The organism is Ignavibacteria bacterium, from assembly GCA_017302895.1.
In the GTDB taxonomy this organism is placed as follows: domain Bacteria; phylum Bacteroidota; class Ignavibacteria; order Ignavibacteriales; family Ignavibacteriaceae; genus UTCHB3.
In genome coordinates this window covers 1764052-1821722 of the sequence record JAFLBV010000001.1, presented here as the reverse complement: position 1 = coordinate 1821722, position 57671 = coordinate 1764052, and the positions used below count along the sequence as shown (strand labels likewise).

General features: G+C 40.0%; 46 protein-coding genes and 1 tRNA gene (2 of these 47 only partly in view). 19 read left to right on the top strand and 28 right to left on the bottom strand.

All coding sequences use genetic code 11. The features are described from left to right. The 7 genes from J0L60_07400 to J0L60_07370 all read left to right on the top strand — a co-directional run. Positions 1-1078, top strand: the 3' portion of a protein-coding gene (locus tag J0L60_07400; protein ID MBN8545944.1) for a hypothetical protein. 1529 nt of this gene lie to the left of the window's left edge; only the last 1078 of its 2607 coding nucleotides appear in the window; its start codon lies beyond the left edge, outside the window; its stop codon occupies positions 1076-1078. 272 nt (positions 1079-1350) lie between these two features. Further along, positions 1351-3870 carry a DEAD/DEAH box helicase family protein gene (locus tag J0L60_07395; protein ID MBN8545943.1) on the top strand — a complete coding sequence of 840 codons (2520 nt, stop codon included), beginning with the start codon at positions 1351-1353 and terminating at the stop codon, positions 3868-3870. Positions 3871-3880: 10 nt separating this feature from the next. Further along, positions 3881-6400, top strand: a complete 2520-nt coding sequence (locus J0L60_07390) for an N-6 DNA methylase (GenBank protein MBN8545942.1) — start codon at positions 3881-3883, stop codon at positions 6398-6400. Positions 6401-6402: 2 nt separating this feature from the next. Then, positions 6403-7368, top strand: coding sequence for a hypothetical protein (locus J0L60_07385; protein MBN8545941.1), 966 nt, complete (start codon positions 6403-6405; stop codon positions 7366-7368). A gap of 251 nt (positions 7369-7619) precedes the next feature. After that, on the top strand, positions 7620-9050 hold the full coding sequence (locus J0L60_07380; protein ID MBN8545940.1) for a hypothetical protein: 1431 nt from the start codon (positions 7620-7622) through the stop codon (positions 9048-9050). 698 nt (positions 9051-9748) lie between these two features. Then, positions 9749-11062 carry a hypothetical protein gene (locus tag J0L60_07375; GenBank protein MBN8545939.1) on the top strand — a complete coding sequence of 438 codons (1314 nt, stop codon included), beginning with the start codon at positions 9749-9751 and terminating at the stop codon, positions 11060-11062. A gap of 168 nt (positions 11063-11230) precedes the next feature. Next, positions 11231-11638, top strand: a complete 408-nt coding sequence (locus J0L60_07370) for a methyltransferase domain-containing protein (protein ID MBN8545938.1) — start codon at positions 11231-11233, stop codon at positions 11636-11638. A gap of 47 nt (positions 11639-11685) precedes the next feature. Here J0L60_07370 and J0L60_07365 read toward each other — a convergent pair. The 5 genes from J0L60_07365 to J0L60_07345 form a co-directional block, all read right to left on the bottom strand. Next, positions 11686-11760: transfer RNA gene (locus J0L60_07365), tRNA-Arg, on the bottom strand. 109 nt (positions 11761-11869) lie between these two features. Beyond that, positions 11870-12712, bottom strand: coding sequence for an energy transducer TonB (locus tag J0L60_07360; protein MBN8545937.1), 843 nt, complete (start codon positions 12710-12712; stop codon positions 11870-11872). A 9-nt stretch (positions 12713-12721) separates the two neighbouring features. Continuing rightward, positions 12722-13303, bottom strand: coding sequence for a biopolymer transporter ExbD (locus J0L60_07355; protein ID MBN8545936.1), 582 nt, complete (start codon positions 13301-13303; stop codon positions 12722-12724). A 16-nt stretch (positions 13304-13319) separates the two neighbouring features. Beyond that, positions 13320-13949 carry a biopolymer transporter ExbD gene (locus J0L60_07350; GenBank protein ID MBN8545935.1) on the bottom strand — a complete coding sequence of 210 codons (630 nt, stop codon included), beginning with the start codon at positions 13947-13949 and terminating at the stop codon, positions 13320-13322. A gap of 16 nt (positions 13950-13965) precedes the next feature. Beyond that, positions 13966-14688: a MotA/TolQ/ExbB proton channel family protein gene (locus J0L60_07345; GenBank protein MBN8545934.1), complete on the bottom strand. Its 723-nt coding sequence runs from the start codon at positions 14686-14688 to the stop codon at positions 13966-13968. Positions 14689-15104: 416 nt separating this feature from the next. Between J0L60_07345 and J0L60_07340 the strand changes: the two genes are divergently transcribed. The 3 genes from J0L60_07340 (at position 15105) to J0L60_07330 (ending at position 18783) form a co-directional block, all read left to right on the top strand. Then, positions 15105-17132, top strand: a complete 2028-nt coding sequence (locus tag J0L60_07340; protein MBN8545933.1) for a hypothetical protein — start codon at positions 15105-15107, stop codon at positions 17130-17132. Positions 17133-17236: 104 nt separating this feature from the next. Next, positions 17237-17488 (top strand): hypothetical protein, encoded by a 252-nt coding sequence (locus J0L60_07335; GenBank protein ID MBN8545932.1) that lies wholly within the window; start codon positions 17237-17239, stop codon positions 17486-17488. A gap of 89 nt (positions 17489-17577) precedes the next feature. Further along, a complete protein-coding gene (locus J0L60_07330; GenBank protein MBN8545931.1) occupies positions 17578-18783 on the top strand; it encodes a hypothetical protein in 1206 nt (401 codons plus the stop codon). On the opposite strand, the gene J0L60_07325 is transcribed toward J0L60_07330, so the two are convergent. Both J0L60_07325 and J0L60_07320 read right to left on the bottom strand, forming a co-directional pair. Next, complete coding sequence (locus J0L60_07325) at positions 18780-19463, bottom strand: response regulator transcription factor (protein MBN8545930.1); 684 nt, start codon at positions 19461-19463, stop codon at positions 18780-18782. The two genes, J0L60_07330 and J0L60_07325, sit on opposite strands and share 4 nt — an antisense overlap. After that, positions 19441-21042 carry a HAMP domain-containing histidine kinase gene (locus J0L60_07320; protein MBN8545929.1) on the bottom strand — a complete coding sequence of 534 codons (1602 nt, stop codon included), beginning with the start codon at positions 21040-21042 and terminating at the stop codon, positions 19441-19443. Before J0L60_07320 ends, J0L60_07325 begins: the two co-directional genes overlap by 23 nt. A 235-nt stretch (positions 21043-21277) precedes the next feature. On the opposite strand from J0L60_07320, the gene J0L60_07315 reads away from it, so the two are divergent. Further along, positions 21278-23284: a PAS domain S-box protein gene (locus J0L60_07315; protein ID MBN8545928.1), complete on the top strand. Its 2007-nt coding sequence runs from the start codon at positions 21278-21280 to the stop codon at positions 23282-23284. 72 nt (positions 23285-23356) lie between these two features. On the opposite strand, the gene J0L60_07310 is transcribed toward J0L60_07315, so the two are convergent. The 11 genes from J0L60_07310 to J0L60_07260 all read right to left on the bottom strand — a co-directional run bounded on the left by J0L60_07310 (position 23357) and on the right by J0L60_07260 (position 35581). Continuing rightward, a complete protein-coding gene (locus J0L60_07310; GenBank protein ID MBN8545927.1) occupies positions 23357-24106 on the bottom strand; it encodes a hypothetical protein in 750 nt (249 codons plus the stop codon). Between the two features lie 308 nt (positions 24107-24414). After that, the gene (locus J0L60_07305) at positions 24415-24834 is read right to left on the bottom strand and encodes a hypothetical protein (GenBank protein MBN8545926.1); all 420 of its coding nucleotides are present in this window, start codon (positions 24832-24834) and stop codon (positions 24415-24417) included. Positions 24835-24883: 49 nt separating this feature from the next. Continuing rightward, complete coding sequence (locus J0L60_07300) at positions 24884-28246, bottom strand: AAA family ATPase (protein MBN8545925.1); 3363 nt, start codon at positions 28244-28246, stop codon at positions 24884-24886. A gap of 104 nt (positions 28247-28350) precedes the next feature. After that, positions 28351-29856, bottom strand: a complete 1506-nt coding sequence (locus J0L60_07295) for an NTP transferase domain-containing protein (protein ID MBN8545924.1) — start codon at positions 29854-29856, stop codon at positions 28351-28353. A 24-nt stretch (positions 29857-29880) separates the two neighbouring features. Then, a complete protein-coding gene (locus J0L60_07290) occupies positions 29881-30225 on the bottom strand; it encodes an ArsC family transcriptional regulator (protein MBN8545923.1) in 345 nt (114 codons plus the stop codon). 44 nt (positions 30226-30269) lie between these two features. Continuing rightward, positions 30270-31565, bottom strand: a complete 1296-nt coding sequence (locus J0L60_07285; protein MBN8545922.1) for a replication-associated recombination protein A — start codon at positions 31563-31565, stop codon at positions 30270-30272. Beyond that, a complete protein-coding gene (locus J0L60_07280) occupies positions 31562-31855 on the bottom strand; it encodes a septum formation initiator family protein (protein MBN8545921.1) in 294 nt (97 codons plus the stop codon). The genes J0L60_07285 and J0L60_07280 overlap by 4 nt, the downstream gene beginning before the upstream one ends. Continuing rightward, complete coding sequence (locus tag J0L60_07275; protein ID MBN8545920.1) at positions 31855-32859, bottom strand: D-alanine--D-alanine ligase; 1005 nt, start codon at positions 32857-32859, stop codon at positions 31855-31857. Before J0L60_07275 ends, J0L60_07280 begins: the two co-directional genes overlap by 1 nt. A 100-nt stretch (positions 32860-32959) precedes the next feature. Beyond that, a complete protein-coding gene (locus J0L60_07270) occupies positions 32960-33616 on the bottom strand; it encodes a class II aldolase/adducin family protein (GenBank protein MBN8545919.1) in 657 nt (218 codons plus the stop codon). After that, a complete protein-coding gene (locus tag J0L60_07265) occupies positions 33604-34602 on the bottom strand; it encodes a Gfo/Idh/MocA family oxidoreductase (protein MBN8545918.1) in 999 nt (332 codons plus the stop codon). The genes J0L60_07270 and J0L60_07265 overlap by 13 nt, the downstream gene beginning before the upstream one ends. 28 nt (positions 34603-34630) lie before the next feature. Next, complete coding sequence (locus J0L60_07260; protein ID MBN8545917.1) at positions 34631-35581, bottom strand: methylenetetrahydrofolate reductase; 951 nt, start codon at positions 35579-35581, stop codon at positions 34631-34633. 205 nt (positions 35582-35786) lie between these two features. Between J0L60_07260 and mnmA the strand changes: the two genes are divergently transcribed. Together mnmA and J0L60_07250 are read left to right on the top strand one after the other, a co-directional pair. Continuing rightward, the gene (gene mnmA, locus J0L60_07255; GenBank protein ID MBN8545916.1) at positions 35787-36848 is read left to right on the top strand and encodes a tRNA 2-thiouridine(34) synthase MnmA; all 1062 of its coding nucleotides are present in this window, start codon (positions 35787-35789) and stop codon (positions 36846-36848) included. 175 nt (positions 36849-37023) lie between these two features. Continuing rightward, on the top strand, positions 37024-38271 hold the full coding sequence (locus J0L60_07250; GenBank protein ID MBN8545915.1) for a putative DNA binding domain-containing protein: 1248 nt from the start codon (positions 37024-37026) through the stop codon (positions 38269-38271). Between the two features lie 42 nt (positions 38272-38313). On the opposite strand, the gene J0L60_07245 is transcribed toward J0L60_07250, so the two are convergent. Continuing rightward, positions 38314-39279, bottom strand: a complete 966-nt coding sequence (locus J0L60_07245) for a hypothetical protein (protein ID MBN8545914.1) — start codon at positions 39277-39279, stop codon at positions 38314-38316. A 328-nt stretch (positions 39280-39607) separates the two neighbouring features. Between J0L60_07245 and J0L60_07240 the strand changes: the two genes are divergently transcribed. The 5 genes from J0L60_07240 (at position 39608) to J0L60_07220 (ending at position 47120) form a co-directional block, all read left to right on the top strand. Continuing rightward, on the top strand, positions 39608-40081 hold the full coding sequence (locus J0L60_07240) for a hypothetical protein (GenBank protein MBN8545913.1): 474 nt from the start codon (positions 39608-39610) through the stop codon (positions 40079-40081). Between the two features lie 14 nt (positions 40082-40095). Further along, positions 40096-41769, top strand: coding sequence for a caspase family protein (locus J0L60_07235; GenBank protein ID MBN8545912.1), 1674 nt, complete (start codon positions 40096-40098; stop codon positions 41767-41769). Between the two features lie 9 nt (positions 41770-41778). After that, complete coding sequence (locus tag J0L60_07230; protein MBN8545911.1) at positions 41779-44556, top strand: T9SS type A sorting domain-containing protein; 2778 nt, start codon at positions 41779-41781, stop codon at positions 44554-44556. A 146-nt stretch (positions 44557-44702) separates the two neighbouring features. Further along, positions 44703-45434, top strand: coding sequence for an ABC transporter ATP-binding protein (locus tag J0L60_07225; protein MBN8545910.1), 732 nt, complete (start codon positions 44703-44705; stop codon positions 45432-45434). After that, on the top strand, positions 45435-47120 hold the full coding sequence (locus J0L60_07220) for a hypothetical protein (protein MBN8545909.1): 1686 nt from the start codon (positions 45435-45437) through the stop codon (positions 47118-47120). It begins immediately after the preceding gene. Between the two features lie 101 nt (positions 47121-47221). On the opposite strand, the gene J0L60_07215 is transcribed toward J0L60_07220, so the two are convergent. The 9 genes from J0L60_07215 to J0L60_07175 form a co-directional block, all read right to left on the bottom strand. Then, positions 47222-47872 (bottom strand): hypothetical protein, encoded by a 651-nt coding sequence (locus J0L60_07215; GenBank protein ID MBN8545908.1) that lies wholly within the window; start codon positions 47870-47872, stop codon positions 47222-47224. Positions 47873-47906: 34 nt separating this feature from the next. Then, a complete protein-coding gene (locus J0L60_07210) occupies positions 47907-48635 on the bottom strand; it encodes a hypothetical protein (protein ID MBN8545907.1) in 729 nt (242 codons plus the stop codon). A 206-nt stretch (positions 48636-48841) separates the two neighbouring features. Beyond that, complete coding sequence (locus J0L60_07205; protein MBN8545906.1) at positions 48842-50131, bottom strand: DASH family cryptochrome; 1290 nt, start codon at positions 50129-50131, stop codon at positions 48842-48844. A 229-nt stretch (positions 50132-50360) separates the two neighbouring features. Then, positions 50361-51845 carry an ammonia-forming cytochrome c nitrite reductase gene (nrfA, locus tag J0L60_07200; protein ID MBN8545905.1) on the bottom strand — a complete coding sequence of 495 codons (1485 nt, stop codon included), beginning with the start codon at positions 51843-51845 and terminating at the stop codon, positions 50361-50363. Further along, complete coding sequence (nrfH, locus tag J0L60_07195; GenBank protein MBN8545904.1) at positions 51846-52454, bottom strand: cytochrome c nitrite reductase small subunit; 609 nt, start codon at positions 52452-52454, stop codon at positions 51846-51848. Positions 52455-52726: 272 nt separating this feature from the next. After that, entirely contained in the window at positions 52727-53566 is an 840-nt protein-coding gene (locus J0L60_07190) for a hypothetical protein (protein ID MBN8545903.1), read from the bottom strand. A gap of 83 nt (positions 53567-53649) precedes the next feature. After that, entirely contained in the window at positions 53650-53853 is a 204-nt protein-coding gene (locus tag J0L60_07185) for a hypothetical protein (GenBank protein MBN8545902.1), read from the bottom strand. 457 nt (positions 53854-54310) lie between these two features. Continuing rightward, on the bottom strand, positions 54311-57076 hold the full coding sequence (locus J0L60_07180) for an N-6 DNA methylase (protein MBN8545901.1): 2766 nt from the start codon (positions 57074-57076) through the stop codon (positions 54311-54313). Positions 57077-57205: 129 nt separating this feature from the next. Beyond that, entirely contained in the window at positions 57206-57427 is a 222-nt protein-coding gene (locus J0L60_07175; protein MBN8545900.1) for a helix-turn-helix transcriptional regulator, read from the bottom strand. 229 nt (positions 57428-57656) lie between these two features. Here J0L60_07175 and J0L60_07170 point away from each other — a divergent pair, with 229 nt between their 5' ends. After that, positions 57657-57671, top strand: the 5' portion of a protein-coding gene (locus J0L60_07170; protein MBN8545899.1) for an HNH endonuclease. The gene runs 1737 nt beyond the window's last position; 15 of the gene's 1752 nt are visible here — the first part of the coding sequence; its start codon is at positions 57657-57659; its stop codon lies off the right edge, out of view.

Here is a 57671-nt window from a genome sequence, read left to right as displayed (position 1 = left end):
AGTAAGTGCCATCAAATTAACTCTTAAAGACAATATGGATTTGTACCATAAGTATATTCCATTTGCTGAAAATTATGTGTACTCTGATTTTGACTGGACTGAACTTGTTCTGTCCGACAAATGGAATGATGAGAAAGGGAAAGAGAGGTTGGTCTTCACAGATGGAAGGAAAATAGAATTATCAGTGGCCCAAAATAGGTTTGAGGCCTTGAAACAATCTGATTTAGGACAAATATTCAGGTTTAAACTTTACAAACAGAAGGTTACCAATGAAACCATGAATAATTTTCACGGCGTTAATAAGCAGCGCGATGTTGGATACAAATATAGACCTTTAATCGTTGAAAAGATGAATAGAGAGAACTGGTCAATTTTGGATGAGACTATAGCTGTGGTTCATTATATCAATGAACAAAAAAATGTTGTTCATGTAATAACAGTTGATAACACTGAGGCATTTTTCCCTCAAATTTTAAACAAGTTACAGGTTGGCGATTTCATAAAAGCAAAATACTTTTGCAAGAGAATTAGTGACGAAAATAGAATAGAACTTCGAAATATTGAAATCATTCAACGAGAAGAGGCATTAAATAAATTCCAAAATCAAATTGCGATCGTTGACGGGGTGAATGAAATAAAACAGCTTTTTCACTATGTAATAAATTACCGAGTACATGGTATTATTAAGTATTCAGAAACTAATCTAAGACCGAAGGTGGGAAATTTTATTAAATTATGGTATGTTACCAAAACAGACAAAGAAAAGAATCTTAGGGTAAATATATTAAAAATCGAACAAACTGAAGAGATAAATCCAAATCTGCGAAAAGATGTTTCAGGACTCGTCCGGGTAAAATTTAAAACTGACGAAGGATATGGATTCTATATGGACAGTATAGATTATGATGAATTAACAGTTGGTCATGGATTAAAACCAGACTTTGCCTTTCTTGAAGACTGTTATGTCCCTAAATACTTACTCGAAAAACATAATATTGTTGAAGATTGTAATATAAAAGCTACTGCAATATCAGTTGGGGGAAAGTGGAAAGTAATTGATATCGAAAAAGTAAATTAAAAGCATAATACAAAAAAACACACTCAACCCGTTCTCCATTCTCGCTAAAAGTGTTATTTTGTATATAAAATTTTGGCTAATCTCATAACTACACTGAGTTTGGTAACTTCATGCTGTATCTCATTATATGGACTTTTAAATGGTAATTGAACATAAAAACAAGTTCGGCTACATCTATTTTTTTGGGACCAACTTTAGTGGACAATATAGTTCCGGTATGGTTATATCAGGTTTCCAAGGTAAATCATTAAATAATATTCCCTGGCGGTAATGTGAGTGTAAAGGAAGCAAAGGCAAGAATCAAAATCAATTCGCTTTTAGAAGAGGCGGGTTGGCGTTTTTTTGATTCCAAAAACGGGCCTGCCAACATCATTGTAGAGAATAATGTCAAACTTACACAAGAAACGATAAACGAATTTGGGGAAAACTTTGAAAAGTCAAAAAACGGCTTTATCGATTTCCTCCTTCTTGATAAGAAGGGTTTCCCTCTTGTTGTTCTCGAAGCCAAATCAGAGGAAAAAAATCCACTCGTTGGTAAAGAGCAAGCCCGGAGATATGCTAAAGCACAAAATTGCAGATTTGTTATCCTCTCCAATGGAAACCTTCACTATTTCTGGGATTTACAGCATGGCAATCCCTCTGTCATCACAAAATTCCCCCAACAAAATTCTTTAGACAGTTACAAAGATTTTCAGCCTGATCCTTCCAAATTAACCGAAGAACCGGTTAACCGGGATTACATCGTACTTACACAAATGCCAAATTATTCGCTGGATCCGGGATGGCTCGATGAGTCGACCAAAGGAAGATTTATTGAAACCAATAAACTAAAATTTCTTCGTGACTATCAACTAAAAGCTGTACACTCAATTCAACATTCCGTCAAGGGAGGTAATACCCGATTCCTTTTTGAAATGGCCACGGGAACAGGAAAAACTTTAATCGCCGGTGCAGTGATAAAAATGTTCCTTCGGACAAGTAATGCAAAAAGAGTTTTGTTTTTGGTTGACCGTCTGGAATTGGAAGATCAGGCAAATAAAGCTTTTAACAACTACCTTAAAAACGATTTTAAGTCAATTATTTTTAAAGAAAATCGCGATGACTGGCGTAAAGCCGAAATTGTGGTTACAACCGTACAATCCCTTTTGTTTAACAATAAATTCCTTAAGCTCTTCTCCCCCACCGATTTTGATTTGGTAATTTCTGATGAAGCGCACCGTTCCATCGGTGGAAATGCGAGAGCATTGTTTGAGTATTTTATCGGATATAAACTTGGGCTAACCGCGACCCCAAAAGATTATCTAAAAAAGATTGATCGTGAGAACGACCCCCGTGATGTTGAACGAAGAATTTTGCTTGATACCTACAGAACATTCGGATGTGAAAGTGGTCAGCCTACTTTTCGTTATTCGTTGATAGACGGTGTAAAGGATGGTTTTTTAATCAGCCCTGTTGTTGTGGATGCAAGAACAACCGTTACAACCGAACTTCTGTCCGATAGTGGATATTCTGTTCAAATTAAAACGAACGAGAATAACGATGAGGAAGAGGAAATCTATTTTTCCAAGGATTTTGAAAAGAAGTTTTTTAGTGAAGCAACCAATAGACTTTTTTGTAAAACTTTTATCAATAATGCTCTGAAGGATCCAATCAGCGGCGAGATTGGAAAGACGATAGTTTTTGCAGTGAGTCAAAACCATGCGGCAAAACTGACGCAGGCTCTGAACGAAGTGGCTGAAACAATGTTCCCGAATAAATATAATTCCGATTTTGCTTTGCAGGTAACATCACAGGTTCAAAATGCCCAACAGCATACTCTCAATTTTGCAAATAACAACCTTAGCGGTAACAGGAATTTTCTGCAGGAATATAAGACGAGCAAGACCAGGGTTTGTGTCACCGTTGGAATGATGACGACAGGTTATGACTGCTCGGATATACTTAACATCTGCTTGATGCGACCAATATTTTCTCCAACTGATTTTATCCAGATAAAGGGCCGGGGGACGAGAAAGCACAATTTCACAGAATTGCTTTTTGATGAGGATATGAAGCCTCTAATAAAAAATCCGGAGAAAACCAGATTTAAGTTATTCGATTTTTTCGCCAACTGTGAGTATTTTGAAGAAAAATTCAATTATGATGAAATACTCAAACTGCCAACATTGGGCAGTAACAGCGGTGACACTCAAGAGCCTCCGGTACCTGCTTCGGGATATGATTATAAAAAAGCCGACTTTTTAGTTCTTATGGAAGAAGAGGAAATTGGATATAACGGCATGAAAATTGACCGGATGTTCTTTGATCAGTTCGAGCAGAAAGTCGTACAAGATGAATTCATCCGGGAGAATATAGCAACCGGTAACTGGGACAGAGTTATTGATTATATGAACGAAAATATTTTTGATAAACCTGAAGAATATTTTACCATCGGAAAACTGAGAAAATCAGTCGGCGTTGACAGAAGAATTACTATCCGGGAGATACTGGAGAAGATTTACGGGCTGATTCCTTATTTCAAATCAAAAGATCAGCTTCTTGACGAGGAGTTTGAAAAGTTCATCATCGACCGTAAACCGGATGACCCAGCGCATATCGTCGCAATGAAGTATTTTTTTAAGGCTTACGCAACGGACAGTAAAATCCGTGATATCATTGACAATAGGCGTTTTACCGATCTTAATGTTACCCCAAATTTTTCAATGAAGGATTATAAGGCTATTCCGCCTGCTTGGAGAAATATAATTCCAAATTACATTAAAGATTATATTTCTCTCAACCAATTTATGTAAAGAGGAAAGAATGTTAGATAACGAAACTAAACGCCGCATCGATACGGCAAGAGATATTTTGGTAGGAAAAGTGCCTGACCCAAAGTCCCAGGTGGAGCAAATCACGATTGCGCTTATTTATAAATTTATGGATGACATGGACGCAGAAGCCGAGGAACTCGGCGGAGAGCGGAAATTCTTCTCGGGTGAATATGAGCAGTACGGTTGGAAAAAACTTATGGCTCAGGGTATGGGTGGTTTTGAAGTTTTAACTCTGTACTCAGAGGCAATACAAAAGCTCAACATAAATCCAAATATTCCACAACTTTTCAGGGATATCTTTAAAAATGCTTATCTCCCCTACCGCGACCCACAAACCCTCAAAAGTTTTCTTAAAACCATAGACGAATTTAACTACGATCACTCGGAAAGATTGGGAGATGCATTTGAATATCTTCTTTCCGTGCTTGGAAGCCAGGGAGACGCGGGGCAATTCAGAACCCCAAGGCATATCATAGATTTTATGGTGTATCTGGTTGATCCAAAAAAGAACGAAACCATATTAGACCCGGCATGTGGAACGGCGGGTTTCCTGATCTCATCGTATAAACATATCGTTAAAAGCAACTCAAGTAATTTTAATTCAGAAGGACAAAATGACTTCTCCTTTGGCGAGATTAACAGCGAACGATACCGCGGTGATAAATTAACTCCCGATGAAAGAACTCGACTTGCTTTAAATATAAAAGGATACGATATTTCTCCTGATATGGTAAGGCTGTCACTTGTAAATCTTTATCTGCACGGATTTGCGGATCCTAAAATTTCCGAATATGACACTCTAACAAGTGAAGAGAAGTGGAACGAACATTCCGATATTATCCTCGCAAATCCTCCATTTATGTCTCCAAAAGGAGGAATTAAACCACACAAAAGGTTTTCGGTTGAAAGCAGTCGCAGTGAGGTTTTATTTGTTGATTACATCGCAGAACACCTGACACCTAACGGAAGAGCAGCGGTCATCGTGCCGGAAGGAATTATTTTCCAATCCGGAACCGCATATAAAAGCTTAAGAAAGATGCTGGTCGAAAATTATTTATACGCGGTTATTTCTTTACCCGCAGGAGTGTTCAATCCATACAGTGGAGTAAAAACTTCCATTTTGCTGATGGATAAAACACTTGCGAAAAGGACAGATAAAATTCTCTTTGCAAAAGTGGAAAATGACGGCTTCGACCTTGGTGCACAAAGACTTGCAAATGATAAAAGTGAACTCCCGACTGTCGCGAATGCAGTTAAAGATTTTGCACAAAGCATTCTTAATCATACAGAGTTTGATGCAGATTCTTACATAAACATGGTGCTTGCAACAAAAGAAAAGGTCGGTGGAAATGGCGAATGGGGCTTGGGTGGAGAAAGGTATAAACCACAATTACAAATAATCAGTCATTTCCCATTAGTTAGAATCGGTGAAACATGTGATATTGTCGGAGGCGGTACACCCTCAAAGCAGAATAGTGAATATTGGGGAAAAGGGACAATAAAATGGATTTCTTCCAAACATATTAGTGATCTGATGCGAGTTACTGGCTTTGAATTAATTACAGAGAAAGCCTTAGTTGAGTCATCTTCCAAAATTGCACCCAAGGGTTCAGTAATTCTCATTACAAGAGTCTCAGTTGGCAAATATGCGTACGCTAACGACGATTATGCAATCAATCAGGATTTAACTGCACTGATTCCGAATGGCTTATTGGATGGGAGATACTTATATGCAATTTCTTCTCATATTTCAAATCAAATAGATGCTAGTGCTCAGGGTATTGGTGTTCGAGGAGTAAACAGGGATTTTGTAGCAAATTTCCAAATCCCACTCCCACCACTCGAAATACAAAAGGAAATAGTTGCTGAGATAGAAGGTTGGCAAAAAATAATTGATGGTGCCCGCCAAGTCGTAGAAAACTATAAACCTCAAATAGAAATTGACCCGAGCTGGGAAATGGTGGAGTTGGGAGAAATACTAAAAAAAGAATCTTTGACTATTGAACCTCAGTTCCATAGTGGTACCGTAAAGTATGTTGGGCTAGAAAATATTTCTAAGAACACAGGAGAGTTAATTGGAACAACTTCAGTCAATTTCAATGAGGTTAAAAGTACAAAAATTTGTTTTTCAAAATACCAAATTCTTTATGGAAAGTTACGGCCAAATCTAAACAAAGTTTGGCTCGCAGATTTTGACGGAATTTGCTCAACAGATATTTTTGTTCTTACGCCTTTGAATTATGAATCTGATATCCGATTTTACAACTTCTATCTGAGGAGTGATGAATTTAATCGAGAAGTTTTAAAGGGTTTAAAAGGATCACAACTACCTCGGGTAACCTGGGATTACTTTTCAAAGATAAAAATCCCGAAACCCACATTTGAAGTTCAAAAAGAGATTGCAAACTCTATTGATGCTGAACGATTACTCATTAATTCAAACAAAAAATTGATTCCTATTTTCGAGGAAAAAATAAAAGCCAAAATAGCTAAGGTGTGGGGAGAGTGAATATGATGAATTATAATGAAAAAAGTCGATGTCCAATTTGTAAGTTAGAAGTTAAAACAGAGGAGTTATCGGGAAGAGATAAATTTAGGGTTATTTGTTATAAATGCGGCCAATATGAGATAACACGTATAGCAGCAGTTATTTTTGATAACAGTGAGCTAAATACAAAAACACAGGCATTAAGCTATTGGATTAAACACCATCAATTGCCAAACAACCAATTTGTCTACATCGATTCTGGAGTCTTAAACAAATTATTAGAGCCTTTTGTTGAACCCAAGCCAAAAGAACAAGCCAATAATTTAATTCTCTGGTTGGGTGATAATCTTAAAAAAACTTCTGAGTTGCTTGAAATTCAATGGGAAGAAGCAGAATCCATCCTTGGAACGACTGATTCTAAAGGTGTTTTGTATGTTGTCGATCATCTCCGTTCAAGTGGATATCTTACTGACATGCAATTGACAGGTCCTTTATGTATTGGTTTAACATTTGCCGGGTGGGATTATTATGATGAGTTGCAACGCTCCAATAAAAACAGCCGATTGGCGTTTATGGCGATGAAATTCGGGGAAGAACCCCTGAATACCATTTTTAATGATGTAATTAAACCAGCCGTGGCGCAAACAGGATTTAAAATTAGGAAACTTGATGAAGAAAAAAGAGCCGGATTAATTGATGATAAATTAAGGGTTGAGATAAGAAGGTCGAAGTTTTTGATATCAGATCTTACCCATGGAAATAACGGTGCATACTGGGAAGCCGGCTATGCTGAAGGTTTGGGATTACCTGTGATTTACATTTGCGAAAAAATCGTATTTAATGATAAAGAAAAATCCACCCACTTTGACACAAATCATCATTTAACCGTTTTATGGGAAAACACACCCAAGGGTTTGGAACAATTTTCACAAGAACTTAAGAACACCATACGGGCAACATTGCCGGGTGAAGCCAGAATGGAAGATTAGACAGAAAGCTTCGCCAAAACTATTTTATTTTTAGTATAGATGTGATGACTTGAAATTCGACAGCAAGGAAAATAGTAAGGGACAGGAAATAAGAAAAAGGAGTTAAAAACCTGATGTTTAGCATTTTTTTGTAGTTTTTTTTAGGAACGCAAAGAATATTCTGACAGTTGAATTTGAGGCAGTACTTATACGATAAGCATGTTATTCAAAAAAACTGCTCTTTTAACTTGAAATCAAAAAAGGAAGAGACTATGGCCAATAAAAACAAAATTCAAGTATCGCAGACCAAAAATTATGATATTCAACTTCGTAATTTCGAAGGAGGACTTATAAAATTTTTAGAGCAAAACAACTTGCCCTCAGAGGGTATATTTGTTGATGTGTCACAAAGAATAGTCGTTTTCAATAATCTCGAGGGGGTGATTGTCAAAATAGATCTTATCGAAAAAAGCCAATCATTATACCTTTCCAAATTTATAGCAGCGGTGGCATCTGGTCTTTTCGATGCTGCCCTTAATTATTTATGGGATGAGACAATTTTACAGATAAGAAAGAGGGTAGTTCAATACGACTTAGAATATTTTTATGACAATGCTGTTACCGGCGAAAAAAGGAAAAGATTGAAGGATGAGAATGACTTATCCAAAGTTGACGACTATGATTTAATAAAAGGTTCAAAAGAAATCGGTCTGATATCGGAGCTTGGGTTTAAGCATCTCGAGTATATTAATTTTATGAGAAATTGGGCAAGCGCCGCTCACCCCAATCAAAATCAGATAACAGGATTACAACTAATTTCTTGGCTTGAGACGTGTGTTAAAGAAGTAATTTCTTTACCAATGTCGAATATAACAATAGAAATTAAAAAATTACTTGGTAGTATAAAATCTACGTCCATTTCCACAATGGAGGCTCATCAAATAGCAGTTTTTTTTACTAATCTTATGCAAGAACAGATCAATAATCTTGCATCTGGCTTATTTGGTATTTATACAAAACCAGATACAGACAGCACAACTTTACAAAATATCAATAAATTGCTTCCATTATTATGGGATCGTGTAGATGAAAATACCAAATATGCATTTGGCCTCAAATATGGAAATTTCGTGGCCAATAATGACCAACATGAAAAAAAACTCGCTATTGAATTTTTACAACTGGTAAACGCTGAAAGCTACATTCCTGAGGATTTACGAGCAGTCGATATCGAAACAGCCATCCAAAATCTAGGTTCAGCCCATAGAGGAATTAACAACTTTTACAATGAGCCAACATTCGCAAGGCAACTTTTCCGGCTGATTGGAGATCCACCTAAAGTACCAAAAGCACTTAATAAGAAATATGTCTACATTCTGGTTGAATCTTTCCTTACGAATGGAAATGGAGTAGCAGTTGATGCGCAGCCCATATATTTGGAATTAATCTCAAAGTTCTCTTCTTTTCAAGCAAATATAGCCGTCCTTGCATTTAATGATTCTGATATATCTAGTAAATTGCAATTCGCACTCTGTCAAGATAAATATAAAGAATTGATTGCATTAATAAAACCAATTGTTACAACTCCCGCGATAAAGGAACTAATTGAGCAAATAGAAAACTATAAAGGCAAAATGGATTTTATGAAATTTGATAAATTTATAAAAACGAGCGTAGATAGTTTAAAAATACTATTAAAATGATTACATTGATTGTGCTTTTATAGTCATAAGAAATAAGTTAACAGTAAGACCCCAAAGAGACTCCAACTAGGTATCAACGGGCTGTATTTCCAAGCAACAGTCATGTAGAAAATAAAACGAAAAGTTTCGTGCTAATCTTACTTGGTCTTAGATACATTTTGTTTTTTTGATAGAATTTTGTTTATTTTTACAATTATATTTATTCACGTTATAACTAGTTTATACTACGATGAAAATAACAGTTATTGGCGCAAGTTCCACCGGAAAATCAAAACTTACTTAGGCTCTCTTTGATCATTTCCACAAGGAAAATGTAATAAACAAGCATATAACTGTAAATGCCAGACAACTACTGCTGAGCATGAACTGCTCAGAGATGTATCTTTTAAAAAAGAACCAACTTCGCAATTTTCAAAGTTCAGATTGTCTTTTTAGCCTTGAAATAGAAGAGAGTGAGGACAATTATATCTTAGAGAGGTCATTCATAGAAATTGCCGAGTCTCAGAAACATAATGATGCTGTTGATCAACACAAATCTATCTTAACGAAATAATCGATTATTGTCCTAAACATTCTCATCCATACAAATTATGTATTTAACTCTTTCAAGCTACGTGAACTAATTGAACATTTTACTAGTAAATTATTTACCATGGACAACTTTATTCGATCTACATATTTATTTATGAGCAATAATTATGAAAAATTTAAGGCACTTAACCGATAAAAAATTAAAACCTCTTCGAGCGTTACTCTCTGATATCTGTAAAGTTGAATGGATATTATGGAATAGAAGTTTAAAAACATCCTTCTCTAGTTCCCAAGATGTTGATTGCTTAGTTCATCCGGGCAACTTATTATTATTTCTAAGTAAGACGGCAGCAAGCGAGTATCATCAAGTTCATACGAAACGGAGTAAGGGGATGTTATCAATAGCCGACAGCCTAGCTCCTAAATTTGGAAAAAAATGGTACGAAAAAACTATCGCTGATTTTAATGACGAATCCCTGTTAGATCTTTATTACTTTAGGAAATATATATCTTTTATCGAGGCAGATGATTTCTTTAAGTCTTGTCAAAAGATAATATCATTTTCGGATAAATATGATCAGAAAACCGATAAACTTATAAGCAAATATCAAAAAAAGCTATCAGAAATAAAAGAGTCCGACTTTATGGCATTCTCAAAAGAAGGAACTTTTTCAACCTTTAAGTCTTTAGCAGCGCGCTTCCTCTTTCTAATCAATGTTGATGATAATTCCGATCCCCTTAAAACGCTGCATGATGAATTATTTGTCGAGGGGATTCCATATCTTGTACTTGATTTCGAAGCAAGGAAATTGCAAGAACTCTGCGAACAGAGGGTGCATCTACTCGATTATGAAAGTGGATTTGATTCCATTACCGATGATAATTTAATTAAAATAAAAACTATAATTAAATCCATTGATAAGATATTCATTGATTTATATGGTTTGAAGAATCAATTCAGTGAAGAATTATCGAAGTTGCATTTAGATCCCTTATATGCTAATGAAGGAGAATATAATCTTTTTGAAGAAGCTAACATTATAATCGTAAATGGTATCAAACAATTTGGAGATAATATCATGAAGGATAAAACAAAAAAGGATTCATCTACTAAAAACCCAAGTGTTATGTTTAATGGACCAATTGGAGAGAATGCTCAAATTAACATAATTGGTGAAAATCATGGTGGTATTTTTAGTCATTCTGTTATGAATGACTCTTTGCTCAAACTTATTCGACTACTGCTTGATGAAATGCCCCCTGAAAAGAAAATTGAAGCACTTATACAATACGACAATGATCACCCTGTGAATCACGGCAATATTGCACCACAGATAAAAGAGACCATAAAATCACTCGACATCACTAATCAATCATCTCTAAAATCAGTTTTTGATATCTTGAAAGAATCTGGATTTGCGATCGGAACTTCCACTATCGGTAGCGCTCTATATGAATATCTTAAGCAAATTTTAATTTAATAAGAATCAGAATGTTGGCAGATAAACGATTTTAGAAAAGGCTCGCTCCAAAGTGTCGATTTGTCAGTTTCAAGAGGTAACTGATGCAAAAAATAGCATTAAAAAACTTTTTTTGAAACTTTTCTTGAATTTGTTTACAAAAAAAAGAAAAGCCATATCATTTTTTTGATGGGACATTTGGAGATTCCATTTGATGATGGACTCGCTGATGTAATTGTATCAAACTGTGTACTGAACCTTGTTCCCGACAAAGAAAAAGCATTCAGTGAAGTTTACAGAACAATGAAACCGGGTGGACATTTCTGCATGTCGGATGTGGTGCTTCAGGGAGAGCTTAGGGATGAGTTGAAAGAGTCTGCAACTCTCTACGCGGGTTGTGTAGCCGGTGCTCTTCAGCGGGAAGAATATCTTGAAGTAATAAAAAATGCCGGATTCAAAAACATCGAAATAAAGAAAAGCAAACGGATTACACTTCCCGATGATCTGCTTCAAAAGTATCTTGATGAGGCAGCATTAAAAGAATTCAGGGAAAGCGGTGCGGGAATATTCAGTATTACTGTAGTCGGCGAGAAGTGAATTAAAACCCAATTAATACCTAATACCTAACACCTAATACCTAAAAATGGTACCCCCGGCAGGAATCGAACCTGCGCACATGGCTCCGGAAACCAATGCTCTATCCACTGAGCTACGGGGGCAATATAATTCGGACTGCAAATTTAACAAATTAAACCGTATTTACCTAAAAAAGCCCCGGTTGTTGCCGGGGCTTTTTAATTTAGTCTCTGATTTTACGGATTAGAGATACTATTGCAACTGGAATCTGATAGGAACAGTTACCTGAACATTCACAGGCTGACCGTTTTGCTTACCGGGATTCCAACGGGGCATCATCATGACCACACGAAGAGCTTCTTCGTCGCAGCCACCACCGATACCACGAGCAACTCTTGGAGAAGAGATCTGACCGGTTTTTGATACTGTAAAGGTAACAATAACCTGACCCTCGACGCCAGCTCTCTTGGCAATTTCAGGATAAGCTATATTCTGTCCTAAGAAAGCATACAGCGCACCATCTCCACCAGGGAAGGAAGGCATTTCTTCGGCGAATGTAAAGACTTCATCTTTCGTGTCTTTCTTCACATCTTCCTTGGAAACATCGGGTTTCTTGTCATCGAGACCATCGGTAAATTCAACATCAGCATCTCCACGGATATCGCCGTTACCATCAACACCCTGACGGGTAACAGTACCGACATTTTTATCCTTCAGTTCTTCAACTGTTGGAGGAGCTTCCTCTTTTACCTGATCATCCGGCTTGATAACAGGAGGAGTAAATTTGACAGAGGCTCTTTCAGGAGCTTTTTTCTCCTGTTCTTTGAAGACTGTCTCTCTCTTCTCTTTCTCCTTCTGCTTCTTCATGTTCTGGAGTTGAGCTTTCACATCCATCGTTACTGACTTCTGGTCGCTTGCAGTACTTTTCTCGATAGCGTTGATAATCATCGGCATCGAGATTGCAGTACTAAAGAAAAGTGCAGTAATAATGAGAGCTATAGTCACGAACTTGCCGTATAGTTTACGAAAAACATAGGCACCGTATTCCTTGTTTTTCAGAGCAAAAACTATATCAGTTAAATCAACTTTTGCCATTTTACACTCTCACTTTTTACGGTTATTGTAAATACTCAAGTCAGACTCCGCAACGTCAACTATGGCGTATTTCTTCACTTCAGTAAAATTCATCATATCCAGCACATCAACCAGGTTTTGATATGACGACTTATCAGTAGGTTTGATAACAACAAACAAATTTGTTTTCTTTGTTTTCGGGTCATCATCCGTTTCAAGCTCATTTTGCTTTTTGGCAATATCAGCTCTTAATTTTTCGTATGCAGCCTTGTTCCTTGGTTCGAACTGAGGTATCGATACGGTTTTAGCTGTATCCAAACCGAAATAATAGATGAGCGTGTCTTTACCACCAATGATGATGGTCATAGCCTCACTCTGCCTTAACTCGGTCTGATTTATTTTCTGTTCCTCCTGTTGTTCTTTATCTTTAACAGGCATCACAATGTCCATTACTTGCGGCTTGCTGAAGGTTGTGGTAAGCATAAAGAAAGTAACGAGCAAGAAAGCCAGATCCACCATTGGTGTCAAGTCTATACGCGTAGACGCTTTCTTGGGTCCTTTCTTTTTACCTTTACCATGTCCCCCCTTCGCCGAGGTATCCAGTTCAGCCATTTTTCAATATCCTTTTCTAATTCTTAGCTTTCAGCTCTGTTACAAACTTGAACTTGTTAAGGTTTTCCTCCTGAAGAATCGCAATGATTCTCTTGATAACGGGGTAACCTGCATTTTTATGTCCTTTTATGGCAACGCTGGGCACTTTTTTAGTCGTGACTCCCTGCATTATATACCAGGCATCCAAACTGTTTGTAACCCACTTTCCGAGCTCGTTATTAGCTGTGTCAATGGGGATACCACCCATGAACTCCTTGTTCTTTCGCTCGAAAGATTCTGCTTTCAACAACTTTTTGAAGTTACTCAAAGAAGTTCCGAAACTTCCAATCTTTCCGAAAGCATTAATCTCTTCATTTGTCAACCCGAGATCATATGCGTCGTTCATGGCAGCCATTACCGTCTTTTTCAATACTTCGTGGTTATAGATTCCGAAGAATGTCCTTCCGGCTGAATCGATGGTAATAGTAAACACATCCACATCCGGCAACTTCGATTTTGAGATCGACCCCGGAGTCTGAACAGTTACTGCCTCGTCAGGTTTGAACTGGGTTGTCAAAATAAAAAATGTAAGAAGCAAGAATGACACATCACACATAGCCGTCATGTCAACCAGCGTGCTCTTACGAGGTATTTTTACCTTTGGCATTTGTTAACTCACATTTTTATTTGTTTTTTGCAATAAATTGCTGTGTAATGGCAACACCGGCTTCATCGATGCTATAAGTCATTTTGTCGATTTTAGTCGTGAAATAGTTATAGAATACGATAGCGAAAGCTGATGAACCGATACCAAAAGCTGTATTAATGAGCGCCTCTGAGATACCTGTTGCGAGTGCTGATGCATCCGGTGCGCCTGCGTTTGCAAGAGCAGCGAACGCTCTGATCATACCCAATACCGTTCCTAACAGACCAACGAGGGTCGACAGGTTTGCAAGGGTCGACAGGATTACAAGATTCTGTTCGAGAACAGGAAGCTCAAGTGATGTAGCTTCTTCAAATTCCTGTTTGATTGCAACAACTTTTTGATCCTTTGTAAGTCCGGTTTCATTCAACATTTCTTTGTATTTGAGAAGACCGGCTTTTACAACATTGGCTACTGAACCTCTCTGTTTGTCACATTCATTGATAGCCACTTCAAGATCAGCTTCTTTTCCTGAAAGAAGTGAATAGACTTTAGCTATAAAATTAGCAACATTTCCTTTTCCTCTGGCTTTACGGATTACTATAAATCTCTCTACAGCGAATGTCCATACTGAAAGGAACATGGTCATAAGAATCGGTACAATAAAACCGCCTTTATAAACCATTCCGAGATAGTTTCCAACTTTAGGATCCTTGGAAGGATCGTTTCCCTGGAAATTCTCCGGGTTACCCATTACGAACATGTAAATCAAAACTGCAATTACAAAAAGCACAGGAATGGCAACAGCTGCAAATCCCGAAAAGAATGCTTTTAGAGGTGATTGTTTACTCACAGTTAACTCCTATATCTGGTTAATTATACTTGTTTAATTCTGAAAATGTTTCGAATAAAAATGTTTCATTCATACGAGTATAAAATTAACAATTTTTAAGATAACGAAAAAAACATTTATTCGTTAATTCGATTTTTATTCAACTTTTTTTTTTGTATCTTACTTTTCTGATTGAACGGCTAAAATGCCGGAAAACTGAAATGCCGCGTCAGAATCTTACATTTTTTTTACTTTCCCCCAAGAAAGTGACTTCGGTCAATACAAATGTCCCGTGGAATCTTAAATTACATTTTGATATTCAGGATTTTATTTTTTTTAACCGTAATATGCCAAAAACCCGTAAATTATTTTTTATAGTTATAACTGCATGTATTACCATTGCAGCACAAAAAGGATATATACTCCCTCAACTCGGTCACGCAGGCACGATCAATGCTCTTGCATTTTCCGGTGATGGCAGGTTTATTTTTTCTTCATCAGAAGATAACACGATCATTATGTGGGACGCAGCCACACTCGACCAGTTGAATATCTTTGGCGGTCATGGAAAGGCTGTGGTTTCATTTAATGTTGCCGATGGAAATAAAAGAATCATTAGCAGATCGGAGGATAATTCCTTCTCGGTGTGGGACTGGTTAACTGGTGAACAGCTTTTAAATGCTGAAATTCCCGGTGGTTATAAATCAGATATGTTTCTGGATAAATCTGAAAGTGTCCTCCTTTTTGTAACTCCGGATTCGAAGCTTTTTACCTGCGATCTTGAAGAAGACGATAGCCCTGTGGAAAGAGGCACCCTCCCTGTTGCAGATATTGCCGCAATCAATTTTCAAAAAGATGTAGAAATTTTTGCTGTTGCTGATCCATCGGGTGAAGTCTTCCTTATAAACGGTGAAGACCTCTCGGTAATTGGGAAAATGTTTCAGAGCTCAAAAAACAGTTTTCATGAACTCATATTCTCACCCGACGGCAAATATCTGGCTGGAATTACTGATGATTCTGTAATCTATGTCTGGAATGTGAGTAACAGGTCGATTGTTTTCAGCACAAGGGGTGAGACAGGATTGCCCCCAAGAGTTGCATTTTTCAACAATTCAAACTTTTTTGTTTATTTCCTTAGTGATATTAAAATTTCAGGATATGACCTGGTAAATAAATCCGAAGTTTTTTCGCACAAACCGATGGGAGACATTACAGCATTAGCAATTTCGGGAGATGACAAAAGACTTGCCGTGGCTTATTTCGATAATACAATAGTACAGTTTGAAATCCCCACTCAAAAAGTTATCAACTCTCATGAACCTGTTGTCGAAAAGGTAACGCAAATTAAGTTCAGCGCAGATAATTCGATACTGCTGATGGCAACCAACAATTCTTCTTTTCACATATGGAATAAATTCAGTGGAGAGCCACGAAAATATCTGCAAACCTGGGATGGCTTAATATCGGCCATGGATATTTCTCCTTCAGGCACTCACTTTGCTTATGGAACACTGGATGAGACTATCAGAATTTATAATACCTCCGACGCAACCGAAATCACTACCATTTCGGGGAAGCCGGGTACATTTATTAATGTGATTAAATGGAGTAAAACGGACCGTCAGCTTGCCGCCGAGTCAGAAAATCATACGATCAAATTCTGGGATATTATGGATGGGAGCAGATTAAAAACTTTTTCCGGTCCACAAAAATCGATAGGTACCATCTCTGTAAGCGATGACGGGAAATTGATGGCAGCAGGTGGAGTAGAAGGTAATATTTACTTGTGGGACATCAATTCTGAAAGCCTTATTAAAAAATTCGGTGATTTCAACTCACCCGTCACAGGTATCAGTTTTATTAAAAAGGGTAAAGAACTTGTTTCCACCTCAGGAAATGGCGACCTCAATTTTTTTAACACAGAAAATTTTTCCAAAAAAGCGGGCCGTTTAAGCTATCAGAATTCTTCTTCTCTGGTCGCATTCTCACCGTCAGGTGAATATGTTGCTGTTTCGAGCGAAAACACCAACTATTTCTTTATTCAGAAAGTGTTCGACACCCTGGCACCCAGGATGGTGGACATCGCATTTGGTCCGATAGATGCCCTTGAGTTCTCGGGAAATTCCAAACTGCTACTTGCTTCTTCAGCAGACAGAGGGCTGTATATATTGGATGCGGCCTCCGGGAGCCAGCTTGGTACACTCTATTTCTTCGGGTCAGGAGACTGGGCCTTCATTGCTGCGAATGGTGAGTTCGAAGCATCTGAAGGAGGGTTGGACTTCCTGAAGTTTATCGACAACAACCGGTCATTCCCGGTTGACAAGACTGTGAACAGTAAATATAAAGAAGGTCTGCTCAGTTCGATACTCTTTTAATTTCAAGCACTTACCTGTTGACAAACATATTTTTTTTTCGTACATTGTGGTATTAATCGAGTTTTTTCCCCATTAACCAAAAATTTCTCTTCGGAGGCTGAAGAATGGACCAGCTATCATCAGGTCTGAGTTTGCTTTTGTTGATCGTCTTTGGTATTTCCTTCGTGATCATCGTTGTGGTTATCATTTATCAGCAAATTGCACGGAGCAGAGTTGACCATTCGGTCGAGCAGTCAGCTGCCGGTGTCGTACTGGAAGACCCTGATTCAATAGAGAGAAAAATTCTGCTGGATGACAAAATAGAACCGATCCTCCCAAGGAGTAAGAAGGATGATCACGAAATAAAATTCCGGTGATTCAACTTAAAGTTTTATAAGCCCCCGAGAGGGGCTTTGCTTTTTTAAAGAATTTTTCTTTTATTGGGTTTAATTTTTTGGATTATATTATGCGATACTCGCGAGAAATAAAAGCTCTAATCGATGATAAGCGGTTTGCCATTGCCAAAGAAATCCTTACCGCCCTAAAACAACTTCAGGTACCTGACTACAATCTGCTGTCAAGACTCTATCCGATCGATCTTGCAAAGATTGCGATGAAAGATATCGAGATTTATCTCGGTCAGAATCTTATCTCCGGGAAGAATGTGAGGGCTCACATTTATGAAGCTCCGACAGACATCTCTGATGCCCGATCCAAAGTTGAAAATACAGTATCATATCAAAACCTTCACAGTCAGCTCCTGACGGGACAGACTCCGGATATGAAATATATCGATGAGTTTTACGGTGAATATTCCGGCTTCGCTTTTAAGGTGTTCGAACAATTCAGAAAATACCGCATGTTTAGAAAATGCGGGCTCCCATCCGCTGCACATGTCAACAGGGTCGGTGCAATTGCTTCCATCATAAATATCAACGATCCAGGATCCAAATTATATTCCGCCATCGCTGTCGGCCATGATCTCATCGAGGATATCCTCTACAAAGCAGTGGACGATTACGGGATTCATTACGGATTCGACAGATACGAAGAATTTATTGAAAAATATATCCCTTCAGAACTAAGGGAAGGAATTGCCATACTTACAAACCATTACGATTTGATTATAAAATATGTTGCCGAATTTCTCGATGAAAGAGGGATTGGTATAAACAACGGATCCATCATATTTGCGCTCGAAGATTTGCACGAGAGGAACCACCCGGTGCTCTCAAAATATGCTGACAGAACACTCGAAGTGCTGAATTCACTCCCCCCCGAAACAAAAAATCTTGAGGAAATCAGGTGGGTATGTTACAAAGATCTTTACCTGAAAGATATAGCACAACTCTCAGTAAGAGCTGACAACTTCCGCTTTTATGAAATAAAGTCGTTCGACCTTTCAGATAATGGACATGGTATCGGGTCACTGAGCATGGATGCCCGCATAAAAAACCTCCTTAAACAGGAGGCATGGGCAAGAGAAGGTTATCTCTTCAAGACACAATGGGAGCCAATAAACCGTCGAATCATGGAACTCAATGAAGACATACTCGTCTTTGCCGAAGCTTTCGTAATCAAAGACCTGCTTGAGTACCAGTCAATTCAGGATTTCCTCCTCTCGGCACTTTACAAAATAAGAAGGCTGAAACAGATATTCTACACTGACTAGTTCGTTATCAGTTTATATCCAATTCCATGAACTGTTAAAATGATCTTAGGATGATTGGAGTCCACTTCAATCTTTTGTCTCAGTTTCAGAATGAAATTGTCAACAGTTCTCGTTGTGGGGTTTTCTTCGTAACCCCAGATGTCGTTAAGAAGATTGTCCCGACTCACGGTGTTGTTTTTGTTCTGCCACAAGTATTTAAGTATCTCATATTCCTTGTGTGACATCTGGACGGGTTTCCCATCGACAAAGGCGGAGTAGGTTTTAAAGTTAACATGGAGCAGACCGATATCGGCTTCATCCTCGGGCTCGGTTTCACCTGTCCCCCTCCTCAATACCGCTTTTATTCGTGCAAGCAGTTCTCTAAGGCTGAAAGGCTTCGTCACATAATCATCGGCTCCCAGTTCGAGACCAAGAACCTTGTCTATCTCCTCCCCTTTCGCTGTAATAAGAATAATCGGGGTTTTTACGCCTTTTGCCCTCGCCTGTTTGCATATTTCAAACCCGGAAACTTTTGGCAACATCACATCCAGCAGAATCAGGCTGTATTTTTCTGTAGTGGCTTTTTCAAGCCCTTCCTCACCATCCGAGGCGAGATCCACTTCATACCCTTCGAACTCGAGATTGTCCCGCAATCCCATACGCATATTAGGTTCGTCTTCAACTATTAATATCTTTATCATTTTCGATGCCATTATTTAATGATTGTTGCAATTTTTGATTGGCTTTTAGAGGAAAAAGAAGACGAAACATGCTTCCTCTCCCATAAGTGCTGAAAAGTTCAATTTTCCCTTTATGATCTTCCATAATGTGTTTTACAAGACTCAGCCCGAGACCTGCTCCTTTTGTGTTGTGAACGGGCCCGGTGTTCTCACGGTAAAATTTCTCAAAAATCTTTTTCTGGTGTTTTTCCTTGATTCCGATCCCTTGGTCTCTTACTTCAATAAAAACACCTGATTCTGAATATCCGGTGTGTAATTCAATATTTTTTTTGTCACGGCTGTATTTTGCCGCATTATCGATAAGGTTGATTACAGTTTCGGAAAGTGCTTCATAATCGGCAATTATAACGGGAATATCCTTCCCCTCGAAATAGCTGAATTTGAATCCGTTATGCTCAAGGTGAAACTTGTAGGTCTCATAAACTTTTGCACAAACATCGTTCACATCCACATAATCGAAGTGGTACTTTCTCTTTCCGGCCTCAGTTTGTGAAAAATTCAGTAGCCTGTTTACAATTTTTGAAAGTCTTTGAGCTTCCTGGCTGATGATTTTGTAATATTCCTCACGCCGGCTGTCACTCCGAACCCTCCCGAGCTCCAGAGTTTCCGAAAACATCGAAATCAAAGCCAAAGGCGTTCGAAGTTCATGAGATACATTTGAGACAAAATCACTTTTAAGCCTGACAAGCTCAAACGCTTTTTTAATGTTTTTAAATACCACCCATACACCGACAATAATAACCAGGTTTAATATGAATATCAGAGCATAGCTTCTCCACGCCCGCTCATATACCAGTTCATCTATTGTCTTTCCTTTGGGACTGATGCCAATATAATAGCCGGGTAGAAACCAAAGTTCTTTTCTGATGGTGAACTGAGATGCCAGAAGCGAGTCGGGACCGGCAATAATCGAATCCCTGACACCGTTGATGACCGGGATGGTGAAATCGTTACCCGCAACCTGCTGAACCTTGTTTTTTAGAATGTCCCTTACAAAATTTTCAGGTTGAATCAGAATTCCATAGAGCAGATTACTGCCATTCAGGGTATCGGGCACAAAGTAAAGAGAAACAAGGGGTGTATCTAACGGGACATAGAACGGCTCAAGCTTCGAATATCCCTGTTTAAGGAATACCTTCAACCGGTCGAGCTTGGGCCTTCTGAGTTGAATTACAGAATCCACAAGACGATAGAGGGAGTCACTTCTCGAGGGTGGATAAATGTAATTTGAAGTGCCGGAAATGATGCTGATATATTTTACAGGCGGTTTGTCTTTAAGAAAATCGTTGAGTGTTACATTGACCTCATCTGTCCTTCCGGAAGAAAGAGCATTTCGCAATTTAACTGCCCAACTTGTGAGTACATCCTCGGAATACTGGTTTATTGAGAATAGAACAGCTTCAAGCTGACTGTTGTATATCTGGAGTATCTGCTCCTCGTTCTGATTCAATTTTGTGAATTCATACGCCGAGTACATGATAGAAGGGAGCAGTATCGCAACAAACAGTATTATGGCGAACCGGTTTTCGGGTGTTCTCATTTATCTCGGATACTCTGATATTACAAATTTTCTCTTCATACAACCACAAAAATAGAAATAATTGTCCATTGTAAGGAATTCTCTTGGATAATTGGTGCATTATTTTGGTAAAGTGATTTAGCATTAAAAAAATCCGTGAAATAATTCCCCCTTTATCTTGGCCTTTTTCCCAAATTTGATTATTTTGTACTTAATATCTTTTGCATTCCCCATCAAAAAGATTGGAAGTATTCCGATGGCCCAAAATGTTTCCAATACCGACAATTCTATTCCGGCAGACAGCGGGTTGGGAACAGATGAATCCGCATTTCCCTCAAAAAGTAAAGACTCTCGCACTGTGATGCAGACGGGCGACATAATCATTCAAAGTCTTGAATCTTCCGATCTCATATATGTAATGAAGACTGATGCGAATGGAAATTATACATATGTGAACGACTCATTTTGTCAGGCATTCGGACTCATAAGAGAAGAAATTCTGGGTACACCTTCTTTGATGACTTTGATTGAGGAAGACAGAGCAAAATGTATGGAATCAGTTATAAAATGCTGTACCAATCCGGGAGTCCCGTGTAAAGTAACCTTAAGAAAACCATACAAAAACAACAGAATTAATGCCACTGAATGGGAATTCACTGCATTTTCAGATGGAAAAGGTGGCGTTTCTGAAGTGGTGTGTATCGGTTTTTCAGTGTCGGATAAAGTTAAGGCGGAACGGGATACCGCAGTGATACTCGCAAACATCAGTGATGTAATTATCACAATGAACACTTCGGGTATAATCAAATATGTCTCCCCCAGCGTTACCAAACTCTACGGCTACTTCCCCGAAGAATTAACAGGGAGACACTTCAAATATTTCCTCGACAGAAATGAAGTACCTGCCGTTCTGGAGAAACTCGGACAAATACTTTCAACCGGCATAAGTCAGAGCATGGAACACAGAATCAGGGCTAAGAACGGAGAATTTTACTGGACCAACTCGAAAACTTCCCTTAATCCGGAAAACGGCGAATTTATAGTAATTACGAACGATATAACCTATCGAATTGAACATGAAAACGAATTGAAGGCTCAAAAAAACGAGTTGCAGGCGATCTACGACTGCTCACCCTCGATGATTTGCACTGTGGACGCTAACAGAAGGGTTCTCACAGGCAACAGGGCTTTCTGCGAAGCAACCGGTTGGCCCGACCAGTCACTTATTCTTTCGGACAAAGCATGTGGGGTTTTCGGATGCATCAATGCCCTGGATGATCCGAGGGGCTGCGGTTTTGGAAAGAGATGCGGTGAATGCAGTCTGCGACTCGCACTGAAAAGGACGCTTGAGACAGGAGAAAGTTTGAGGGATATTGAACTGCAAACCACTGTATTGCACGGAGGTGAAACCAAATCCGTCTCTCTTCTCGGCTCCACTTCAAGGATTTCCAGAGGAGAAGATTTTGTTGTTCTCCTTTCGCTGATCGATATCAGTGAGTTAAAGGAACTGCAGACGGGACTTATCAAAGCAAAGGAGAGTGCTGAAGCTGCCAATAAACTAAAGGATACCTTTATCGAAAACCTTTCACATGAAATCAGAACTCCTCTTAACGGTATTCTCGGTTTAACCAGCATCGTTCAGGAACTTGTGGAAAATTCGGACGATCAAGACTATGATTTTGTATTCAAAGGTCTTGAAAAATCAACTAAAAGACTGATTAATACTGTCGATATGATTCTGAACTTCACGAGGCTTCAGCACGGGGATCAGGAAATCAGACCGACACAATTTAGACTGACCAACATCCTGACAAATATCGAAAAGCAGTACAAACCTCTGGCATCTGCAAAAGGTTTGATCCTCAAACTTAAATCCTCTACCGCCAAAGACACCATTCTTGCTGATGAAAACAGTGTCCTCGCCATCTTCGTGCACCTGCTCGATAATGCTGTAAAATTTACGCAATTCGGGAAGATAAGCATTGAAATATTTGAAAATTCTCCCGATATCTGCGTTAAAATTGAGGATACAGGAATCGGGATTTCTGAAACCTACCAAAAGCGGCTCTTCGAACCATACTCCCAGCAGGAATCCGGTCTCGACAGAGGCTACGAGGGACTCGGTCTGGGCCTCCCTATTGTAAAAAAACTCGTCGATTTAAATAATGCCACAATTTCAATCAAAAGCAGTGAAGGCATCGGAACCACCGTAATCGTCTCTTTCAAATCAACGAGAGTAACAAAGATTTCGCCCGATTATTGAGGGATTGAAGAATAAAAAAAAGGTTGCCACTTTCGTGACAACCTTTTTCAATTTTTGTTTGAGATCGATTGGCTATTGTAACTGCCATGTGAAGTCGGGGAGTTCATCCTTGTATGACTTCAGGTTGATCTCTCCCTGCCAGTAGAAGTAGGTGTCTTCTCCTGAGGTTGGATCTTTTACATAATCTGTCTCTGCATATAGTTTGGTTGTACCTGAACCTACCTGCTGGAATTTAATGTACTGGCCGGGTTCTACTGATCCCATGAATACATCGTCAACATAGATGTGAATCTTGTAGGTCGAGTAGTTCTCTATCTGGAGTGTGCACTCTTTGGCTCCTGGACCTCTTAAGCTTTTACCTGATTTACCTTTTACAGCAGCGGCGAGTTTTGCAAGTTCTGTTGATTTTGCAGCATCGTTGCCGAGGGTTTTTGCACCCCATGCATCTGAACATGCTATGAGAGCCTGGTAGTTGTTCTGATTCGTGGCTTTTGTGGTTGCTTCTTCAAGAAGTGCTTTTCCGGTTACGGAAGCTTTCTTCCCTGTGGCTGCTTCTTCCATGAAGAGGATCATGGCTGCTGAAACGAGGGCTTTTACATCGCCGTCTCTTCTGCCGTCACTGATTATCTCTCCAAGTTTCGAGAGAGCACTGTTGGATGAACCGAATTCGGCTTTGAAATCGATCTTGTTTACATTGACAGTATTTGCGGCAACATTTGTGGGGCTCTTGATGATCTTTGGTGGTTTCTGAGAAAAACCTGCAAAGTTGAGCAGAAAAAGAGCTGCCAGTGCGAATGCGAAAAATCTGGTGTTGATTTTCATTGTGATACCTTTGTTGTTGGTGATTGATGATGATTGATTTTTAATAAAAATAAATTCAAATTTATTTCTGTCATTTACACTTCGATTGATATTTCATTGTTCCTGAAGTTTAACTGAAAATTGATGTCGTGTGATTCAGTTAACATCTTAAAAAAATGACGGAACTTTCTGATTTTGACCCTAAAAAAAATAATCAAATTGGAGAGGAACTTAAATTAATCTATTTATTGATTAATTCCAAACTGTTTTTCATAATTAATATAAATTAGAACGCACTTTAAGAGAGTAAAAGGTATTTCAGAACCTTTTTACTCGTCGTAAGTCAGTTCGGAAGCGTAATTTTGGTTATTTCCAAATCCGGGATCTTCCCAGAATGAGGCGACGAGCTTCAGGAGTTTTTTATTTTTTGCTTTTAGCGCCAAGGTTGTAGCCTCCTGCAACACAGAAAGTCCGGTTATGGATGCCTTAACACCCGAGCATTTCTCTTCCATAAAAAGAATAAGTGCTGCACTAAGAAGTGTCTCCACGCTCTTGTGTGATCTTCCCGATTCAAGAAGTTGTGCCACCTTTGCGAGGGCATTGTTGCTGCTTGCAAAGGTTGCAGAAAAATCTGTTTTAAATGGCGATTTAATACCGGTCTGGTTCGGCTTGGATGCAAGAATTTCCTGGGCAAAAGTTGCCGAGGAGAGCATGAAACCGAACCACAATAAAATGCCGAGCTTTCTCATTGAATTCCTTTATTTTTTTAACATAAAGGTTATACAAAGGAACGGCAAATCAGGTTCCGAAAATTTTCTTTCGCTCAGTGGTCGAAATAAACCTCCCTTTTTCGCGTATCGTCTCAATAAGTTTTCGGTAGTGAATCGAAGTTCTTAAGACAGAGACTGAACCAAGTATAATTAGTTGTTCCTGTGCACGACTGAGGACAACATTCAGTTTTCTATCCACCTCGACTTCATTCTCCACACTTTTGTTTTTACCAAAGGAACCGAGCCTTTCGAGTTGGGAAGTATTGGAGACGGATGTCGAATAAATTATGATTTTGTTTTCAGACCCCTGAAATCTTTCAACAGTGTCCACCGGGAGTCCGGTTATTCCTTCCGTTTCGAGTCTTTGGTTTATGGCTGCAATCTGTGCCCTCCAAGGGGTGATAATGCCGATGTTCGGGAGTTCATTATTCGGAAGTGCTGAAATTTCCTTGATCTTTCCTACAATTTTACTTACAATCTCAGACTCAGACTCATTCATTTTACCTGTTTTGGAATATTGGGTCTCAATAAATATCAACCTGTTTCCCGTCAGAATATCCGAAAGAGATGATCCGTCAGGATTAGGATAAACAGAGGTCAAACTGTCTCTTCCCTGTAGCGCGCACTTCAGATTCCCGTGATAATAATGGTTTATGAGGTCCATTATTACTTCATGCATCCTGAATTGTTCTTTGAGTGTACCGTAAGCGTGGGTCCAGCCCTTTGAGACGGCATTATAAAACATCCTCTCGAAGAGTGAAACTTTCATATCCATGATCCCTGCTCCGTTTAAGTCTGAATCAGTAATCACAGTGTTTGCATCTCCCTGAACCGTGACGGCAGGTAACTGATTCTGATCACCTATCAGGATAAATCTCCGGAAATTGACAATAATACCGGCAAGTTGTGGTTCCAGCAATTGACTCGCTTCGTCTACGATGAGTGTATCGAACTTAAAGAAGGAACTCAGATCCTTGCTGTTTCTAACAAATGACGCCACGGTGGATGTAACTACCCGAATGCCTTTTATGTACTTTTCGAAACTCTCCAGATTATGGGTCTTCACCAGAGTTTTAAGTGAACTGGCATCCTCCTCGCTGGCACTGTTGAAGAGATATGGAATACCTGCCTCCTGAAGTTTCCTGCATACTTCCTTTATGGCTTTGTTGGTAAAGGCAAGAATTGTAACTGTTTCCTCTTCATCTCCGGCAAGGATTGCGTTGATAATCGACATAAGTGCCATTGAAGTTTTTCCTGTCCCCGGAGGTCCCTGAAGCAGGTAATAATCTCGCGATGCAAGAGCTTTTTTTACATTTTCTGCCTGACTTTGCTGCATTCCGGTTTCATTGATTGATTGCATCTCTCCGGAGACAGGTTCCCTGAGACCAAGCAATAATTCCTTCTTCCTTGTATCGGCCTCGAGAAAGCTGAACATCATCCTGACCGTGCTTATGATGCCCGAATCTTTGTAATCAGGTTCGATTGCAAAATATTTCCCGGTGGTGAACACAGATCTGTCGAGCTGCTTGTTAAAAAGTTTCACTGCAACTTTCTCGTTTGTCAGTTCGGCAATTGTTCCCTTTAAAATCTGACATTTTAAGGGCTCAAGCTCATATTCATCATGTGGATAGAGGATAATCAGATCAGATTCCCTGAATTTAGATACTTTTTGAATTGTTCTGTCGAAAACGAAAGAGTTCTTTTCCACATCATGGTGACTGAACTTTAATCCTCTAATGAGACTGAACTGAAAATCCTCCTTAATTGCCGGCTGTTGTCTCCAAAGAGAAGCAAAACTGGAATCGGTCTGCTCACTGTCATTAGAGGAAATTTTGCTGTCAAACAGCTCGTTTATCATGAATGATACGCAGGCGCGGTAATACTTTTGCTCGAGAGGTGAGGCCGCCAGGTAGTTCTTTCGGAATTTTTCGATTTTCGCCGGGGCAAATTTGTTGAATTTTGGAGGATCAAAAGTCATCAGGCGAGCAAAAAGTCTGTCGTCATTTTTTCTCAGCATGTTCAGGACGAGGAAGATCTCATTCCTGCCCGTAAGAAATTCGATCGATTTTTGAGCCATTACGGAGACATTTCTGAAATGGTTGGTACTCGCTTTGGTATAAAAGATTGCACTGTCGCCCAGTCTGTCGAATCCGTAGGTTGATTGCATAAGAAGATTATACGCGGTTACCTGCATTTCCTCACTTTTCCATACACCTGATGAGTTTGGCAAACCTGATTTAAGCTCGAGTACATTTTTCCTTTTGGGTTCAGTGTTCGAGGATTGAAGAATATCAAGTCGTCCTGTTATTCCAAAAAGTGCAGAATAAAATGTCGGCTCGGTTATTACCGTAAACTCCCCTTCCGTACCACGCAATTTCGGAAGTTCGGCTTTTATTCGAGGGACATGTACACTCAGTACCTCTGTTTTTACTTTAGGAAGGTCATCTTTAAAGGTAGCGGCAGAAATCAGATTTTCATTGATAAACCGGGCAAACGACTCCTCGAATTCCACATTGTCGTCGTAAAGATACTCATCAAGAAGATTATTTACGAGATTACCTTTGAACATCGCCGAATTATTTTCCTGGGGCAGGAGTTTTTCGATGATGTAAGTAGCAGGGCTTCTGTCTGTACCATAAAAAAGAGTACCAATGTCCTTCGCCTCAAGAAGAAAATCAGGCTCGAGAACAATCATGGTCTTTGAAAAATCGAGGGAGTACTGGTCGGGTCTTTCCTTGTTCTGCAAGATATAGAAAAAATTTACCTGAGTATATTCAGGTATAAACTCACCCCATTCATAAAGATTTTTGGCGGGTGGAAGATTGTTATTTGGCTGTCTCTGATTTTCATAAATAATGACTGAAAAATCACCCATTTCCTCCGAGAAACAAAACAATAAAATGTAGTTTTTACCATCCGGTTCCTGCTTTTTCTTGACTACTTTTTTTATTGTTGCCTGAACAAATTCGACGATCTCCTTGTTTTGCAATCCTTTGAACCGCAGCAGCGGTAATTCTTTATTTGAGTACAATGTCTGGATTGATTCAGAAACAGGTGTGTCCAGCAGGGACGAGACAGCCAGTGCGAGAGCCTTTATTCCGGCTAATAACTGATCATCGGGACAATTGTAAGGGTAGTTATGTGAGGCTTTGTTCGCAATTTTGACGAAACCAAAAAATTCGTCTTCGTGTTTTTTTGCTTCAGGATTTTTATCGAAAAGATAGACAGCCATGTGGCTCAATTGAGAAATTCTTACACCGTGATCCCTGATCAGAGACCTTAGCATCTCCTCGGTGGTTATTCTTAATTTACGCAGTTTTTCGTCGTTAGTCGAGTCCTCTGAATAGATTTCCTCGATTCGCTGAAAGACAAATTCTCCCGATACATTCATTAGATTTACCTTCTTTATTAGAAAGGAAGAATCAAAAACGAGGGTTTGGAATTCCTCTCCTTTTTTTGATTCTTCCCAAAACTGTTGCTGATTTTAAGTAATTACTACAAATCTTCTATAACATCGAGACCGGAAGGCATCGGCAGATAGAACATCACTTTCTGCACCGAACCGTCTTTCCTGACCTGTCTGATGATTCGTTTTCTTATTATCACACTGTGTTCCACATGTACATCATCCTCGATGATCGAGCCAAAAATGTAACTTGTCCCTTTTATCAGGACATTTTTCCCGAGAATCAAGGGATGATCATCACTTCCTGTCATATTAACGCTCGATTCGATGACTGAATTTTCACCAATTGTGATGCTCCCTTTTATAATATCACCCCAGGAAATGGATACTCCGTCACCAATCGTAAATGTCTGGTGCGGAAATGTTGACAAGTGGCAGTTTTCGGCAATTTTCACATTCTTGCCAAAAACCACATTTCCTTTGATATACACATTTTTTTTGATTTCGACACCATAATTGAGTTTCACACCTTTCCCGATGTGGGCTCCCTTGCCTATCTTGATATCCAGCGGTATCCCCTCTTTGTCAAGCTCGATCATGTCTCTAACCACTCCTTCATCAATGAAGAAATCATCGGGATCCTGAATTTCTATGATGTTTTTAAGCTTGTTGTACACAATTTTTTTATACAACTGCTTCATTTCCTTCAGAACCGATTTGTCGTTGAACCCCATTACCACATACTCGTTTTTAGGGCTGACTGCATCCACCGAGTAACCGGCTTTGTTGAAGAGAGCGATCAAATCGGTAATGTAAATTTCATTTTGAGCATTCTGACTCGAAATGTTCTCCACCTGTTCAATAAGTTTTTTATGATCAAAGGCGTAGACACCCGAATTGTATTCACGATTTTCGATAAGCTCATGCTTCGAGTAGGCATACCGTCTTCCGTTATATTCGGTGACATAGTGAACATGATCACTAAGGGCGAGGATATCTTTGTGCTCCATAATCTCGATTACTTTGTTCTCGTCCTTGCCTGCAGGCTGACCATCTATATCCGTTGACTTCACACGCACGATTCTTCCATATTGATTGGCTTCAATATTTCCTTCATACATTCCCGTTAGTACCATCATATCGGCACCCGAGTCCTTAAATGCTTTTCTAAACATTGAGACTGTCTCATTGTCTATCAAGCCCATGTCACCGGGGAATACATAAACCACACCGGAAAACCTCTTTTTGTCCACCTTTTCCAGTCCTACCTGCACAGCATGACCGGTACCGTTCTGAAATTCCTGGTAAGCAAAACTTACCTTATCTCTTTTACCAAAAACGGCGAGCACATCCAATGCTTTTATCCCTACCACGAGCACTGTATTCATCGAGGAAAACTCGTTGTTGCAGGCATTGTAAACCCTCTCCACCGTTGGGATACCCCAAATAGTGTGAAGCATTTTTGAGGTTTGCGATTTGATTCTTTTGCCGTGCCCGGCGGCGAGAATAATTGCAACTTCATTTTGTGAATAATCGAGTTCAGAACTAAATTCTTCAACCCCCTGATAAACTTGTTGTGCGTATGTCAGTTCCATTTTACACTCCGGATTTTTTATTAATTACTTGCTTTCTTCGATCCACTTTTTCCAGGTTTCCGGTTCGTAGCCGACGGTGCATTTTTTACCGTTCCTTACGACCGGAGTTTTTAGGAGAAGAGAATCATCCAATAATTTTGTAAACTTATCGAAGACCATATACTGCATGTTTAGCTTTTTGTAACGGTCGGAATTTTCATCAAACACTTCATCGATATCGAGAACTGCTGTGATGTTTTCCAGTTCTCCTTTTGCAAGTCCTTTTTCGTTCAAATCTCTAAAATGAAAAGGTACCCGTCTTTCCTTAAAATATCTTTCAGCCTTTTGTGTCTCACGACATTTTTTTGTACCAATTATAATAATGTTCATCGCAAAACTTTAATAAGTTAATAGTTTAAAGTAAAAAATAACCCCTAATATTTCTTGAAACCCTTCCAAATGGCTGCAAGTCTCTCCTTAATGCTTTTTTCACTGCCGTTTTCAGAAGGAAGATAATACTGCCTTCCCTTCAATTCTTTCGGAAGGTATTCCTCCTGCAAAAAATGACCGGGATAGCTGTGTGGATATCGGTAGTTTGTGCCGTAACCAATATTTTTCATGTAACCGGTGGGCGCATTCCGAAGATGAAGTGGAACTGCATGGAGTGGTTCCTTCTCAACATCTGCGAGTGCCTTGTCGATAGCCTGATAAGATGCATTACTTTTAGGAGAAGATGCAAGGTAAGTGGCACATTGAGACAGAATTATCCGTGCCTCGGGCATCCCGATTTTATCAACAGCAGAAAAAGTTGCCTCAGCGAGTAAAAGGGCATTGGGCGAGGCGTTTCCGATATCTTCAGATGCCAGGATTATCATTCTTCTTGCGATAAAAAGCGGGTCCTCACCTCCGGCAAGCATTCTTGCCATCCAGTAAACGGCCGCATCGGGATCACTTCCTCTGATACTTTTTATGAATGCAGAGATGATGTTATAATGTTCTTCACCGGCTTTATCGTAAATAATATTCTTTTTCTGGATGACATTTTCAATTTCCGCCTGACTAATCGTTACTTTCGCAGCTTCAGGACTCGACAACACAATCGCTTCAACGATATTCAAAGCAGACCGGGCATCACCTCCTGAAACAAGGTAAAGATAGTCGAATGCAATATCATCAAAATCGACTTTTGCCATCGAGAGTACCGGGTCATTCGTCAAAGCCCCCTTTATTATCCCCGTAATGTCCTGCTCCGCAAGCTCATTCAGTTTGAAAATTCTCATCCTCGATCTTAGAGCCGGGATTACTTCAAAGGAAGGATTTTCGGTAGTGGCGCCAATAAGAGTGATTGTTCCCTGTTCCACAGAACCGAGCAACGCATCCTGCTGCCCTTTGTTGAACCTGTGGATTTCATCGATAAAAAGAATTGTCTTAAATCCTTTTGTTTTTTCTTCGAGAGCCTTGGCAATAATCTCTCTTACTTCCTTGACGCCTGAAGAAACAGCATTAATTTGATGAAATTTAGAACCCGTGGAATGTGCAATAATCTTGGCTATGGTTGTTTTGCCCGTACCGGGTGGACCCCACAGGAGAAAGGAGGAAATAAACCCCGACTCAATCATATTACGCAGGGGTTTTCCTTTTGCAAGGAGGTGTTCCTGCCCCTTAAAATCGTCAAGTTTGAGAGGTCTGCATCTTTCGGCGAGAGGAACAAAACTTTCATTCAGAGTCATTTTTTCTCAACCTTGATGACTTTTTCATTCTCTTTTTTCATGTTGTGCTTTTCTCTTGCCACTTGCTCAATTTTGGCATCATACTGCTTTTGCAGCGAATCGATTTGATCCCGAAGCCCTTTATTCTGACGGCGAAGAGTGTCAAGCTCCATCCCAAGGTCTTTAATCTGTTGTTTCAATTCACTGTGCCTGAAGAAACCATTGGCATTGAAAATGATATAGGTAGCAATCAATCCGACTATCAAAACCGAAAACCAGAGAAACAACCGTGGCTTCTTCTTATCCGTCATCAGAGGGAAATCCTTACAATTTTGTCAACCAGTTCTTCGTAGCTGATCCCTTTTTCCTTTGCCATCTTGGGGAGGAGACTTGTTGCCGTCATTCCAGGGAGTGAATTGACCTCCAGACAGAATGGTTTGTTTTCAGGAGAGAGCCGAAAATCGACTCTCGCATATCCTTTACATCCGATTGAATGGTAGGCAAGAAGTGTTTGTTCCTGGATAAATGCAGCGAGATCATCATCAATCGGTGCAGGAACAAGATATTCACTCATTCCGGATGTGTACTTACACTCGTAATCGTAGAGACCATGCTTTGGTCTGATCTCCAGAACAGGAAGTGCGACTCCGTCAAGGACCCCGACTGTGAGCTCCCTCCCGGGGATATACTCCTCTATCAGTACATTTTCAGAATATTGAAAAGCGAATCTGAAGGCCTCTTCAAGTTGATCCTCTTTTTCAACTAGTGTTAACCCGAAGGTGGATCCTTCATCGTTTGGTTTGACAATAACGGGGAAACCGAAATCTTTGATTACCCAGTCCTTGTCAATTTTGTAATCAAAACTCTCCCTGAAAACATTAAAACCTTTTGGAACGATTACACCACTGTTATTGAAAATTATTTTTGCCTTCCCTTTGTTCATTGCCAGAGCGCAGGAAAGCACACCGGGACCTGTATATTTTAGTCCTCTTAATTGAAGCAGTGACTGTATTTGTCCGTCTTCACCCCACCTGCCATGAAGACCGATAAAAACAAGATCTGCATCATCAAAAACCGGCAAACTGACAGAAGGGATATAATTCAGGAAAGATACCTGCCTGCCATCATCGGGTAAAAAGTACTTTTCTGCTTCATTGTGCTGGTTGACTCCGAGAGCCGGATCAATAACTGTTACTTTATAACCATTTGCGAGGAGAGCTTTGTAGATGCCGGAGGATGAACTTTTCGAGACTTCCCTCTCGGAAGATGCCCCACCGGCGAGTAAAACCACTTTTGTTTCGTTTTTTGTCTTCATTAATTTTCCAAATTATAGGGGTAACAAGAAGAAAAGTGAAAAACCGTCAGGTATCTGTATTTCCCGGTCCCATGTGATGATTCGAAGTGTGTCACTTTTCCTAAAATCTGTTTTTTTGATGTAAACTAATGCCGTAGCTTTTTCCCGCAATTGCATACAATTCATCAATTTGATGCCTAAGCAGAGGTTTTATTCCCCCTGTTTTTGCTGCCTCAAGCACTACCCTGGCAGTATGTTCCAGTTTGTCAGTTCTGTAAAATGCTTCTTTGAGATTCCTGCCCGTTGCAACTGCTCCATGATTTTCAAGTAGAAAAACCGTTGCATATTCGAGATAAGGATCGAGAGAATGGTGAAGTCCGTCTGTTGAAGGTGCAGCATATCTGCAGGTCGGGATACGCCCGAGTGTGAGTATTACCTCAGGAAACAGAGGTTTATCCAGTGAAATATTTGAAGAAGCACAAACAAGTGCAGAGACGGGATGCGTATGAACTACTGCATTTACATCAGTTCTGTTTTTATAAATGTGGAGATGAAGTTTATATTCTGTGCTGACTTTTCTGACTCCCGAAACTTTATTTCCGTTCGGGTCAATTTCCACAAAATCGCTCGCAGTTATCTCGCCTTTGCAAACAGAAGAACCTGTTATCAGGATGTTTCCATTCGCAAGTCTGACAGACAGATTCCCGTCAGTTGCAGCAAGAAAACCCCTCTCCCAGGACAATTTTGAGTATCGAAGAAGTTCTTCTACTTCTTGCATTTTCTTTCCAGAGCCTCCATGAGCTGCATATTCGCAAGCCCGTCAAGGGAGGTAATCGGCGGTTGAACTTTTTTCAGAAAGGATGTATTAACATCACGCAAAAGCCGGTAAAGTTTATTCGCTCTCTTACGGAAGACTTTCTGAGCCTCTCCATCCAGACTTATGGTCAGTTTTGAAGAACTGTAGCGCATCCCGATCAGATTGTCTATACGAACAGAGCCCTTGTGACCGGTAATTTTAAGGGAATTTATCCCTTTTTTTGCTGCATAAGAAACGGTAAAATTGCCATAACTGCCGTTTTCGAATTTTACGACAGCAGTGGCAAAATCTTCCACATCGGCTTTATAAACAAGATTATCGAGATATCCGGATATTTCCGATATATCTCCCAGTAAATACCGGAATGTGTCTATCATGTGGGTCCCAAGGTCTCGAAGTGCACCTCCACCTGCCAGTGCTCGCTCATACCTGAAATTTGAACCGGGTACAAGGTCGACATTAAAATCTGCCTGAATGTTTAAGATTCTACCAAGTTTATGATTATCCAGCAGGTCTTTTGCTTTAACTATGAAGGGGTGGTATCTATAGGTATAGTTGATGGTAAAGATTCTGCCTGCTTCCTGAGCGAGTTTGTGCAATTCAGCAGCCTCTTCAGCGGTATTCGTTATAGGCTTTTCGCACAACACAAATATTCCGGCAAGCAGAGCCTTTTTTGCCTGCAAAAAGTGAGTCGAGTTGGCGCCGGCTATGTAAACCGCGTCTATTCCTGATGCAAGAAAAGCATCAAAATTATCAAAATGGTTAGCGGCACCAAATTTATCGGCAAATGATTTAGCCCGGTGGATGTCTCCACTATAGACCGAATGAAGTTTTGCCCTCCTCAAAAGATTGAAAGCCGGCATAAACCCCGATTCTGCGAAATTTCCCAGACCCGCGATGCCCCACATCATTTTTTGTCTTTTAATCGAGGAAGCTATATTAAGCATTTTTTTCACCTTTAGAGAAAAAGTCTCATTAAATTTTAAGTTTTTCCATCAGCATGTTCACCGGTTTCGGGTTCTGCATTATGTAGAAGTGCAGACACGGTACACCCGAATTGATGAGGTCTTCGGCTTGTTTCACTGCCCAGTTTACTCCCACTTCCATCACATGCTCAGGTTTTGCTTCCATTATTTCACCCGAAAGTTCCTCGGGAATGTTGATGTAAAAGTTCTTTGGAATGTTCTTTAAATGCGATTTTGAAGTCAGTATCTTTAATCCCGGCAGTATTGGAGCGGTAATCCCGATTTCAGCCGCTTTCTCGCGATAGTTGAAAAATGCATTATTGTCAAAAAACATCTGAGTGACAATGTAATCGGCACCGGCCTCTATTTTTTGCTTTGTGAAAAGCAGATCTGTCTTCAAGTTGGGAGCCTCGTAATGTTTTTCAGGATATCCTGAAACTCCGATACAAAAATTGGATGGTTTTGCATCCAGAAGTTCCTCTTCAAGATAGATCCCCTTGTTCATATCGGCGACCTGTTTAACCAGATCAATTGCATATTTGTTTGTTGTTCTGCCGCTTGAAATCTCTTTTTCAAATCCTTTGTCATCACCCTGAATTGCGAGAACATTATTCACTCCGAGATAACCGAGTTCAATAAGAAAATCCTCTGTTTCTTCCTTTGTGAAGTTTTTACACAGGATGTGGGGAACAGCTTCAATTCTGTACTTGTTTTGAATAAGAGCGCAAATCCCCAAAGTTCCGGGGCGTTTGCGGATAACTTTTTTTCTGATTCCTTTTGGAGTCTCTTCATAAACGATTTCGGCCGCATGGCTTGTTATATCGATAAAGGGAGGTTTATAACGGGCAATACTCTCTATTGTGTGAAGAAGGCTGTCGATTTCGCCACCTCTTTTTGGTGGAATTATCTCAAAACTGATTAATGTATCTTTAGCGTTGGCAAGAACTTCTGTAACTTTCATCTAATCTCAGCACTGTTTGATTTATTGTGATTATAATAACTTAAAACGAATCCGTAAATTTAAACTATAATTATGAAAAATTATCCGTTTTCCATCATTTTTTTATTTAACGGACTCAATATAAACAAAACTTAAAAATGAACTTATTACCTTCTAAATTGGACTCATTGATTCCTGATTCTTTCATTCCCCGGAAAATTTATACATGAAAACAGCTCTTTTACTCTCGGGTGGTGTCGACAGTTCTGTTGCGTTGGCTCTTCTTAAAGAACAGGGACAAGATGTAACCGCTTTTTATCTCAAAATCTGGCTTCAGGATGAATTCACTTCTTTGGGCGACTGCCCGTGGGAAGAGGACATCGAATATTGCGAAGGGGTAACAAAAAAACTCGGTATCCCTTTCGAAGTAAGGACCATGCAGAATGAGTATTGGGATGCAGTGGTTTCTTACACAATAGATGAAATTAAAGACGGCAGAACTCCAAATCCCGATATCTTTTGCAACAGCCTGATAAAATTTGGGAAGTTTTTTGACAAGATTGATGATTCCTACGAAAAAGTAGCAACCGGACATTATGCCGGTGTCGAAGAAGTTGACGGGAGATTTCTATTGAAAATCACCCCTGACCCGGTTAAAGATCAGACCTATTTTCTTTCCTATTTGAACCAAACTCAGCTCTCAAGGGCTCTGTTTCCATTAAGTTCACTGAAGAAAAGTGAAGTCAGAAGTGTTGCCGCCCGATATGATCTCCCGACTCAAAATAAAAAGGACAGTCAGGGGATCTGCTTTCTCGGTCAAATAAAATTTAAGGATTTTATAAAGTATCATCTTGGTGAAATGCCCGGTGATATGATTGATATCGATACCGGAAAAACGATGGGAAAGCACAGTGGCTATTACTTTTACACTATCGGACAGCGTTCGGGACTTGGTTTGAGCGGAGGTCCATGGTTTGTCGTTCAGAAAGATATCCCGAACAATATTCTCTACATATCGAGAGAAGATGAATCAATTGACCGCGAAAGAGACAAATTCCGCGTAACCAATTTCAACTGGTTTGCAGGAAAACCACCCGAATCGATGGAGGGTCTGAAGGTAAAGGTAAGACACGGTCCCAACTTCTACAATTGTACTCTCGACTTTGACAGTGAAATTTCCGCAATCGTTAAGATAGAAAAGCCCGACAAAGGTATTGCCCCGGGACAGTTCGCGGTCTTCTATCAGGGTGGTTACTGTCTCGGTGGAAGTTTGATTTTTGGGATTTAGGATCAAATTGAGTTGGTTATAAATTCTTACGGGAAGTTCTTCCTGCAATATTGTATTAACCATCATTTTTATAGCTAAAGGGTTGAAATTGATAATTACAAATCAGGCTTTATTTTATATTATATTCGCATTAGAATCTTGAATTTTTTATAAAATTTCCCCGGCTGAAAACCATATGAGCATTATTGATCTTGATGAACTCTCCAAAAGAGAGAGTGAACGAGTTGAATGGAAAGAGAATGTTGCAGACATCGAGGATGTGGTTAAAACCGCTGTTGCATTTGCGAACGATTATTCCAATCTCGGCGGTGGCTACATTATTTGTGGTGCAGCAGAGACCAGGGATGAATATGGTTTTCAGAAAATTGATTTGAAGGGACTGGATTCAAACCGCCTGAAAGAAATTGAGGGTAAAACATTGACCCTGCTTAGGGAAAGAGTTTCCCCTCCCCTCGTTCCTGTGACTGAAGAAATTCAGGTCGGTTCAGGAAAAAGAATTCTGGTTTTTATTATCGCTGCCAGTGAGAAAGCCCACTCGTTCAGAAGTGTGCGAACCGGAGAGACTGTGTATTACATCAGGATCGGAAGACAAACCCGCGAAGCCCGCAACGGGCTGATGTTGGATCTTTTTCGTTCCAAGGGCGTAATGCCATCATGGGACAAGCAACTCAATAAATCTGCTTCAGTAAATGATATCGATTTGATTACTCTCAGGAGTTATCTTCAGGAAATGAAGCTATGGGATGAGAGAAAAAGTATCGATGACTACCTTTCAGCTTCCCTCTCTTTTTCAGCTCACATACCACCTTTGCTCGGTTATGAAGGGATTAATCAAAAGGAGTTTCCGAAAAATTTTTCATTGTTACTGTTCTCTAATGAACCTCTTAAATTTTTTAGCGGTGCATTCGCATATCTATCGATATATAAAGGAAATGACAGAAGTGAACCTTATGGAGTAAGACACGAAATCACCGGCAATATCATTACCCAAACAAAAAAATTGATAGACCTGCTTGGTTACGAGACTGCCACTTTCTTCAATAAGGAAAGTTCGAAACCCAACCTTGAACGGTACCCTAAAAGAGCGCTCCAAGAGGCGGTTGTAAATTGTATGGTCCACCGTGATTACGAGATTGACCAACCCGTCAGAATTACAATTTTTAATGACCGAATTGAGTTCCTCTCACCCGGTAAACTGCCATCACAAATCGACAAAACCGAATTCAGAAAAGGACGCTCTGCACCATTTTGGAGAAATCAGACTTTGGCATATTTTTTTAACAAAATGCAGCTTGCTCAGGCAGAGGGTCAAGGTATCCCAACAATAATCAGAACTCTGTCTGAAGCAGGATGCCCTGCGCCAAAATTTGAATTTGGCGAAGAATCTGTGACAACAATAATCTATCCAAACAGCAGCATCTGATTTTATTCAGTCTTTTGAAATAGATATTCCCAAAATATACCTTTACTCCCACTTCCCGTTTTTGACGACGCCCATATAACCCGTAACTACTTTACGGGTTGGATCGAAGAATTGATAATCCTTTTCGAGGTCATATTTTGCCGGGTTGTGCGGTCTCGTAGTAATCAGAGTCTCGTGGACACACCACTTGGCGCCCGGGTTGCACCCGCTGTCTTTTGCTTTATACTCATACAGGACTGTTTTACCAGGAAATTCTTTCTGTACCTTTTTTGCTTCGTGCGCCATTCCGGAAAGAGTCTTTGTTTTAGAATCAACTGCATAAAATGAATAAATTTTCTTCAGATTTTTAACCATCTTTTCGGTAAGAGTGTAGCCTTTTGGAATTCCCAATTCTCCATCAAGCATTATGTAGGTTATCCTGTTTTTTGTGATTCCTTTCGGGTCGAGAACTTCAAGTTTTCGCATTTTCGTACTTTTGTTGTGCGGGTCATCTCCCCCAATATAGAGGAAATCAAACATCTGATGTGCCGGGAAAACACCACTTGAGTGAACAATAAGAAAAGTCTCATTAAAACCGTATTGCTGATATGCAGCTACAAATCTTTTTGTCATCTCTTTTATCTCAATTTCCCTTGAATCATAATATTCCTCAACGGGACCCTTTACGACTATTATCATCCCGATATTAAACTCTTTTAACTTCGCCTTGTAAAGCTCCTCTGTCCATTTCTGCACCCATTTGAGTTTTGCACCCATACCACCCATGGTAATCAGAACATTTTTCCCTTTTAAGTTTTCCTTGCCCAACGGATAAATGATTAAAATTTGATTCTTTCCGATTGAGTCTGAGGGGGAAAGCGTTGTATCCGAAGACTGTATCTTAACGGATGAATCTGTTATTCGGCTGCCAAGCACAGTTTCAGGAGAATTTGGTTTCTGCAATCCATAAACAAGAATTAGAGTGAGGACGATGATTGCAATAAATGAATACAGAGCATACTTTTTCATTTGACTATCGCATATTAAAAGAATTTCACCTTTCAATACTACTGATTTTAGATCAATTCTCACAATAAAAATCCAAAAAGTCTGAATGAATAATTAATTTTAAATTTAACTTGACAATAATTAAAATAATGATTATATTTCACAAGAGAACCTGTTTTTAATGAAACTGATTGGAATTCCGGTTTGAAGAGTTTTTGTAGAATTTCCTGTTCATTTGGAATCTGCACTTCCAAATCCGGCAATATATTTCAGGTTCGCACGCAGTCCAGTATCCTTCCGCACCCGCTCCTTTTAATCAATATAATTTTCAACTTACCCCGAGGATGCCATGAAACTTGTTTACTTGTTTCTCCCGCTTCTGTTCCTTTTTACAAATACAATCTTCTCTCAACAGAAAGTTGAGACTAATTTTGAAGTAAAAGATCAAAAAATCTACATTTATTACCAGTTTGACGGCGATCCTGAGGACAAATACGAGATCGAAGTTAAACTCAAAAGAGGCCACAACCCCGAATTTTCTTATGAACCGCTCGAATTAAAGGGCGATATTGGCAAAGGATACTTTGCAAAAAAGAAGTGCACCATCATCTGGGAACTCAAGGAATCTGAGACACAGCAATTTGCTGATGGTGACGATTTCTATTTTGAAGTGGTTGTTGATGAGTCAAAAAGTAAATTATGGTTATATCTCTTGGGAGGTGGAGTTATCGTAAGTGGAGGAATTGCGGCAATTCTCCTGGGGATGCCAAGAAATGATCCTCCCTCAGAAACGAAACTACCCATGCCGCCCGCAAGGCCTTAAACAGGAGAACAATCATGAAAAAGAAAACTTTTCTTCTGATTTTACTTGCCCCGGCAATGATCATTGGCCAGTCGGTCGGTAACACTCCCAAAGGGAAGATTGTAATCAAGGAATCAACCGATAAACAGCCCCCGGTCATCGCGGTAGATTCCCCACCGGTAACGCAAGGCTCACTGCTGCGAATGAAAGCGAACAGGATCACAGTTTCAGGTTCGGTCGCCGACAAAGAAGGGATCGCTGAATTGACGATCAACTCGAAACCGATCGAAGTAAACGATCAGAACCGGTTCTCTACCATCATTGATCTGGTAAAAGGTTACAATTCAGTATCGATGTGGGCCACTGATAAAAACAAAAATTCTGCATCGTTGGAGTTTACGATCGAAATGTCGGATGACTCCAAAGGTCCGGTTATTACTCTCTCACAACCCAAGCTTACTGCCGGTGCACCATACATTACCAAGGAAGGCAAGATCCCTGTTATAATGAATCTCTCTGATCCAAGCGGAGTGAGGCAGGTTTTGGTGAACGGTCAAAAATCAAAGAGTATCGAAGGCGGTCAGTTTTACTCCGACCCTCAATTGCAACCCGGACTGAACACCGTGATGATTGACGCGTTTGACAGCCTTGACAATAAAAGTACAGTCTCATTCCAGGTTGACTATATTACGGATATTACCCCGCCATCATTCGTTATTCTTGATCCACCCACAACCCGTGGTCAGAAGATAGTTATTTCAAAGTCAACGGCGCACATTGTAGGGATGGCTGTTGATGACAGTGGCATACTTGAAGTTCTTGTGAACAGAATGCCCGCGGATCTGCAGGCAACGGGCGAATTCACAATTGATCTTAACCTCAAGATCGGTGAAAATCCCGTGATCGTCTCCGCAACTGACAGTGCGGGTAACACCGGTATTGATACCTTCCACATCGTCTGGAGGCAGGATGATCTGGCTCTGGTCGCGCAGTATTACGCTCTTGTGATCGGGATCGATAAATACAAAGGTGTATGGAATCCTCTCAGAAATGCAGTAAATGACGCGAAAGCGGTTGAAGAGGTGCTGGCAAAAGATTATGGTTTCGACCATGTGATCTCACTTTATAATGAGGAGGCCACGAGAGCAAACATTATTACAGCGCTTGAGCAGTTGATCGACAGCGTTAAAAAGGATGATAATGTTCTGATCTTTTACTCAGGGCACGGTGAGTTCAACGAAAAGCTGAACAAAGGTTTTTGGGTGCCTGTTGATGCCACCACCAGCTCCAGTGCCGGCTACATTTCAAACAATGATCTTCAGACTTTCATTGCGGGAATAAATTCCAAACATACACTTCTGGTTTCAGACGCCTGCTTCAGTGGCGATATCTTCCGTGGAAGAACGAGTGAGCTGGCTTTTGAAGATACGGAAAAGTATTTTCAGGAAGTGTACAAGAGAAAATCGAGGTACGCGCTTACTTCAGGCGGCGTTGAACCGGTTACCGACGGTGGAAGGGAGGGTCACTCGATCTTTTCCTATTATTTTCTCGATAAGCTGAAACAGAACAAATCAAGGTTCTTCACCGCCGGACAGTTGTTCAACGAGATTCAGATCCCTGTAACCAATAATTCCGAACAAAGCCCCGTTTATCAGCCGATAAAAAATACAGGAGATGAAGGTGGCCAGTTTTTGTTCATAAGAAAGTAGGGTTATGAAATGAGAAAGGTTTATTACTTCTTTTTTTATGTTGTTTGCCCGGCAGTGTTGGGGCAATCATGGTCTGTAGTATCTCCGCTTCCTCAAACAGAACATCTGCATGATATTCAGTTTGTCAATAACCTGATCGGTTATGCGGTGGGAGAAAAAGGATCTTTTATCAGAACCGTAGATGGTGGCAATTCATGGGCAAAATTAACAGAACCCGATCCATTACTTAGCAACTATTCTGTTTTTTTCGTTAATCGTGATACAGGTTTCATTGGGACCTCTGGGAAAATATACAAGACGACGAATGGTGGTGCAAGTTTCACCAACACAGCAACAAGTGGAAATGTATACGACATCTACTTTGTGAACTCACAAAACGGATGGCTGGTTACCTCTACCGGGTTATGTTTGAGAACAACTGATGAAGGTGAATCCTGGAATGAAGTGAGAACGGGAGAAACATTACCTCTGAGTTCTGTGAAGTTTCTGGATAAAGATACAGGATGGGTAGTTGGAAAAGACAGGATATTTCGGACCGTGAATGGAGGAACAAACTGGTTAGGACAGATTGTAATATCGCGGGTTTTCACAGATGTTTTCTTCACCACCGCAAGAAATGGATGTATCATCGGCGAAGGAGGGCTGATCTGGACTTCAATCAATGGGGGTGAAAGTTGGACTTCGCGAACCAGTGGTGTTTCTGCAAATTTACTCTCTGTATTTTTTGTTGACCAAATTCATGGATGGGTCTCAGGTGAATCAGGAACCATACTCAGGACAACAGATGGAGGTATCAGTTGGGTCAAGGAAAATATACCATCACAGGTAATAATTCCTCAAATCGCCATGATAAATTCAACAAAAGGTTTTGCTGTTGGATTTGATGGTACGATCCTGAAATACTCAATAAATCCAAAAGTTACAGTTACATATCCTAATGGCCCGGAAACCATTTACGGTAATTCAATCGAGAACATTACCTGGACCTCTACCGATGTGGCAAATGTTAAAATTGAATACACAACCAACAACGGCACTAACTGGACAACGATCATCAATTCCACACCGGCCGCGGTGGGAACATATGCCTGGACAGTTCCGAATATCACCGGCAGTGACTGCCGGGTCAGGATAAGTGATGTATTAAACAGTCAGATCTCGGACCAAAGTGACAACCTTTTCAATATCCTGAAAGCCAAAACACTTACACTCAAATCCCCTGTCGGAGGTGAGGGAGCAAAAGCGAATGGAAAATTCCAGATCAGATGGGAGAGCCAACAAGTTTCCCAAGTGACTATAGAATTTTCAGCAAGTGGCGGTGCCACATGGGGACCCGTTGAAACTGTTGCGGCCTCCACAGGATCATACATCTGGAGCGTCCCCGGAAATCTGACCAACCAGGGCAAGATCAGGATAATGGATGCCCAAAACAACGCAATAAAAGATCAAAGCACCCAGGTATTTTCTATCTACCAATATCCGGAGACTTTTGCAGGAGCTAAGTCATTCTCATTCGGAGGAAATAAGTTGAGCGATTACAGGATGATCGGCAAACCGGGAGTCAGATCACCTAAAAAGATCATTTACTACATGTCTCCGGGTAATTGGCTGGAGGACTATTCAGTTTATGGTGACAATGGTACGATTTCATCGAATGTGATTGACTACTTGTACCCATATACCGATGATTTCATTCCCGGTATGGCATACTGGATCCTCAGCCTGAAACCCGTGACATTTGGAAGTGAAACAGACTTGACACTTCCTGTTAGTGATTATGGAATATTCGAAATACCGCTTATTAACACATGGACAATGATAACGAATCCATTTCATCGTACAGTGAACTGGGACAGGGTTAAACAGGAGAATGGACTTGCTCAGAATACACTTTTGCACGCGTTCAATGGAACATGGACAACCTCTACTACACTGGTTCCATTCATAGGATATTACTTCTACAACACGACCGGTCTGACGCATTTGAAGGTGCCCTACGATCCGAACGGATCCCTGCAAAAACGCGGACCTGCCGAAGGTGTTATCCAATTGAACGGCAAAGTTCTCTCGATTGATGCGGTACAAGATACCCGATCCATGTCAAAACTGCAGGTTTCCATCGATCCAAATTCCACAATCGATTATGATACGACCGACTATTTTGCGGCACCAAGTACTTTCGAAGAGGTGTCAATCACGATCAATAGTCCTGAATTACGGACTGCATATAAGCGACTGCAGGCTGAATCACGCCCGATGAGTGATAAGGGTCTGACATTTGATATACAGTTTCGTAATGTCTCAGGAAACCAAACTAACCTTAATGTTTCCGGATTGGACCAGTTCCCGGATGAGGAAGTTTTCCTTTATGACACACAGATCAGGAAATTTTACGATCTGAAAGAAACAAGGAGTATAATTGTTCCTGCTCATGTGAAAAACAGAAAATTTTCGCTTCTTATCGGAACCAATTCATTCATTGATTCTGAAAAGGAGAAAAACACGGTTTCGGAGTTCGCACTGATGCAGAATTATCCAAATCCGTTTAATCCTCAAACCGTGATCATATACACTTTGAAAGAGCCGGCAAATGTCACACTCTCGGTTTATGATATTTCCGGTAGCTTTGTCACCCGACTGGTTGATGGATACAGGTCTGAGGGTTATCATGAAGAACTGTTTGATGCCAGAAATCTTTCAAGTGGAGTTTACCTGTACAGACTGGAGTTGAAAAAAGGAGACAACATAATTTATTCTTCGACCCGAAAAATGTCGGTTCTGAAGTAATTCCTAGTGATTTTTTCTTTCGAGGCAGGCTTACCGCCTGCCTTTTTTATTAAACGGGAACCAATTGAACTGAAAATTTTTTACATATATTTAAATCTTACTTACTCAAATTTCCATGATCCTTTCCACGAAAAAACAAAACACAATTGATCCAATTCAAAAAACTGACTAAAAAGTTCGGCTCTTTCACAGCCGTGAATTCCATCGACCTCCACATCAAAAAGGGGTCTCTTTTCGGATTCCTGGGACCAAACGGAGCGGGTAAATCAACTTCAATTAAGATGCTCACCGGTATATACTCTCTGACCGAAGGCGATATTGAAGTTAAAGGAATTAGCATTCTTAAAGATGCACAAGCGATAAAGCTTATCACCGGTTATATCCCCGATCAGCCTTTTCTTTATGACCGATTAACAGGTCTGGAATTTCTTTATTTCTGCGGGGGGCTGTACAATCTCGATAAAAAGAGTGTGAAATCAAGAATCGATGAAATGATTGATACGCTTAAACTTGGTGACTGGCTCAACAAACGAACCGAAGAATACTCACAAGGAATGAAACAGCGAGTGGCGATTGCATCCGCTTTCCTTCACCACCCCGAACTGATAATTCTCGATGAACCTATGGTCGGGCTCGATCCGCAATCGGCTGTGTTAGTAAAACAATTTTTGAAACGGAAATCGGAAGAAGGAATTACTGTTTTCATGTCGACCCACAGCCTCAATGTTGTGGAAGAAATCTGCACTGACGTCGGCATTATCAACAAAGGAAAAATAATCTTTTCGGGCGGGCTTGAAGAACTCCTTTCCATGAAAAAAGAGTTGAGCCACAACTTTGAAACTCTGTTTATTGAACTGACAAGCGAGACTGAAAATTAGATGACCCAAATTCTCCATATCATCTGGTTTAAGATACTAGCCTTTATGAAGCCGGAGATGGATTTTTCCGCGCGCGGACTGGTAAAAAGTGTCGGGAGCACGCTGGTCTATGGCGGATTTGCTGCGGGAGCATATATTTTCGCCATCAGGGCACTCGATTTCCTGCTGATAGAGCAACGAATAGGGCTTTTTCTGCTTCACCGGTTTATCTCGATAATTTTATTCATATTCTTCCTTTCTGTGAATGTTGGCAACATTGTTGTTTCATACTCCACTCTTTTCAGATCTCCCGAAGTGGCATTTCTCCTGACAAAACCGGTAAATCCGATAAGGATTTTCGTTATTAAGTTCTTTGATAATTTTTTCTATTCCTCCGGAACCCTGATAATGGTGATGGTGGCACTTCTGACCGGATTTACACTATACTTCAAAGTAAATGTCCTCCATGCAGTGTTCCTGTTTCTTTTTAATTTTCTTCCGTTTATGCTGTCAGCGGGCCTTCTTGGCGTGCTCCTCCTGTTGGTTTTGATAAATACAGCTCTGAAATTTGGATTTAAGAGAGTTGTAGCTGTCCTCGGTTTGGGCTATATTGGTATAATTGTTCTCTTTTTTCAGGTATCATCTCCCATTGATACGGTCGCCGGTGTGATGAAGTTTTTCCCGAATGTAGATGGTTATTTCGCTTCCCTGATTCCTCCCTATATCCGTTTTCTTCCAAGCAACTGGCTGGCTGAGGCAATGTTTTGGACAGTAAAAGGAGATATTTCAGCAGCATTTCCATACTATGTTCTGCAGGTTTCCCTCTCATTTTTTCTGTTGATTGTGGTTACTCTAATCGGGAAGGCAACATTTCTTGATACCTGGCACAAGTCGATAGATTTCAGAGAAAACAGGGAAACAAAGGTGAGCAAGCCCCCGATATTTGCATTCAGGAACACCTCGTTTTTGAAAAATGCCTTTTCAGAGGTGATTTATAAAAGAGAGTTTCATCTTTTTTTAAGAGAACCCGCCCAGGTGATACACTTTTCGGTGCTCCTATTCCTTATTATTATCTTTGTTGCGAGCCTTTCGGGAATATCAATGCTCGCATCAAACAGGTTCCTGTTGTTGACAACCATTTTTATGGCTGTATATCTGTTTAATGTGTTTTTTATCGTCACGCTTGCCTTGAGGTATGTTTTTCCTCTCATAAGCCTTGAAGGAAATGTAGTCTGGAAGATTAAATCTGCTCCAGTAAGCACCCGGAAACTGTTAAGAAAAAGATTGATGATTCCCTTAACCATCATTTTGATTCTCTCACAGGTTATGTCTCTTTTTATTGTATGGAGATTTTCACCATCTCTCGTGCTCCCTATGGCGATTATCTCATTCTCATCCTCGTGGTTTCTTGTAATGATGAACTTTGGAATGGGAGGACTGTTTATCAACCTGAAAGAGAAAAACCCCGTGAGACTTTCATCGTCCCAAGGGGCTTCAATTTCTTTTTTGTTCAGTATGATCTATCTTGTGCTTCTGATTGTTGCTCTTTATGTACCGCTTTCACAGTTTTTCAACAACTTTCTGCGCAACAAGATTATTGATGCTTCCGCTTTATACACCACTTCCCTCCTCGTATTCCTGGTTTCAATGGCTGTCGGCTGGTTCTTTTACAGAATCGGTATCAAGTCATTAGAGAAGGATGTATAACTCATTTTTCAGTTTAAATTCGTTCTTGTCAAAATATAACAACTTACAACATGATTTTATAGTACAGTTTTAGCAACTTTCAACTGAAAAACTCTGTAAATTTACGCCGAGCAATCACAGTCATCAGACAAAATCAAATACCATTTTTTGTCGATTTTGGCAAAATAGAATCGCTTCTGTATCCATTTGTCAACCAGAATAACAACCTTCATTACCTGTGCATTTTTGTATTTTGCAGGAAGTGAATATGCCACACCTTTTTCTTTTTCATGATCCCAGTACTGTGGAAATTTACTGTTCTTGATGTAATAAACGCCGTTTTTATCTTTCGACTCGTCACATTGACCGTTTTTCGGCATTTTATTGTAGAATTTTAATCCTGTAATACTGTTCTTTTCCCAACCGGTTTCCTGTGGCATCATAATTCCGTAGTTGTTCTCTCGCTCGAGAACGCAGAATGCTCCCGGATTTGTAGCCCGTACAAATCCAACAACAGGATGGAAAAAGTTTGTAACTGCCTTGTCGTTGTTGTAAAGAAGCATATTGAAATTATTATTGTAGTAGGTTTGCTCCAGGAAATATTTCAGAAATTTTGGAAAATCCGATTGATTTCGAAGTTTATCGTTCGACACCTGAGATTTTTTTGTAGAATCATCTGTTGGTTGTTTTTGCTTTCCCTGTGCTGATACAGTTACTGCCATTAACAAACCAATTAACAGGACAATAAGCAGGGATGATTTTATTTTATTCATTTTTCTGTTCCGTTTTATCTTTTTTGGAAAATATCTATTTATCGTATTTGACTACAGTTCTGACTGATTTTGTAATCTTGGTGTCTTTAAGTTCAGCACCAATCTCACCTTCATGGTTATTGTAACCAATTTCCTGAAGCAGATCACCGGAGTAGATGAACATTGTAATCTCTGTAGTTCCACCCTGATAAATTTTCGATTCAATCAGTCTTTCACCGGTATCATACAGATTGTCCATCCCAAAATTGTGGGAATAAACATTTGTGACTCTGCCATACTTGTCACCGACGGTTGACATCAGACTGCTTGTATCCTTCGCAACAAAGATTCCGTCTTCCTGAACTATCTGGATCATCTGATTTTCACCGTACATAATATCAATCGTCATAAGTTTGTCATCAGAATATTTATATTTGTACAAGATTTTATCCTCATACTCGCCATATTCCAGCGTGCTTATTCTGCCTTTTTCATCTCTTTTAATAAAAAGCTGATCTCCTCTGTCATCTTTCGAGCCGACAAGGAGACCGGCATCATAATGAAATGTAGTTGTAAGTCTTACGGAGTTTTCTGCTCCCGGAAATGGTGAAGTGCTGATTGCCGAAATCAGTTTGCCTTCAGTATCATAATTAAATATGGTTGAGTCAAACGGGATAGGAATCTGGTCGGTAAGGCTGCTGTTATCGTATGAAATGTAGGTTTCTTTTATAATGGTGTTCTTTTTGATCGTGTTTTGCCAGACGGGAAGGAATTTATCTCTCATATTGTTTGAATATTGAAGATAAACTAGAACATTTTCAGGAATAAAATCCTGAGCACTTGTAGTTATAAATAATCCCAACAGTAAGGCTAACAAATACTTTTTAAACATTACGATTCCTCAGAATTTATAGAATTATAAATGTAACTTAATAAATGGAATCGCAAATCATGTGAAAGTTCTTAATAAAAACACAAATATCAGCAACTTCACTTTTGCCACAGACGCTGATAATCCCCGGCCGGATCATACATCGATGCCTGTCGTTCAGGATTAAATCTGCGGTTTTCCCGGCCATCATTCCCGACACCAGCGAGATAGATCCAGTTTCCCCAGTTGCTGCAGGGGTCATAGTCAAGGAGCATCGATTCAAAGTACTCAGCTCCCAGTCTCCAGTCAAGTTTTAGGTCATGAACCAGCCAGCTGGCAACATTCTGCCTTCCCCGGTTGGACATGTATCCCGTCGCATTTAGTTCCTGCATGTTGGCATCAATAAAAGGTTGTCCTGTTTCCCCTTTGCACCATTTAATAAAATCAATATGGGTACCACCTGATTTATCCATCCACCGTGCTCCCTGAATACCGCTCTTGTAGAAGATTTTTTTTCCGTACTTCATGGCTGTAAAACGGAAGAAATCGCGCCACAACATTTCAAAGATCAGCCAGTATGTTGATTCATTGGCCTCATATTTTTTCTCATATTCCTTTACCGCCCAAAATATTTTTCGAGGAGACAGAGCACCAATAGAAAGCCATGGTGAAAATTTGCTCGAATAGTCATCACCGATTAATCCGTTTCGCGTCTCCTTGTATTTTGAAAGCAGTCTTGTTTCATCCAGGTAGTAATTTAGTCTCATCAATCCTTCAGACTCCCCACCCTTGAATCTAAGATCAAGAGATTCATCAATTTCAAGTAGTTTTCTTATTTCATGGCGGTTCGAGTGCTCATCGGGGTCAGTTCGGATTGTTAGTGGAAGTGCTGATAATTCGGGATCAGAATGCCTTACACGAAGATCTTTTTCGACTTCTTTACGAAAATTTGTGAACAAATCGGGAAGATTGGAAAAATGAAAAGGCAGATAATCAGGGTGCACCATGGTTCTGTCTTCAAAAAATGTAAACCGGACTTCGGGATTGGATGCAATCATCTCATTTTCCCTGTTGGTTTCATAATCTGTATGCTCTTTAACCAAAAAGACATCAGTAATGGAATAGCTTCGGATCATGCGTGCCACAATTTCCGATGTGCTCCCGTGCTCCCATAAAAGCGTGCTCCCGTGCTCCCGGTACTTTTTTGAAAGTTCCTCCACGCTCTCGTAAATAAACTTTCTTTTATACCTCCCGGCTCTGTTCACCCCTGACAAACTGAAGTTTTGATAATCTTCTTTATCGAAAATATAGACAGGAAGAAACTCACATTTTTCCCCGGATATGGAGGTCAAAACGGGATTGTCATGGAATCTTAAGTCATTGCGGTGGAGATAGAGTATTTTTTTCATACATGTCAGAAATTAAACCCCCAAAGATAAATAATCTTTCTATCAGTCCGTATGAATCTGTTCAACCTGCTTAATCCGTGTTCACTTATTTACTCTGCGTTAATCTCCAAAAGGGATGCCTTCGGCATGTCCCCTCTGCGTGTATCCGAGTCCTCTCCCAAAAAAAAAGGTCGCCACTCTCTCGAATGACGACCATATTATTGAATTACTGGATTATTGGATTACTGCATTAATAGGCGTATAAAAATCCCTGTCTTTTGCGCGCTTCCTCATCCCATTGCTTGGCAACAGTTTTGAGGAATTCATCCTTGTCTGCCATCATGGCTTTTAGATCGAATCCAAGAATCGACTGAGCTTTCGCCTTTGTGGAGAAATCCGGGAGCACTACGGGATAAGGTTTGCCGTGTTTAATTAAGATAATCGCAAGTTCCTTCCGTGCTTCTTCGGCTTTTGCGAGAGAAGTTCCAACTACACGAAGTGCTTCAACGGGAGCATGGAAGCCGAGTCCGTTGGCAGCGGCCACCCAGTCCCATCTCCATTGAGCATGACGGATAAGCTTGAGTGCGGGTTTCATTTCTTCAGGTGTTGCACCCGCATCCCATGCAGCTTTCGCTTCAAGATGAGCTGATGCTATCGCCTTTTCTGCAATCCTTCTAAGTTCTTCCACTCTGTCCTGCCTGTCATAAACATCCTGAATCAGCTTTTCTGCCTCCTCACGGTGACAAACCTGGCATGAATTGGCAACATTTGCAAGCGGACTCTGAATATGATGATCCGTAAATTTAACACCGCCTTCCGATTTGTAAGGCATATGACAGTCGGAGCATGATACTCCTCTTTTAGCGTGAATTCCCGTCATAAAGAGTTCATAGTCAGGGTGCTGTGCTTTTAGCATGGGCGCTTTTGAGAGCTTGTGCTCCCAATCTTTATAGTCCATTTTGTCATAATATGCTTCCATTGAATCTGCGCTAAAACCGTTGTCCCATGGGAAAGTTAGGTACTTTCCTTCACCTTTGAAGAAATATTCCACATGGCACTGGGCGCAGACAAGGGATCTCATTTCTTGTCTTGAGGCTTTGGTAATGTCCTTTCCTCTCCTTTGGTATGCTTCCACGAGTGCAGGTCTGGTGATCCGGAGGTTCATGCTCTTGGGATCATGGCAGTCCTGGCATCCGATCGGATTAACGATTTCCGCTCCTTTGTCTTTCCATTTCCCTTTGTAAAAATCCTCTGCTCCCACTTTGTTCATCACTCTCGGAACATCTGTACTTTTACAGCTCCAGCAGGTGGCAGGTTGTGGACTTTCCTTTACACCGCCCGTTCTGAGAGTCTGACGGATATCCCTGATTGCATGTCCGTGTCCTCTTCCCTGCTTGTAGTCTTTTGCAAAGGCGTAACCCGCCCACATAATCACAAGTTCAGGATATTTTTCCAGATAATCTATTTCTTTCGATCCGCCGTGCTTGCTCGCAAAATTGGTATCGAGTGTTTTCATGTAGGTTTCATATTCACGGGGATAGTTCTCTCCCCAAACTTCATTTCTTGGCTCCCAATCTGCGATTGGTTTAACAGCCTGAAGTGTAAAGCTTTCGGCTCTCCTCTCAACAATCGTTGAAGCAAAAAGGCCGAGTACAAAAACAATTGCAACCGTACCAAGGAAGATTACCCAACCCAGCCACGGTTTTTCTTTTAATAATTCGGAAACAGGTTTCATTTAGTCCTCTGGTTTCTGGTTTGAAGTGTTGGTTTTAAGCCACTCCGGTACAACCGGAGTAAGTCCGGGTACTTTTGCATCGGGAGTGGATGACAGGGAATTTACTCTTCCGTGCGGCACATCTCTGTGACAGTCCCAGCAGTAAACTCCTTCCATATCAATGGATCTGTTCCCGGCAGCATATCCCCTGTTCGAAATTGGATGTATAGTGTTGTCATGACACCTGATACAATTTGCCTGTACAGCCTGTTTTCCGGCATCTTTTATCTTGATCACTTGCGGCTCAAGCCTGAATGTGAACATAAACGAGTGCCTCAGACCGTCCTGAGCTTTGAACATGTATTTGGAGATGATGTTGTCGTGGGGAACATGACAGTCGTTACAGACGGTTACCCGTCCGTGGCTGCCCTTCTCCCATGTGGCGTAGTAAGAGTTCATTACATGGCAGTTGATACATGCTTCGGGTTTGTCTGAAGCGTAGGAAAGTGCATTCGAAATGTAAAGGACATGAAAGCCCAGTCCAAAGAAGATGCCAAGCGTAACGATAACAGGAAAACGCCAGTTCGGGGGTGGAATCAGTAGATTGAGTAACTTTTTTATTACTCTCATTCCGTTCTTTCCGGTTTGTTAGTTAAATCAGATTTTATATTCTGCTTATACCAAAACTACAAAAACTAGCAATTGTATGCAAGAAAATTCTTTCGAAATATACAATTTATTTTAGAAATGTAAAATATTATTTTGGGGATTTGTGGAAAAGTGTTACCGGAAAGGTTTTAAATTTGCTCGGGAGGGTGGAAAACCAAAAAGCTGCCCCTTTTTCAAAGTCAGCTTTTCGGTAAAATTTATGATATTCAAGGGCCGCAAAGGTTGAAAATTTGTTATTTCCCGTCCCTGTAAATTCTGTAAACTGTTGATGTGATTACCTGGGATAAGGATTCGTCAACATAACTTCCGTCGGTTTTTTGCAATTGTGTCATCAATCCGTCTTTGTAGTCGACAACAATCTTCGTATTAAAACCTTCACCTCCACCGTCAGACATGCTCCAGCGGTCTCTGGTGTCATACAGAAGTGCAACTCCAGCTTCGTGCCACCGGACTTCCCATGCTCTTCCGTACTCATCGTATTTCCCTTCATACTGGTCCATTATCTGCCCGGTCTTTTTTGCATCTATGAAGTAGTTGCCGTCTTTATAAATTTTTCCGACTTTTTGGAGCGCCCCTTTTTTATAAGTGTAGGCGATGTTATCCGCTTTGGTGATCTTACCGTTTTTGTCTCTGGTGAAAGTACGGATGGTCTTTTTATCCCCTTTAATCTTAATGAGGTCTCCTTTTTTGTCATATTCGAAGAAAAGAGAAGCGGATTTCGTTTTGTTCGACTTCACCCTGTCGTTTACAACTATCGAGACAAGTCTTCCCTCTTTGTCATATTCACAAACAGTGCTGTCCTGAAGTGTGCGGTTTGAGTCTTTATCAATCGCAGAAGTGAGATGAATTTCCATCATTATCCCCTGCTCCTTGATGGCATTCCGATAATATGGCATCAGCTTCTCCCTGATCACAGGATCGAGCCGGAAATCGGTGATTTTTGTGTCGTTGTATGTACGGACAGTTTCAAAATCCAAATGAGAAAATGGTTCGGTAAGGATGAAGTCCTGCGAAAATATGTTGAATGTGCTGATAACAAAAAATGATGCAATTAAAAAGAAGTGCCTTCTCATATTGCTCCTTTCGATTAGAAGTGATTTTTGTTTGACTAAATAAAGTAATCTTTAAATGTAACTATTAAATTTCTCTGAGAGTTCTATAACACCTGCTTGACAACCAGCGCTTTGAATTCGGAAATGCAAACATCCTGCCATCTTTCGCCGGGTTTTACTCCCCGGCAGATGAGTTTCACAGACGAAGTCAACACTTCCGGAAATTCGATGGTTTGCATTCCATCAAATACTTTAAGAGTGATATCTCTTCGGCTCCCGTCGGAAAATTCAATAGTTGCTCCCGTCAAAATGGCATTCTGGTAATAAAGATCACCAAAATAAAAACCCCCGTTTGAATAATTGGGATAGTGATTGAGAGGAGATTTTTGATAGTTTGGTTTTTCTTTACAATCTCAGACTCACAAATAATGTGTTGTTTCTTTGTGCTAAATATAGCAAATTAAGGAATTATAAACCAAACAAACACCGGGCCACATTGCGAATTTAACCTGAGATTATCGGGTCTGTTATTTTTGTGGTGAATTATTTTGAGCATACACACAACTTTTACAAATTGCGGAGTAAGAGTCTTCGATATGACACCATATCTAAATATCGGAATCTTCAAAGAGCAGAAAGATATCTCAGACTTCCATACACAAAGGTATGCTTGGGTACTGTCCAGTGGCAAATTGAGCAGGACCTTTGCCCGAATGCATTCTATCCGTATAGTGTTTCTGTCACATGATATGTTTCACTTTTAGCTCACGCCCCCTCTACCATTTTTATTTCTTCATCGGTTAAACCATACAATTCATACACGATTTTATTTATTTTATCTTCACAATATTCAATTTTGCTTTGAATTTGATTTAACTTCGATTGGAGTGATGCCGTCTGCTTGTCTATGTTAAGTTGTAAGAGTTGATCGACTGATGACGAAATAATTTGGTGATATTCACTTGTCCCTGTGACAATGGGCAATTTCTCCAACTGACTCATCAATATTTGAGGGAAGCCTTGTGAATTCGTTATTAATTTTTTCTTAAGGTAAAATGTGAGCAATTTTGAATTAAGAAGTCCCAGTAGATATTTTAGATCAATTGTTTGGCTTCTGACCAAATAAATTGTGCTTTCAACTAACTCTTCATTTTCTGAATATGTCGCACACAAAATACCCCCAGTCCTTCTAATGAATAATCTTGGTATAGATAAATGTTTTGTTATTTCGCGCGTTCCCCCTATAATCTCTAAATTACTGTAAACTGCGTATTTATCAACATTATAATGATAGCGCTTCATATTACTTCCCAATAAGAAAGGAAGCGAATTTTCAACTTGTGATATGGTCAATACTGAATTTCTATTTTTAACTACCATTCCTTTTGACATTTCCACGATGGTACCCATTGGAATTGCTAAATGCGAAATTTTTTCAAAAAACTTTATGTTTTCATCTTTCATTAGTATATCCCATGGAGCACTTGAAATTACCATTTTAATTTCTCCACGCTGCCTTTGGTGTCCTGATGGGTCGATGGTAATAATTGTCGAATTTTGTTTATTGCCTTGGTCCCCTACAATAATGGATGTGCCGATTGTTGCGCCTTCAAACACAAAATGATCAAAATTTACGACAGAAGTGATTCTGAACTGTTGGAGTAAAAGTTCTCTGATTTTACCATTACTTTCAGTTGTTAAAATTGCTTCTGGTACAATAAAAGAAAATTTTTTAGGTCTAAGCTCAATCATCCTTTCTAAAAACAGTTGATATAGATTTTTCGAACTTCCACCTGAATAAGAAACATAATTTCGAAAATAATATTGAAGTACTGAAGATTCTGTATTATGACTTGTCAACTTTAAATACGGTGGATTTCCAATTACTGCATCAAAACCTCCCTGTTTAAAGACATGGGGGAAGGCTTTCTGCCAACTGAAAGGTTTTACTTTTTTCTCGAAACCAAAATCAAGTTCATTATCGTAGAAATCCAGGTCAATCAGGCTGTTGCCGCTTTTGATATTTTCATCCAGAGTCGGGAGGACTCGCTCATTGAACAGAGACAATTGATTAGCTATCGAAGCCTGTGTCTCTCCTTCAAGGCATTTTAAGAGGAGGGAGAGTTTCGTTACTTCAACTGCATTGGTGTCAATGTCCACCCCGAAGATGTTGTTGGTTAGTATTCGTTTTTTCTCGGAAGTAGTTAAATTTCCTTCTGGGGTAAGAGGATTATCTTTTCCTCCCCGGGAGGGTTTGGAATATTTTGTGTAATATGATTTGTGCCAGTCGAGCAAATGCTGATATGCTCCCAAGAGAAAACTGCCACTTCCGCAGGCAGGATCAACTATTTTAATTTTGCTCACTTCTTCGGGTGTTTTGTCCTCAAGAAGTTTTCCAACTGTATTCTCAACTATATAGTTTACGATATATTGAGGGGTGTAATAGACTCCACCGGCTTTCCTTACTTCAGGTTTTTCCTCAATTACAGCCTTATGAGATTTGCTAATCTTAATTTGTTTCCCCAAAAACTGCTCGTATGCACTTCCCAATATCTCAACTGCAAGTACAGAGAACTCATAAGGTGATTCAGGATAATAAAGTTGATTAATAATCGATTTGAGTACTTTATTCTCAATTTTCAGGTCACTGCATATTAAATCTTTCTTCAGGTTGAACAATCCCGAATTATATTTATCATCCGCATCTTTGAAAATTGAGTAGAGATTTGAATAAAAATCACCCTGTTTTACAGCAAATGCGAGACTGCCGTAAGGTTCAATATTTCTGTCTTCAGCGATGCGTAAAAAGATTATCCGGTCAATGGTTTGCTGAACTGCAAAATTAAGTTCGTCTTCGTCAAGTTCCTTGTTAAGTTTGCTGATGGAATTAGCGAGAAGAGTCCTCCATCCGTCCAAAGATTGCAGAAAATCTTTATCAACAGTCGCTGTTCCTTTTTTATTCGCAGAACCCTCGACAAACTTGTCAAAACTCCCTTTCAGAACTCTCTCTTTGGAAAATGTATTCCATAGAAAATCAAATTCATCAAGATATTCTTTGAAAGTGAGATATTTTATTCGAGCGACGGAAGCTTTATCTGTTGGAATGGGTTTTTTGGAACAATCATAAATTGAGAATTCCTCAAAATCAGTTATGACACTGATTGGGAGTTTTGCACTCCATCCGTACCGGCGAACCTGATAAGCGGGTTGAATTTCCTCTTTTATGGCAACTGATGGTTTTTTTGCTTCGACGAAGAAAAGTCTTTTTCCACCCGGAAGACGAAAGGAATAATCAGGAGCTTTCGTTGCACCACCGATTCTGACTTTGTCCTCATGAATCACTTCTCGATATGCTTCTGCATACCCTGATTCATTATCGATGTCCCAGCCTAAAGCCTTAAAAAAAGGATCTATAAAATCTCTTCGAGTGAGGGTTTCGTTGTAATCAGATTTTTTATAAGAAACAAACTGTTCCTGAAATCGTTCTACCAGTTCACTAATTTTTCTATAAGCTGATTCTTTATCCTGCATGATTTACCCAATCAATTATTTTCGCAAATATATGGAAATCTGATAAAATATTTTTACTGTAAAATGGACTTTTAAAACTAACTGCATGTCTCTTAAAATGATCCTTCGCAGAAATTCATTTTCCCATCTTTAATCATTTGTGTCACCTCTGATGATTTTTGCGGGTCGCAGTTCATGTCCGAAAAGATAAAGCACCTTGTTCACTTTATCCATTTGGAGAGATTTCTTACCTTGTTCCAACTCCCGCAGAAAACGCAGACCAACACCGGCTCTCATCGCGAGCTCTACCTGGGTATAACCAAGGTACTTTCTTTTCTGCTTAACAAATTCGGGAAGACTTTCAGATGCCATAAATATTCCAAATTACTCTTTCGTAAAATATACCTTTTCGGGTATAAATACAAAGATAAAATATACTTTATACCCTTTCAGGTGTAATTTTATGATTTATTGGCTGTTTATACCCGAACGGGGGAAGGAGTGGCTGGTCTTTGTCCCGGCACCTTTTAGTTAAGAAAGTGTGCCGATTGATTAAATTTGTAATATGATTACATTTTTTTTATTTTGAGGATAGAATTCAATGGCTGAAGAAAAT

Coding starts and splice junctions, on each gene's coding strand:
- J0L60_07390 (MBN8545942.1), top strand. CDS start 3,881: ATGTTAGATAACGAAACTAAACGCCGCATCGATACGGCAAGAGATATT.
- J0L60_07385 (MBN8545941.1), top strand. CDS start 6,403: ATGATGAATTATAATGAAAAAAGTCGATGTCCAATTTGTAAGTTAGAA.
- J0L60_07380 (MBN8545940.1), top strand. CDS start 7,620: ATGGCCAATAAAAACAAAATTCAAGTATCGCAGACCAAAAATTATGAT.
- J0L60_07375 (MBN8545939.1), top strand. CDS start 9,749: ATGAAAAATTTAAGGCACTTAACCGATAAAAAATTAAAACCTCTTCGA.
- J0L60_07370 (MBN8545938.1), top strand. CDS start 11,231: ATGGGACATTTGGAGATTCCATTTGATGATGGACTCGCTGATGTAATT.
- J0L60_07360 (MBN8545937.1), bottom strand. CDS start 12,712: ATGGCAAAAGTTGATTTAACTGATATAGTTTTTGCTCTGAAAAACAAG.
- J0L60_07355 (MBN8545936.1), bottom strand. CDS start 13,303: ATGGCTGAACTGGATACCTCGGCGAAGGGGGGACATGGTAAAGGTAAA.
- J0L60_07350 (MBN8545935.1), bottom strand. CDS start 13,949: ATGCCAAAGGTAAAAATACCTCGTAAGAGCACGCTGGTTGACATGACG.
- J0L60_07345 (MBN8545934.1), bottom strand. CDS start 14,688: ATGTTCGTAATGGGTAACCCGGAGAATTTCCAGGGAAACGATCCTTCC.
- J0L60_07340 (MBN8545933.1), top strand. CDS start 15,105: ATGCCAAAAACCCGTAAATTATTTTTTATAGTTATAACTGCATGTATT.
- J0L60_07335 (MBN8545932.1), top strand. CDS start 17,237: ATGGACCAGCTATCATCAGGTCTGAGTTTGCTTTTGTTGATCGTCTTT.
- J0L60_07330 (MBN8545931.1), top strand. CDS start 17,578: ATGCGATACTCGCGAGAAATAAAAGCTCTAATCGATGATAAGCGGTTT.
- J0L60_07325 (MBN8545930.1), bottom strand. CDS start 19,463: ATGATAAAGATATTAATAGTTGAAGACGAACCTAATATGCGTATGGGA.
- J0L60_07320 (MBN8545929.1), bottom strand. CDS start 21,042: ATGAGAACACCCGAAAACCGGTTCGCCATAATACTGTTTGTTGCGATA.
- J0L60_07315 (MBN8545928.1), top strand. CDS start 21,278: ATGGCCCAAAATGTTTCCAATACCGACAATTCTATTCCGGCAGACAGC.
- J0L60_07310 (MBN8545927.1), bottom strand. CDS start 24,106: ATGAAAATCAACACCAGATTTTTCGCATTCGCACTGGCAGCTCTTTTT.
- J0L60_07305 (MBN8545926.1), bottom strand. CDS start 24,834: ATGAGAAAGCTCGGCATTTTATTGTGGTTCGGTTTCATGCTCTCCTCG.
- J0L60_07300 (MBN8545925.1), bottom strand. CDS start 28,246: ATGAATGTATCGGGAGAATTTGTCTTTCAGCGAATCGAGGAAATCTAT.
- J0L60_07295 (MBN8545924.1), bottom strand. CDS start 29,856: ATGGAACTGACATACGCACAACAAGTTTATCAGGGGGTTGAAGAATTT.
- J0L60_07290 (MBN8545923.1), bottom strand. CDS start 30,225: ATGAACATTATTATAATTGGTACAAAAAAATGTCGTGAGACACAAAAG.
- J0L60_07285 (MBN8545922.1), bottom strand. CDS start 31,565: ATGACTCTGAATGAAAGTTTTGTTCCTCTCGCCGAAAGATGCAGACCT.
- J0L60_07280 (MBN8545921.1), bottom strand. CDS start 31,855: ATGACGGATAAGAAGAAGCCACGGTTGTTTCTCTGGTTTTCGGTTTTG.
- J0L60_07275 (MBN8545920.1), bottom strand. CDS start 32,859: ATGAAGACAAAAAACGAAACAAAAGTGGTTTTACTCGCCGGTGGGGCA.
- J0L60_07270 (MBN8545919.1), bottom strand. CDS start 33,616: ATGCAAGAAGTAGAAGAACTTCTTCGATACTCAAAATTGTCCTGGGAG.
- J0L60_07265 (MBN8545918.1), bottom strand. CDS start 34,602: ATGCTTAATATAGCTTCCTCGATTAAAAGACAAAAAATGATGTGGGGC.
- J0L60_07260 (MBN8545917.1), bottom strand. CDS start 35,581: ATGAAAGTTACAGAAGTTCTTGCCAACGCTAAAGATACATTAATCAGT.
- mnmA (MBN8545916.1), top strand. CDS start 35,787: ATGAAAACAGCTCTTTTACTCTCGGGTGGTGTCGACAGTTCTGTTGCG.
- J0L60_07250 (MBN8545915.1), top strand. CDS start 37,024: ATGAGCATTATTGATCTTGATGAACTCTCCAAAAGAGAGAGTGAACGA.
- J0L60_07245 (MBN8545914.1), bottom strand. CDS start 39,279: ATGAAAAAGTATGCTCTGTATTCATTTATTGCAATCATCGTCCTCACT.
- J0L60_07240 (MBN8545913.1), top strand. CDS start 39,608: ATGAAACTTGTTTACTTGTTTCTCCCGCTTCTGTTCCTTTTTACAAAT.
- J0L60_07235 (MBN8545912.1), top strand. CDS start 40,096: ATGAAAAAGAAAACTTTTCTTCTGATTTTACTTGCCCCGGCAATGATC.
- J0L60_07230 (MBN8545911.1), top strand. CDS start 41,779: ATGAGAAAGGTTTATTACTTCTTTTTTTATGTTGTTTGCCCGGCAGTG.
- J0L60_07220 (MBN8545909.1), top strand. CDS start 45,435: ATGACCCAAATTCTCCATATCATCTGGTTTAAGATACTAGCCTTTATG.
- J0L60_07215 (MBN8545908.1), bottom strand. CDS start 47,872: ATGAATAAAATAAAATCATCCCTGCTTATTGTCCTGTTAATTGGTTTG.
- J0L60_07210 (MBN8545907.1), bottom strand. CDS start 48,635: ATGAGAGATAAATTCCTTCCCGTCTGGCAAAACACGATCAAAAAGAAC.
- J0L60_07205 (MBN8545906.1), bottom strand. CDS start 50,131: ATGAAAAAAATACTCTATCTCCACCGCAATGACTTAAGATTCCATGAC.
- nrfA (MBN8545905.1), bottom strand. CDS start 51,845: ATGAAACCTGTTTCCGAATTATTAAAAGAAAAACCGTGGCTGGGTTGG.
- nrfH (MBN8545904.1), bottom strand. CDS start 52,454: ATGAGAGTAATAAAAAAGTTACTCAATCTACTGATTCCACCCCCGAAC.
- J0L60_07190 (MBN8545903.1), bottom strand. CDS start 53,566: ATGAGAAGGCACTTCTTTTTAATTGCATCATTTTTTGTTATCAGCACA.
- J0L60_07180 (MBN8545901.1), bottom strand. CDS start 57,076: ATGCAGGATAAAGAATCAGCTTATAGAAAAATTAGTGAACTGGTAGAA.
- J0L60_07175 (MBN8545900.1), bottom strand. CDS start 57,427: ATGGCATCTGAAAGTCTTCCCGAATTTGTTAAGCAGAAAAGAAAGTAC.